Annotated in this window: 56 protein-coding genes (2 of these 56 only partly in view); 28 read left to right on the forward strand and 28 right to left on the reverse strand. The window is 57.2% G+C overall.

What is annotated here, in order from left to right; all coding sequences use genetic code 11:
- The 5 genes from GOW16_RS01710 to GOW16_RS01730 form a co-directional block, all read left to right on the forward strand.
- Positions 1 to 760, forward strand: the 3' portion of a protein-coding gene (locus tag GOW16_RS01710; RefSeq protein WP_170409625.1) for a carbohydrate ABC transporter permease. Its footprint begins 155 nt before the window's first position; the window shows 760 of its 915 coding nt (coding positions 156-915); its start codon lies off the left edge, out of view; the stop codon is at positions 758 to 760.
- 10 nt (positions 761 to 770) lie between these two features.
- Positions 771 to 1,610 carry a carbohydrate ABC transporter permease gene (locus tag GOW16_RS01715; RefSeq protein ID WP_170409627.1) on the forward strand — a complete coding sequence of 280 codons (840 nt, stop codon included), beginning with the start codon at positions 771 to 773 and terminating at the stop codon, positions 1,608 to 1,610.
- Positions 1,607 to 2,641 carry a Gfo/Idh/MocA family protein gene (locus tag GOW16_RS01720; protein ID WP_170409629.1) on the forward strand — a complete coding sequence of 345 codons (1,035 nt, stop codon included), beginning with the start codon at positions 1,607 to 1,609 and terminating at the stop codon, positions 2,639 to 2,641. Before GOW16_RS01715 ends, GOW16_RS01720 begins: the two co-directional genes overlap by 4 nt.
- Entirely contained in the window at positions 2,638 to 3,633 is a 996-nt protein-coding gene (locus GOW16_RS01725; RefSeq protein ID WP_170409631.1) for an ABC transporter ATP-binding protein, read from the forward strand. The genes GOW16_RS01720 and GOW16_RS01725 overlap by 4 nt, the downstream gene beginning before the upstream one ends.
- Positions 3,634 to 3,853: 220 nt before the next feature.
- Positions 3,854 to 5,743: a PhoX family protein gene (locus GOW16_RS01730; protein WP_170409633.1), complete on the forward strand. Its 1,890-nt coding sequence runs from the start codon at positions 3,854 to 3,856 to the stop codon at positions 5,741 to 5,743.
- 53 nt (positions 5,744 to 5,796) lie between these two features.
- On the opposite strand, the gene GOW16_RS01735 is transcribed toward GOW16_RS01730, so the two are convergent.
- Complete coding sequence (locus tag GOW16_RS01735; RefSeq protein WP_170409637.1) at positions 5,797 to 6,363, reverse strand: tetratricopeptide repeat protein; 567 nt, start codon at positions 6,361 to 6,363, stop codon at positions 5,797 to 5,799.
- A 30-nt stretch (positions 6,364 to 6,393) separates the two neighbouring features.
- The gene (locus GOW16_RS01740) at positions 6,394 to 6,882 is read right to left on the reverse strand and encodes an Lrp/AsnC family transcriptional regulator (protein WP_170409639.1); all 489 of its coding nucleotides are present in this window, start codon (positions 6,880 to 6,882) and stop codon (positions 6,394 to 6,396) included.
- 102 nt (positions 6,883 to 6,984) lie between these two features.
- Here GOW16_RS01740 and putA point away from each other — a divergent pair, with 102 nt between their 5' ends.
- Together putA and GOW16_RS01750 are read left to right on the forward strand one after the other, a co-directional pair.
- Complete coding sequence (gene putA / locus GOW16_RS01745) at positions 6,985 to 10,386, forward strand: bifunctional proline dehydrogenase/L-glutamate gamma-semialdehyde dehydrogenase PutA (protein ID WP_170409641.1); 3,402 nt, start codon at positions 6,985 to 6,987, stop codon at positions 10,384 to 10,386.
- A gap of 42 nt (positions 10,387 to 10,428) precedes the next feature.
- A complete protein-coding gene (locus tag GOW16_RS01750; RefSeq protein WP_170409643.1) occupies positions 10,429 to 11,172 on the forward strand; it encodes a rhomboid family intramembrane serine protease in 744 nt (247 codons plus the stop codon).
- Positions 11,173 to 11,179: 7 nt separating this feature from the next.
- Here GOW16_RS01750 and GOW16_RS01755 read toward each other — a convergent pair whose 3' ends face one another.
- Positions 11,180 to 12,001 (reverse strand): IclR family transcriptional regulator, encoded by an 822-nt coding sequence (locus tag GOW16_RS01755; RefSeq protein WP_170409645.1) that lies wholly within the window; start codon positions 11,999 to 12,001, stop codon positions 11,180 to 11,182.
- Between the two features lie 190 nt (positions 12,002 to 12,191).
- Between GOW16_RS01755 and bhcA the strand changes: the two genes are divergently transcribed.
- Genes bhcA through bhcD form a run of 4 tightly spaced genes read left to right on the forward strand, consistent with a single transcriptional unit; the run spans position 12,192 to position 16,535 of the window.
- Complete coding sequence (gene bhcA, locus GOW16_RS01760; protein WP_170409647.1) at positions 12,192 to 13,382, forward strand: L-aspartate--glyoxylate aminotransferase BhcA; 1,191 nt, start codon at positions 12,192 to 12,194, stop codon at positions 13,380 to 13,382.
- A gap of 11 nt (positions 13,383 to 13,393) precedes the next feature.
- Positions 13,394 to 14,365, forward strand: coding sequence for a beta-hydroxyaspartate dehydratase BhcB (bhcB, locus tag GOW16_RS01765; protein ID WP_170409649.1), 972 nt, complete (start codon positions 13,394 to 13,396; stop codon positions 14,363 to 14,365).
- An 11-nt stretch (positions 14,366 to 14,376) separates the two neighbouring features.
- Positions 14,377 to 15,540, forward strand: a complete 1,164-nt coding sequence (gene bhcC / locus GOW16_RS01770) for a 3-hydroxy-D-aspartate aldolase BhcC (RefSeq protein ID WP_170409651.1) — start codon at positions 14,377 to 14,379, stop codon at positions 15,538 to 15,540.
- Between the two features lie 11 nt (positions 15,541 to 15,551).
- Positions 15,552 to 16,535, forward strand: coding sequence for an iminosuccinate reductase BhcD (gene bhcD / locus GOW16_RS01775; RefSeq protein ID WP_217354463.1), 984 nt, complete (start codon positions 15,552 to 15,554; stop codon positions 16,533 to 16,535).
- A gap of 55 nt (positions 16,536 to 16,590) precedes the next feature.
- Here bhcD and GOW16_RS01780 read toward each other — a convergent pair whose 3' ends face one another.
- Both GOW16_RS01780 and GOW16_RS01785 read right to left on the reverse strand, forming a co-directional pair.
- Positions 16,591 to 17,376 (reverse strand): inositol monophosphatase family protein, encoded by a 786-nt coding sequence (locus GOW16_RS01780; RefSeq protein WP_170409655.1) that lies wholly within the window; start codon positions 17,374 to 17,376, stop codon positions 16,591 to 16,593.
- Positions 17,377 to 17,472: 96 nt separating this feature from the next.
- Positions 17,473 to 18,378: a LysR family transcriptional regulator gene (locus GOW16_RS01785; RefSeq protein WP_170410523.1), complete on the reverse strand. Its 906-nt coding sequence runs from the start codon at positions 18,376 to 18,378 to the stop codon at positions 17,473 to 17,475.
- 94 nt (positions 18,379 to 18,472) lie between these two features.
- On the opposite strand from GOW16_RS01785, the gene metF reads away from it, so the two are divergent.
- Both metF and GOW16_RS01795 read left to right on the forward strand, forming a co-directional pair.
- The gene (gene metF, locus GOW16_RS01790) at positions 18,473 to 19,339 is read left to right on the forward strand and encodes a methylenetetrahydrofolate reductase [NAD(P)H] (protein WP_170409657.1); all 867 of its coding nucleotides are present in this window, start codon (positions 18,473 to 18,475) and stop codon (positions 19,337 to 19,339) included.
- 171 nt (positions 19,340 to 19,510) lie between these two features.
- On the forward strand, positions 19,511 to 20,161 hold the full coding sequence (locus tag GOW16_RS01795; protein ID WP_170409659.1) for a J domain-containing protein: 651 nt from the start codon (positions 19,511 to 19,513) through the stop codon (positions 20,159 to 20,161).
- Positions 20,162 to 20,208: 47 nt separating this feature from the next.
- On the opposite strand, the gene GOW16_RS01800 is transcribed toward GOW16_RS01795, so the two are convergent.
- Positions 20,209 to 20,727, reverse strand: a complete 519-nt coding sequence (locus GOW16_RS01800; RefSeq protein ID WP_170409661.1) for a YHS domain-containing (seleno)protein — start codon at positions 20,725 to 20,727, stop codon at positions 20,209 to 20,211.
- Between the two features lie 251 nt (positions 20,728 to 20,978).
- Between GOW16_RS01800 and yghU the strand changes: the two genes are divergently transcribed.
- Positions 20,979 to 21,857, forward strand: a complete 879-nt coding sequence (gene yghU / locus GOW16_RS01805) for a glutathione-dependent disulfide-bond oxidoreductase (protein WP_170409663.1) — start codon at positions 20,979 to 20,981, stop codon at positions 21,855 to 21,857.
- Positions 21,858 to 21,899: 42 nt separating this feature from the next.
- Here yghU and GOW16_RS01810 read toward each other — a convergent pair whose 3' ends face one another.
- Positions 21,900 to 22,688: an SseB family protein gene (locus tag GOW16_RS01810; RefSeq protein WP_170409666.1), complete on the reverse strand. Its 789-nt coding sequence runs from the start codon at positions 22,686 to 22,688 to the stop codon at positions 21,900 to 21,902.
- Positions 22,681 to 23,268: a uracil-DNA glycosylase family protein gene (locus GOW16_RS01815; RefSeq protein ID WP_170409668.1), complete on the reverse strand. Its 588-nt coding sequence runs from the start codon at positions 23,266 to 23,268 to the stop codon at positions 22,681 to 22,683. Before GOW16_RS01815 ends, GOW16_RS01810 begins: the two co-directional genes overlap by 8 nt.
- A 231-nt stretch (positions 23,269 to 23,499) precedes the next feature.
- On the opposite strand from GOW16_RS01815, the gene GOW16_RS01820 reads away from it, so the two are divergent.
- From GOW16_RS01820 to GOW16_RS01835, 4 genes are read left to right on the forward strand one after another with little or no spacing between them, the layout of a single operon-like run.
- On the forward strand, positions 23,500 to 24,159 hold the full coding sequence (locus tag GOW16_RS01820; protein ID WP_170409670.1) for an ABC transporter ATP-binding protein: 660 nt from the start codon (positions 23,500 to 23,502) through the stop codon (positions 24,157 to 24,159).
- The gene (locus GOW16_RS01825) at positions 24,137 to 25,711 is read left to right on the forward strand and encodes a capsule biosynthesis protein (RefSeq protein WP_170409672.1); all 1,575 of its coding nucleotides are present in this window, start codon (positions 24,137 to 24,139) and stop codon (positions 25,709 to 25,711) included. Before GOW16_RS01820 ends, GOW16_RS01825 begins: the two co-directional genes overlap by 23 nt.
- 5 nt (positions 25,712 to 25,716) lie before the next feature.
- Positions 25,717 to 26,550 carry a 3-deoxy-8-phosphooctulonate synthase gene (gene kdsA / locus GOW16_RS01830; RefSeq protein ID WP_170409674.1) on the forward strand — a complete coding sequence of 278 codons (834 nt, stop codon included), beginning with the start codon at positions 25,717 to 25,719 and terminating at the stop codon, positions 26,548 to 26,550.
- A gap of 14 nt (positions 26,551 to 26,564) precedes the next feature.
- A complete protein-coding gene (locus tag GOW16_RS01835; RefSeq protein ID WP_170409676.1) occupies positions 26,565 to 28,061 on the forward strand; it encodes a phosphomannomutase/phosphoglucomutase in 1,497 nt (498 codons plus the stop codon).
- Positions 28,062 to 28,117: 56 nt separating this feature from the next.
- On the opposite strand, the gene GOW16_RS01840 is transcribed toward GOW16_RS01835, so the two are convergent.
- Entirely contained in the window at positions 28,118 to 30,073 is a 1,956-nt protein-coding gene (locus GOW16_RS01840) for an AsmA family protein (RefSeq protein ID WP_170409678.1), read from the reverse strand.
- A 94-nt stretch (positions 30,074 to 30,167) separates the two neighbouring features.
- On the opposite strand from GOW16_RS01840, the gene rimO reads away from it, so the two are divergent.
- The gene (gene rimO / locus GOW16_RS01845; RefSeq protein ID WP_170409680.1) at positions 30,168 to 31,556 is read left to right on the forward strand and encodes a 30S ribosomal protein S12 methylthiotransferase RimO; all 1,389 of its coding nucleotides are present in this window, start codon (positions 30,168 to 30,170) and stop codon (positions 31,554 to 31,556) included.
- Positions 31,557 to 32,169: 613 nt separating this feature from the next.
- Here the strand turns inward: rimO and GOW16_RS01850 are convergent.
- Complete coding sequence (locus GOW16_RS01850; RefSeq protein WP_058275732.1) at positions 32,170 to 32,358, reverse strand: hypothetical protein; 189 nt, start codon at positions 32,356 to 32,358, stop codon at positions 32,170 to 32,172.
- Between the two features lie 213 nt (positions 32,359 to 32,571).
- Here GOW16_RS01850 and GOW16_RS01855 point away from each other — a divergent pair, with 213 nt between their 5' ends.
- Entirely contained in the window at positions 32,572 to 32,814 is a 243-nt protein-coding gene (locus GOW16_RS01855) for a CDGSH iron-sulfur domain-containing protein (protein ID WP_170409682.1), read from the forward strand.
- On the opposite strand, the gene GOW16_RS01860 is transcribed toward GOW16_RS01855, so the two are convergent.
- From GOW16_RS01860 to GOW16_RS01875, 4 genes are all read right to left on the reverse strand, one after another.
- Complete coding sequence (locus GOW16_RS01860; RefSeq protein WP_170409684.1) at positions 32,815 to 33,075, reverse strand: DUF6455 family protein; 261 nt, start codon at positions 33,073 to 33,075, stop codon at positions 32,815 to 32,817. It lies immediately after the preceding gene.
- Positions 33,076 to 33,126: 51 nt separating this feature from the next.
- A complete protein-coding gene (locus GOW16_RS01865; protein WP_170409686.1) occupies positions 33,127 to 33,402 on the reverse strand; it encodes a DUF6455 family protein in 276 nt (91 codons plus the stop codon).
- Between the two features lie 68 nt (positions 33,403 to 33,470).
- Positions 33,471 to 33,839, reverse strand: coding sequence for a YigZ family protein (locus GOW16_RS01870; RefSeq protein WP_170409688.1), 369 nt, complete (start codon positions 33,837 to 33,839; stop codon positions 33,471 to 33,473).
- Positions 33,836 to 34,543: a M48 family metallopeptidase gene (locus tag GOW16_RS01875; RefSeq protein ID WP_170409690.1), complete on the reverse strand. Its 708-nt coding sequence runs from the start codon at positions 34,541 to 34,543 to the stop codon at positions 33,836 to 33,838. The genes GOW16_RS01870 and GOW16_RS01875 overlap by 4 nt, the downstream gene beginning before the upstream one ends.
- A 122-nt stretch (positions 34,544 to 34,665) precedes the next feature.
- Here GOW16_RS01875 and GOW16_RS01880 point away from each other — a divergent pair, with 122 nt between their 5' ends.
- Positions 34,666 to 34,914, forward strand: coding sequence for a hypothetical protein (locus GOW16_RS01880; protein WP_170409692.1), 249 nt, complete (start codon positions 34,666 to 34,668; stop codon positions 34,912 to 34,914).
- Here the strand turns inward: GOW16_RS01880 and GOW16_RS01885 are convergent.
- Positions 34,902 to 35,171, reverse strand: a complete 270-nt coding sequence (locus GOW16_RS01885; RefSeq protein WP_170409694.1) for a DUF167 domain-containing protein — start codon at positions 35,169 to 35,171, stop codon at positions 34,902 to 34,904. The two genes, GOW16_RS01880 and GOW16_RS01885, sit on opposite strands and share 13 nt — an antisense overlap.
- Positions 35,172 to 35,308: 137 nt before the next feature.
- On the opposite strand from GOW16_RS01885, the gene GOW16_RS01890 reads away from it, so the two are divergent.
- Positions 35,309 to 35,887: a nitroreductase family protein gene (locus GOW16_RS01890; RefSeq protein WP_170409696.1), complete on the forward strand. Its 579-nt coding sequence runs from the start codon at positions 35,309 to 35,311 to the stop codon at positions 35,885 to 35,887.
- Entirely contained in the window at positions 35,884 to 36,582 is a 699-nt protein-coding gene (locus GOW16_RS01895; protein WP_170409698.1) for an EI24 domain-containing protein, read from the forward strand. The genes GOW16_RS01890 and GOW16_RS01895 overlap by 4 nt, the downstream gene beginning before the upstream one ends.
- 3 nt (positions 36,583 to 36,585) lie before the next feature.
- On the opposite strand, the gene GOW16_RS01900 is transcribed toward GOW16_RS01895, so the two are convergent.
- Positions 36,586 to 36,861 (reverse strand): DUF1467 family protein, encoded by a 276-nt coding sequence (locus tag GOW16_RS01900; protein ID WP_170409700.1) that lies wholly within the window; start codon positions 36,859 to 36,861, stop codon positions 36,586 to 36,588.
- 21 nt (positions 36,862 to 36,882) lie between these two features.
- Positions 36,883 to 37,287, reverse strand: coding sequence for a methylmalonyl-CoA epimerase (mce, locus tag GOW16_RS01905; protein WP_109313240.1), 405 nt, complete (start codon positions 37,285 to 37,287; stop codon positions 36,883 to 36,885).
- Positions 37,288 to 37,421: 134 nt separating this feature from the next.
- On the opposite strand from mce, the gene GOW16_RS01910 reads away from it, so the two are divergent.
- Positions 37,422 to 38,138, forward strand: a complete 717-nt coding sequence (locus GOW16_RS01910; RefSeq protein ID WP_170409701.1) for a response regulator — start codon at positions 37,422 to 37,424, stop codon at positions 38,136 to 38,138.
- Positions 38,139 to 38,383: 245 nt separating this feature from the next.
- Here the strand turns inward: GOW16_RS01910 and aspS are convergent, their stop codons facing one another.
- The 4 genes from aspS to GOW16_RS01930 all read right to left on the reverse strand — a co-directional run bounded on the left by aspS (position 38,384) and on the right by GOW16_RS01930 (position 42,635).
- Positions 38,384 to 40,159 (reverse strand): aspartate--tRNA ligase, encoded by a 1,776-nt coding sequence (aspS, locus tag GOW16_RS01915; protein ID WP_170409704.1) that lies wholly within the window; start codon positions 40,157 to 40,159, stop codon positions 38,384 to 38,386.
- 78 nt (positions 40,160 to 40,237) lie between these two features.
- The gene (locus tag GOW16_RS01920; protein WP_170409706.1) at positions 40,238 to 40,909 is read right to left on the reverse strand and encodes a CPBP family intramembrane glutamic endopeptidase; all 672 of its coding nucleotides are present in this window, start codon (positions 40,907 to 40,909) and stop codon (positions 40,238 to 40,240) included.
- Positions 40,909 to 41,553, reverse strand: a complete 645-nt coding sequence (locus GOW16_RS01925; protein WP_170409708.1) for an aminotransferase class IV family protein — start codon at positions 41,551 to 41,553, stop codon at positions 40,909 to 40,911. The genes GOW16_RS01920 and GOW16_RS01925 overlap by 1 nt, the downstream gene beginning before the upstream one ends.
- Positions 41,508 to 42,635: an aminodeoxychorismate synthase component I gene (locus GOW16_RS01930; RefSeq protein ID WP_170409710.1), complete on the reverse strand. Its 1,128-nt coding sequence runs from the start codon at positions 42,633 to 42,635 to the stop codon at positions 41,508 to 41,510. The genes GOW16_RS01925 and GOW16_RS01930 overlap by 46 nt, the downstream gene beginning before the upstream one ends.
- Before the next feature lie 176 nt (positions 42,636 to 42,811).
- On the opposite strand from GOW16_RS01930, the gene carB reads away from it, so the two are divergent.
- Positions 42,812 to 46,156, forward strand: a complete 3,345-nt coding sequence (gene carB, locus GOW16_RS01935; protein ID WP_170409712.1) for a carbamoyl-phosphate synthase large subunit — start codon at positions 42,812 to 42,814, stop codon at positions 46,154 to 46,156.
- A gap of 52 nt (positions 46,157 to 46,208) precedes the next feature.
- Here the strand turns inward: carB and GOW16_RS01940 are convergent, their stop codons facing one another.
- Complete coding sequence (locus GOW16_RS01940; RefSeq protein WP_170409713.1) at positions 46,209 to 46,949, reverse strand: hypothetical protein; 741 nt, start codon at positions 46,947 to 46,949, stop codon at positions 46,209 to 46,211.
- Positions 46,950 to 47,319: 370 nt separating this feature from the next.
- On the opposite strand from GOW16_RS01940, the gene GOW16_RS01945 reads away from it, so the two are divergent.
- Positions 47,320 to 47,730, forward strand: a complete 411-nt coding sequence (locus tag GOW16_RS01945) for a VOC family protein (RefSeq protein ID WP_170409715.1) — start codon at positions 47,320 to 47,322, stop codon at positions 47,728 to 47,730.
- 19 nt (positions 47,731 to 47,749) lie between these two features.
- On the opposite strand, the gene GOW16_RS01950 is transcribed toward GOW16_RS01945, so the two are convergent.
- The 3 genes from GOW16_RS01950 to GOW16_RS01960 are packed head-to-tail and all read right to left on the reverse strand — an operon-like array spanning position 47,750 to position 52,310.
- A complete protein-coding gene (locus tag GOW16_RS01950; RefSeq protein ID WP_170409717.1) occupies positions 47,750 to 50,797 on the reverse strand; it encodes an efflux RND transporter permease subunit in 3,048 nt (1,015 codons plus the stop codon).
- 11 nt (positions 50,798 to 50,808) lie between these two features.
- A complete protein-coding gene (locus tag GOW16_RS01955) occupies positions 50,809 to 51,846 on the reverse strand; it encodes an efflux RND transporter periplasmic adaptor subunit (RefSeq protein WP_170409719.1) in 1,038 nt (345 codons plus the stop codon).
- Positions 51,843 to 52,310 (reverse strand): MarR family winged helix-turn-helix transcriptional regulator, encoded by a 468-nt coding sequence (locus GOW16_RS01960; protein WP_170409721.1) that lies wholly within the window; start codon positions 52,308 to 52,310, stop codon positions 51,843 to 51,845. The genes GOW16_RS01955 and GOW16_RS01960 overlap by 4 nt, the downstream gene beginning before the upstream one ends.
- A 168-nt stretch (positions 52,311 to 52,478) precedes the next feature.
- Here GOW16_RS01960 and GOW16_RS01965 point away from each other — a divergent pair, with 168 nt between their 5' ends.
- Positions 52,479 to 53,603, forward strand: a complete 1,125-nt coding sequence (locus GOW16_RS01965) for a beta-ketoacyl-ACP synthase III (RefSeq protein ID WP_170409723.1) — start codon at positions 52,479 to 52,481, stop codon at positions 53,601 to 53,603.
- Between the two features lie 104 nt (positions 53,604 to 53,707).
- Here GOW16_RS01965 and GOW16_RS01970 read toward each other — a convergent pair whose 3' ends face one another.
- Both GOW16_RS01970 and GOW16_RS01975 read right to left on the reverse strand, forming a co-directional pair.
- Positions 53,708 to 54,316, reverse strand: a complete 609-nt coding sequence (locus GOW16_RS01970; RefSeq protein WP_170409725.1) for an HAD-IA family hydrolase — start codon at positions 54,314 to 54,316, stop codon at positions 53,708 to 53,710.
- Positions 54,317 to 54,482: 166 nt separating this feature from the next.
- A complete protein-coding gene (locus tag GOW16_RS01975; protein WP_170409727.1) occupies positions 54,483 to 54,944 on the reverse strand; it encodes a hypothetical protein in 462 nt (153 codons plus the stop codon).
- Positions 54,945 to 55,296: 352 nt separating this feature from the next.
- Between GOW16_RS01975 and GOW16_RS01980 the strand changes: the two genes are divergently transcribed.
- Entirely contained in the window at positions 55,297 to 55,875 is a 579-nt protein-coding gene (locus GOW16_RS01980; protein ID WP_170409728.1) for a thymidine kinase, read from the forward strand.
- Here the strand turns inward: GOW16_RS01980 and GOW16_RS01985 are convergent.
- Positions 55,872 to 56,274, reverse strand: partial view of a 2-hydroxyacid dehydrogenase gene (locus GOW16_RS01985; RefSeq protein ID WP_170409730.1) — the 3' portion only. Its footprint extends 548 nt past the window's final position; only the last 403 of its 951 coding nucleotides appear in the window; its start codon lies beyond the right edge, outside the window; it ends in the stop codon at positions 55,872 to 55,874. The genes GOW16_RS01980 and GOW16_RS01985 overlap by 4 nt on opposite strands.

A 56,274-nucleotide genomic window follows, 5' to 3' on the forward strand; every position in this document is an offset into this window, starting at 1 on the left:
TTTTCAAACCCTGTTCTTTGATCCGATCTGGTCCGAACAGTTCTGGAACGCCTTAGGTAACAACTTCTGGTTTTTCCTGATCCACATGCTGGTGCAGAACCCCATCGGGATTGCTCTGGCCGCCCTGCTCAGCCACCCGCGCCTGCGATTTGCGGCGCTGTACCGATCGGCGATCTTCATCCCTACGATCCTAAGTTTTGTGATCGTCGGATTCGCCTGGAAGCTGATCCTGTCGCCGATCTGGGGCATTGCGCCGTCCATGCTCGACGCGATAGGCCTCAAGTCGCTGTTCGCGCCGTGGCTTGGGAAAGAGGAATACGCGCTGACGACACTGGCGTTGATCTCTGTCTGGCAGTTTGTCGGGATCCCGATGATGCTGATCTATGCTGCCTTGTTGACCATCCCGGAAGAAATCCTTGAGGCGGGCGAGATTGACGGGATTACCGGCGCCTCGGCCTTCTGGAAGATCAAGTTGCCGCTGATCCTGCCTTCGATCGGGATCATCTCGATCCTGACTTTCGTGGGCAACTTCAACGCATTCGACCTGATCTATGCCGCGCAGGGCGCGCTAGCCGGGCCGGACTTCTCGACCGATATTCTGGGTACTTTCATGTACCGCACATTCTTCGGCTTCCAACTGCAACTGGGTGACCCACATATGGGGTCGGCAATCGCCGGGGCGATGTTCGCCATCATCCTTGTTGGCGTCTGCATCTATCTGTTCGGCATCCAGACCCGGATGCGCCGGTATCAACTGTGAGGGCCCAGAGATGAACAAAGCACGTCATAACCCCCTCAACATGATCGCGATGCACGGCGCGCTGATCCTGTACACGCTGATCGCCCTGTTCCCGATCTTTGTAATCCTGATCAACAGCTTCAAGTCCCGCCGCGCAATCTTTCGCGAGCCACTGGCCCTGCCCAACGCAGACAGCTTCTCGATGATCGGTTATGAGACGGTGATGAAGCAGGGGGATTTCTTCCTCTACTTCCAGAACTCGATGATCGTTACTGTCGCGTCGCTTTTCTTTGTCCTGCTGTTCGGTGCGATGGCTGCTTATGCGCTGTCGGAATACCAGTTCAAAGGCAATCTGGTCATGGGCTTGTACCTTGCGCTAGGGATCATGATCCCCATCCGCATCGGCACTGTCGCCATCCTTGAGATGATGGTTGCGACTGGGCTGGTGAATACGCTTTGGGCGCTGATCCTGGTTTATACGGCGCAGGGATTACCGTTGGCGGTGTTTATCCTGTCGGAATTCATGCGGCAGGTCAGCGATGACCTGAAGAATGCCGGGCGCATTGACGGGCTATCCGAATACACAATCTTCTTCCGCCTTGTTCTGCCGCTCGTTCGCCCGGCAATGGCAACGGTGGCCGTATTCAACATGATCCCGATCTGGAACGATCTGTGGTTCCCGTTGATCCTGGCCCCAGCCGAAGAAACCAAAACGCTCACACTGGGCAGCCAGGTTTTCATCGGTCAGTTCGTGACAGACTGGAACGCGGTCCTGTCGGCTCTGTCGATGGCGATCCTGCCTGTTCTGATCCTGTACGTCATCTTCTCTCGTCAGCTGATCCGCGGCATCACCTCCGGAGCAGTCAAATGACCCGCGTTCTGATAGCAGGCCTCGGCAACATGGGGCTGAGCCACGCATTGGCCCACCATCACCACCCCGACGCGCAGATCGTTGGTTTGGTAAACCGGTCTGGACGTATGGATCATCCAGATCTTTCGGATTACCCGGCTTACTCAGATTTCACCGCGGCGCTGGAAGAAACCAAACCCGATCTGGTCGTGGTCGCCACTTACTCTGATAGCCACGCGGATTACGCCTGTGCGGCCATGGAGGCTGGCGTGCATGTGTTTGTTGAAAAACCGCTCGCGACCAACGTGGCCGACGCGCGGCGTGTGGTCGAAACCGCGACCAAGCTGAACCGCAAACTGGTGGTCGGCTATATCCTACGCCACCACCCGTCGTGGATACGGTTGATCGACGAGGCGCGCAATCTGGGTGGACCTTACGTGTTCCGTCTGAACCTGAACCAGCAATCGACAGGCGCGGAATGGGAAACGCATAAGGCACTGATGCAGACCACCTCACCCATCGTCGATTGTGGTGTGCACTATGTCGACGTCATGTGTCAGATTACAGACGCGCAACCTGTCCGGGTCCACGGAATGGGTCTGCGGCTGTCGGATGAGATTGCGCCGGATATGTACAATTACGGCCAGTTTCAGGTGGTCTTTGGCGACGGCTCAGTCGGCTGGTACGAGGCCGGATGGGGCCCGATGATGTCGGAAACCGCGTTCTTCGTGAAAGATATCGTGTCGCCCAACGGGTCGGTCTCGATCACCGATGGGAACAAGGGCGCGTCTGCCGACATCGACGGCCATACCAAAGTCGGCGGCCTGCTTATCCACACGCCACAGGGCGACCACTCTATCGATATGCCGGACGAACCCGGCCATCAGGAACTCTGCGATGCTGAACAGGCTTACATGCTGCGCGCCATCGCTGAAGACATCGACCTGACCCGTCACATGAATGACGCTGTCCAATCGCTTGCCATTTGTCTGGCTGCGGATCAAAGCATCCGAACCGGCCAGCCCGTTTCCCTTGAGGAGCCCGCATCATGACCGCCCTGACCCTGAAAAATGTCAACAAATCCTTTGGCAACGTACATGTCTTGAAAGACATCACACTGGAAGTGGAAGAGGGCGAATTCGTCGTCTTTGTCGGCCCCTCGGGCTGTGGCAAATCCACCCTGCTGCGCGTGATTGCAGGGCTTGAGGATGCATCGTCCGGCGATATCAACATTGGCGGGCAGCAGGTCAATCTGGTGCCGCCCTCCAAGCGCGGGATTGCGATGGTGTTCCAAAGCTATGCGCTCTACCCACATCTCAGCGTACGTGGAAACATGACACTTGCGTTGAAGCAGGAAAAGCAGCCCAAATCGGTGATCGAAGAGCGTGTGGCCAATGCCAGCCGCATGTTGAACCTTGAACCCTATCTGGACCGCTACCCGTCCGAACTGTCTGGCGGTCAACGCCAGCGGGTTGCAATCGGGCGCGCTATCGTTCGTGAACCGAAACTGTTCCTGTTTGATGAGCCGCTGTCCAATCTGGACGCAGCCCTCCGGATGAATACGCGGATCGAGATTGCCAACCTGCACCGGGCACTGGATGCGTCGATGATTTATGTGACCCATGACCAGACCGAGGCGATGACGCTGGCCGACAAGATCGTCGTGCTGCGCGATGGTCGCGTTGAACAGATCGGCAGCCCGATGGAGCTGTACAACAACCCCGCCAATCAGTTTGTCGCCGGGTTCCTGGGGTCACCGTCCATGAACTTCCTACCCGAAGCGCTGCTTCAGGAAAGCGGCCAGAATACGATTGGAATTCGCCCCGAAGACCTGTTTCTGTCGGATGACGGTCCGCTTGCCGCGCGTGTCAGCCATGTGGAAAAACTGGGCGGAGATACGAACGTCATTGCCAAAGTTCAGGACCACGACGTGACAGCGCGTTTGTTTGGTCAGCACGCGATCGCGGAAGGCCAGGAATTGCGATTCGGATATGCTTCGGAAAAAGCCTACCGCTTTGACGAAGCTGGGCAACGGCTGACCTAATTCGTATGTTGTCGGGATCACTCAACATGATCCCGACAAAGCACAACACCAATAATACATGCACAGCTGGCAGATTGCTTTGACATCCATTTGCCAGCCGACTGGTTTTTTATGTTTCCTGCCGGATTAAGTGACGTCATTAATTATGTTGTTAAGAACATGTCACAAAGACGTCCTACATGCCTGTCATCAACTACGTTAAGACAGCCAGGAGCCATTCATGAAAGATGTTGATACCACCAACCTGTCCGCCGACGACTGGGATGAGCTGCACTTCCCCCGCCCCGAGGAAAACGACTTTGACCGCGTCGTCGAAAGCGCAATCTCGCGCCGTGGCTTTCTGGCTGGCGTAGTGGCCTTTGGTTCGGGTGCTGTCGCGATGGGCACGGGCCTGCTAGGTTCCACCTCCGCCCAGGCTGTCGAAGCTTCGCGCTTTGCCTTCACTCCGATTGCCGCACAGACTGACGGCACAGTACATGTCCCCGAGGGGTACGAGTGGAAAGTTGTGACACGCTGGGGCGACCCACTGTTTTCCGACGCTGATGGCTATGACATCACCGATGGTGGCCCGGTTGAGAAATCGGATCGCATCTTTGGCGAAAACACCGACGGGATGGAGACATTCTCGTTCCAGGGTCTCGAGTTGATCGCGATCAACCACGAATACCCGAACCGCAAGATCAACCTGCCCGCCGCGCAGGAAGGCGTGCCGGCCAGCGCTGATGATGTTCTGAAGCTGCAGAATATTCAGGGCGTTACTGTGATGGAAATCGCTGAAGGCCCCGCCGGCTGGTCAGTTGTCAAAGACAGTCCTTTCAACCGCCGCATCCACCATAACACCCCGATGAAGATCGTTGGCCCGGCCGCCGGTCACGACTTGCTGAAAACCGAAGCTGATCCAACCGGTACAGCATCACTAGGCACCATGAACAACTGCGGCGCGGGGAAGACGCCTTGGGGCACTTACCTGACCTGTGAAGAAAACTTTAACGGCTACTTCGGGTCCAGCGACGAAAATGCCACCTACGACCAAAAGGTTGCAGATGGCTTCAAGCGCTATGGTGTGAAGGCCGAAAGCTGGAACGGGTATGAACTGTTCGATCCGCGTTTCGATACGTCGAAAAACCCGAATGAGCCACACCGCGCGGGCTGGATCGTCGAAATTGACCCGACCAAACCAGACAGCACGCCGGTCAAACACACTGGCTTAGGCCGTTTCAAGCACGAGAATGCCGAGGTGACCCTGGCCGCCGATGGCCGCGTGGTTGTCTATATGGGCGACGATGAGCGGGGCGAGTACCTGTACAAGTTTGTCTCGAACGGCACCTATCAGCCGGGCGGCCAGACCGAAAACTTGCTGAATGACGGCACGCTTTATGTGGCCAAGTTCAACGACGACATGAAGGGCGAGTGGCTGGCTCTGACGCCGGAAACCACCGGAATGGAAGCAGCCGAGATCGCGATCTTCACCCGTATGGCCGCCTCCAAGGTCGGCGGCACCACAATGGACCGCCCCGAATGGGTGGCTTCCAGCCCTGTTGCGGTTGAGGCCTATTGCTGCCTGACCAACAACAAGAACCGCGGCGTGAAGCCGAACGCCGGTGGTGATGACACCTCGGTCAACGCGGCCAACCCGCGCGAGGCCAACAAATACGGTCAGATCGTGCGTTGGCGTCCAGTAAATGACGATCACGCCGTCGAAGGGTTTGATTGGGATCTCTATGTCATGGCCGGAAACCCGACCGTGCACAAAGATGACCGCGCCGGGTCAGCGAATGTGAACGAAGGTAACCTGTTTAACTCGCCTGACGGAATGGTCATCGACTCGACTGGCCTGATCTGGATCCAGACAGACGGCAATGACGACAACGAGGGCGACTTCGATGGTAACGGCAACAACCAAATGCTGGTTGGCGACCCGATCACCGGCGAAATCGCGCGCTTTATGACTGGCCCGAACGGTTGCGAAGTCACGGGCCTGGCTTGGTCCAGTGATCTGCGCACCATGTTCGTTGGCATTCAGCACCCCGGCAGCAACTGGCCGGATGGTGGTACATCGCGTTCTTCCGTGATCGCGATCAAGCGCACCGACAACGGTCTGGTTGGGTAAACCCACCAAAAAACGAAACGCCCCCGACTTTACGGTTCGGGGGCGTTTTGGGATCAGATGTCCTCGCCCGGTATTGCAAGTGGCCCACCCGGGGCCATCAGATGACGCTCTGACAGCCAGGGGTTCAACTCCAGAGCCTCAGACAACGCTTCGCGCGCCTCATCAATGCGCTGAAGTCCCAGCAATGTCAGGGCTCGTCCGCTGATTGCGGCGACATGGTTGGGTGACAGCTCGATCGCCTTTTCCAAATCGGGCAGCGCCGATTGAAAATCCTGCCGCAGGTAGTGGGCAAAGGCCCGTTGATTGTACCCTTCGGCGTAGGACGGACAGTAGGCGATCAGCCTGTCGAAATCCTCAATCGCGCCCAGCAGGTCCCACGCATTCCGACGTGTCATTCCACGATCCAAAACAGCCTGAGCACTTTCGTCCGGGGCATCTGTCCAGAACTCCCAAAGCTGACCAGACAGCGCACGGGCGGACTGTTCGGTTTCGGCGTCCCGTATCTGCTCCAGAACTGCCGATACCTCTGCGGAATGGTCTGGCGCGACCGGACAGTCCTGAGCATTGGCTGCAAAAACGGTCGCGGCATAAAAAATCGAGGCGTAGGCTAAGCGTTTCATGCGCCAATGGTGACGCGCGCAGGGCGTTCGTCAACCCATCGCGTCCAAGGCTCCGGACACCCCGGTCTCTTTCACAGCCTCCATCGCAACAAAGGTCGAGGTATTGGCGACATGTGGCAAAGAAGAGATCTTTTCGGCCAGAACCGCGCGGTACTCCGACATCGATCCGGTGCGAATCTTCAGCAGATAGTCAAAATTCGATGCAATCATATGGGCTTGTTCGATCTCAGGCACTTTGCGGACGGCAGCGTTGAAATCGGCCAAAGCCTTCTCGCGCGTGTCGGCCAACCGAACCTCGACAAAGGCAACGTGGTCCAGTCCGAGGCGAATAGGGTCCAGTAGGGCACGGTATCCCTTAATGATGCCGTCGGCTTCAAGTCTCTTCACACGTGCTTGAGTTGGGGATTTTGACAGCCCAATACGGCGCGCGAGGTCGGCAACGGGTATCCGACCGTCCTCAGCCAGAATCGCAAGAATCGATCTGTCGAACCGGTCCAGCCCCGGGAAGTCTTTTTGCATCGCTCAAACCTCTCAAATCAGGCCATTCGCCTAGCCAAACGCAAAACTAAGGCAATCGTCCCGGAAAATCGACACTATATTAATCAAAAGACCGGAGGAAACATGTCACACAGCCTGCGCGCCCGAATTGATGCCAAAACCTATGCCGATCCGTCGGAAATTCTCGACGCATTGATCGCGAACGCTGACCTGAGCGAAACCGACCGAGCCGCGATCTGCGAGGCTGCAGCACAAATGGTGCGTGATATCCGCTCGAGCACCTCGCCGGGTATGATGGAAGTATTCCTTGCCGAATACGGCCTTTCCACCGACGAAGGCATTGCGCTGATGTGTCTGGCCGAAGCGCTGCTGCGCGTACCGGACGCTGACACGATCGACGCACTGATCGAAGACAAGATTGCGCCCTCGGATTGGGGAAAACACCTAGGTCAGTCTTCTTCGTCGCTGGTCAATGCGTCCACTTGGGCGCTGATGCTGACAGGCAAGGTGCTGGATGAAGACAAGACCTCTCCTGTCGGTGTCTTGCGCGGTGCGATCAAACGTCTGGGCGAACCCGTGATCCGCACGGCTGTTGGGCGCGCGATGAAGGAAATGGGCCGCCAGTTTGTACTGGGCGAGACAATCCAATCCGCCATGGAACGCGCCAGCGGGATGGAGGCAAAGGGCTATACCTATTCCTACGACATGTTGGGCGAAGCCGCGCGAACCGAGGCCGATGCCGCCCGCTATCACCTGTCATACTCACGTGCGATTGCCGCAATCGCCGAGGCTTGTATTCACGACGATATCCGGGCCAATCCGGGGATTTCCGTCAAGCTGTCGGCGCTGCATCCACGCTATGAACTGGCGCAAGAAGCAGAAGTCATGGAAGAATTGGTCCCTCGATTGCGGGCCCTGGCCCTTTTGGCCAAGGCAGCGGGCATGGGCCTGAATGTGGACGCCGAAGAAGCGGACCGCCTTTCCCTGTCTCTGCAGGTGATCGAGGCGGTGATGGCCGAACCGGCCCTGGATGGTTGGGACGGCCTGGGTATCGTCGTTCAGGCTTATGGCCCGCGTGCCGGGATCGTGCTGGATACATTGTATGACATGGCCCAAAGCCATGACCGAAAGCTGATGGTTCGTTTGGTAAAGGGTGCCTATTGGGATACCGAGGTCAAACGCGCTCAGGTCGAAGGCATCGATGGCTTTCCCGTGTTCACCCGCAAAGCGGCCACGGATATTTCCTACATCTCGAATGCGCGCAAGCTGCTGGGTATGACTGATCGAATCTACCCGCAATTTGCCACCCACAACGCCCATACGGTCAGCGCAATCCTTCACATGGCCGATGGCCAGCCGTTCGAGTTCCAGCGCCTGCATGGGATGGGTGAAACCCTGCACCAGATCGTCAAGGACCAAAGCAGCACAAGGTGCCGGATTTATGCCCCGGTCGGGGCGCATCGCGATCTGCTGGCCTATCTGGTGCGGCGTTTGTTGGAGAACGGTGCGAACTCGTCATTTGTAAACCAAATCGTGGACGAGAACGTTCCGCCGGAAGAGGTCGCCGCTGATCCATTCCTGACCATTGCAGATCAGGTGCGCCCCCTGCCAACCGGGCCAAACCTGTTCCAGCCGGAACGCGTGAATTCGAAGGGCTTCGACCTTCACCACACCCCGACGTTGGACAAGATCGACGCCGCACGGGATGCATACCGGGCGCACCACTGGTACGCGCAGCCGCTGTTGTCAGGTGATGCAAATCCGGACCAGGACCAACCGGTCACCAACCCCGCCTATCCGCAGGATCGACCCGGAGCCGTAGCAACTGCCAGTGCAGAGGATGTTGAGCTTGCCTTGGCATCCGCCGCACCTTGGCGGGCACAACCCGCGGAACGGTCGCGAATCCTGAATGCTGCAGCCGATCTGTACGAGGCTCATTTCGGCGAACTATTCGCCTTGCTGGCGCGCGAGGCAGGTAAGTCCGTGCCTGATGCCGTTGCCGAACTGCGTGAGGCAGTGGATTTTCTCCGCTACTACGCCGCGAACATTCCCGATGCGGAACCGGCAGGCATTTTCACCTGCATCAGCCCGTGGAACTTCCCCCTGGCGATCTTCACGGGCCAGATTTCAGCGGCCTTGGCCACGGGCAATGCGGTCCTTGCCAAGCCCGCGCCGCAAACGCCGCTGATCGCGCATCGGGCCGTACAATTGCTGCACGAGGCCGGTGTCCCACGCGACGCACTACAACTACTGCCGGGTGGCCCCTCTGTTGGGGCCGCACTGACCTCAGACCCACGTGTGTCCGGCGTAGCGTTTACAGGATCGACCGCAACCGCGTTGAAGATCCGCACAGCCATGGCAGACAATCTGCGCCCCGGTACGCCTCTGATCGCCGAGACCGGCGGGTTGAACGCAATGATAGTGGACAGCACCGCCCTGCCCGAGCAAGCCGTTCAGTCCATCATCGAAAGTGCGTTTCAATCGGCCGGGCAGAGGTGTTCGGCTTTGCGATGCCTCTATGTTCAGGAGGACATCGCCGACGATTTACTGACAATGCTGACCGGCGCAATGGAGGTCCTCCAGGTTGGTGATCCGTGGCTAATCTCAACCGATTGCGGACCGGTCATTGACGAGGCAGCGCGCCAAGGCATCGCAGATCACGTCGCCAGTGCCCGGGCCGAAGGTCGTGTTCTGAAAGAAATGCCCGTCCCATCGGAGGGCACGTTCATCGCACCAACACTTATCGAGATACCCGGCATTTCCGCGCTGAAGCGTGAGATCTTCGGACCAGTCCTTCACGTTTCGCGCTTCAAAGCATCCGAGATTGATCAGGTCATAGCCGACATCAACGCAACCGGATACGGGCTGACATTCGGCTTGCACACGCGCATTGACGACCGGGTGCAGCACATCACCGAGGCGGTGCATGCCGGCAATATCTACGTAAACCGCAACCAGATCGGCGCCATCGTGGGGTCTCAGCCATTTGGCGGTGAAGGGCTTTCGGGCACAGGACCCAAGGCCGGTGGACCGAACTACGTGGCGCGGTTCTGCGCCCCAGATCGGCAGCTGATCGACGATCAATGGGATAGCGTGATGAGCGAGCTTCCTAGTGTTCAGGGTAAGCCCGCGCCGGTGCAAACCCAATCCCTGCCCGGCCCGACAGGCGAATCCAATCGGCTAAGCGAATTCGCACGTGCTCCATTGCTGTGTCTGGGCCCCGGTGCCGAGGCCGCGCGCGCGCAGGCCGACGCCGTTCAGGCGCTAGGGGGAACGGCCATTCCGGCGACCGGTTCGCTAGACTTGCACCGGTTGGAAAACGTGACCGGGATTTCGGGCGTTCTTTGGTGGGGCGATGACAATACGGCGCGCGAGATTGAGCGTCATCTTGCCCACCGGGATGGTCCGATCCTGCCCTTGATCCCAGGCCTTCCGGACCGCGCGCGGGTCCTGGCCGAGCGCCACCTATGCATCGATACAACAGCTGCAGGTGGTAATGCCGCATTGCTTGGGGGTGCGGCGTAAGCATGCCTTGACGCTGGGCTGGGAAAAGCCCAGCGTCGCCTCATGTTTCCAATCCGCGACCATAACCCTTCGGGGCGAACGCCATATGTCGTCTATCTGCTGATGGCGGCCAATATCCTGATATTTTTGAGTTATGTGGGCATCATGAACGATGCCCGGTTGATCAATCAACTGTACTACGACTATGCGATTATCCCGGCGCGGATCACTGACGGGTTTGCGTTTGAGACGCTGGTGACGTCGATGTTCCTGCATGGCGGGTGGATGCATCTGGCGGGAAACATGCTGTTCCTTTGGATTTTCGGCGACAACCTTGAAGATGAAATGGGCCACCTGCCCTTTCTTCTGTTCTATGTTGCCGCCGGAATCGGAGCAGGGCTGATCCATGTCGTCACGGCACCGCAATCGGTCGTGCCAACCATTGGAGCATCAGGTGCGATTGCAGGCATCATGGGCGGTTACCTGCTGCTGTTTCCCAAGGCCCGTGTGGATATCCTGCTGATCCTCATCGTGTATTTCCGTATATTCACAATACCTGCTTTTGTCATGCTGGGGGTCTGGTTGGCCATGCAGTTCTTTGGCAGTCTGGCCAGCAACCCGGACGAAGGTGGGGTGGCCTATTGGGCGCATACGGGTGGGTTTTTCGTCGGGCTGATCTTGTGCATCCCACTATGGCTGCGGCGCGGCGGCACCGGTTTCTGGAGCCGCACCCACGGCCATCCACCGCATGCTGAACACAAATACAAGCTAACTCATTCTCGCATACCGCGCGTACCGCGCAGGTAACGGGACTTCAGGGCTTTGGTATTTGGCCGCCACTAAGACGTGTGATTTCCCGTGCAGCGGCAAGAACCAATTCACCCAAGGCGTGCGCACGATCCGCGCCAAACCGAGCGGTAGGGCCCGAAACCGAGATTCCTGCGCATGGTTCCCCACGATCATTGAAAATCGCCGAGCCGATACAGGACATGCCCTCGTATCTTTCTTCTCGGTCGTGCGACCAACCGCGCGCACGCGTTTCTACAAGATCCTGCTGTAAACTACTACCCGGTATCAGCGTACTCTTAGTGAACTCTATTGGATCAATCGCCCCAAGCGTTTTGGCCAACCCCGTTTCATTCATCGCAGCAAGGATCGCCTTGCCGGTGCCTGACGCATACATCGGCGTTCGCGCCCCGGGCGGGAAGAAGGCGCGGATCGGGTTGGGGGTTTCGACCTGCCCGACAAAGACCACCTCGGACCCATCCGGCACCGCCAGGTTAGCAGTCTCTCCGCTGTCTTGCATAAGGCGCCTAAGGATTGGGCGCCCAATCTCAAGCACACTGTTGCGGCGCAGGAACGAGGCGCCGGTCCGGTATGCCTCGATCCCAATCATCCATTCCTGACGCTCGTCATCAAAGGCAACGAACCCGTGTTTCTGCAAGGTCACCAGAATGCGGTGCGTCGTGGCCGTCGGCACGTCGATCTCACGCGCCAGATCGCTGAGCGCTGCCCGCTCCAACCGGGCTACCGCTGTCAGAACGCCGAGCGCCCGATCCAGTGACTGCATTGTCCCGGCCGAGCTTTCCTTGAACAGGGATTTGGGCCTGCCGCGCGGTCTTTTCTGGCTCTCCATCACTACAGCCTCCCATTCAAAGCCCAAAGATTTTTGAACCGTCCATTTTGCGGTACAAAAAATGAAAAACGAAAAACTGCATAAATACAGCTATTTAAGTATTTTATCCCAAAAATGAAAACATTTTTCAAGAAAATTGCACGCCGCGAGGTTTTCCCTGACACTTACTTTCAAAGCGGAGGAACTACAGATGTCCAACCAAAACCCGGTTTTCATACCCGGCCCAACAAACATTCCAGACCGGTTGCGTCTTGCCATGCAGGTTCAAACGCAAGATCACCGCGCGCCGGATTTTGTCGAAACCTTTGCACCTGTTCTTGAAGACACGAAGAAAGTGTTTGGCACCACGACCGGCCGGATTGTGACCTTCCCGGCCAGCGGCACCGGTGGGTGGGAAGCGGCCGTTACCAACACACTCAGCCCCGGCGACAAGGTTCTGGTTGCGCGCTATGGCGTGTTCAGCCATCGCTGGATCGACCTGTGCGAACGGCACGGGCTGGACGTTCAGATCATCGAATGCCCATGGGGCACCGGCGCACCCGCTGATCAGTTTCAGGCCGCTTTGGCCGATGATACCGCGCATGAAATTCGCGCCGTTCTGGTCACGCACAACGAAACGGCCACTGGGGTGCGTTCGGACATCGCCGCGGTTCGCCAAGCGATGGATGCAGAAAACCATCCTGCGATGCTGTTTGTCGATTGCGTCAGCTCTCTGGCCTCGATGCCGTTCGAGTTTGACACCTGGGGCGTCGATATCGCCGTTTCAGGCTCGCAGAAAGGGTTCATGCTGGCCACCGGTATGGCGATCCTGTGCGTCAGCTCCAAGGCACTTGAGGCAACGAAAAGCGCCAAGCTGCCGCGCACCTTCTTCGACTTCGACGATATGATGGCCGCCAACGCGTCCGGCGGGTTTCCCTACACCCCGCCGCTGCAACTGATCTACGGCATGCGCGAAAGCCTTAAGATGCTGTTCGAAGAAGGGCTTGAGAACGTGTATGCCCGGCATTTCCGATTGGCCGAAGGTGTGCGCCGCGCCGTTGACGCGTGGGGGCTGAAACTTGTCGCACAATCGCCTGACCTGTACTCTGACACTGTCAGCGCGATTTATGTGCCTGCGGGGTTTGATAGCAATGCTCTGACCGACCACGCGTTCAATGCCTATGGTGTATCTTTCGGTATCGGTCTGGGTCAGTTGAACGGTCAGGCGTTCCGCATCGGCCATCTAGGCAGTTTGACGGATGTGATGGTTCTGTCCGGGCTTAGCACAATCGAGATGGCGATGGCCGATCTGAACTATCCGATCACTTTGGGCAGCGGGGTCGCGGTGGCGCAGGAATACTATCGCACCGGACCATCTGACCGCGCCCAAGCTGCAGCCTGAGGAGGATTGCAATGCTGGATCACATCCCCGCAGCCGATTTGACGATCGACGATATGCGCGCTGCGCACGAACGAATCAAACCCCATATCCGGCGCACTCCGGTTTTGGGATCCGACTTCCTGAACGACCTGACCGGCGCGCAACTGTTCTTCAAATGCGAGAACTTTCAGGAGGCTGGCGCGTTCAAGGTACGCGGTGCGAGCAACGCCGTGTTTGGCCTGAGTGATGATATGGCGACCAAGGGCGTCTGCACACACTCTAGTGGCAACCACGCTTTGTCCCTGTCTTATGCCGCCGGACGGCGCGGCATCCCCTGCAACGTGGTGATGCCGCGCACCGCGCCGCAAGCCAAGAAGGACGCCGTGCGCCGCTATGGCGGCACGATCACTGAGTGCGAGCCATCGACCTCGTCACGTGAGGCGACCTTTGCCGAGGTACAGGCCAGAACGGGTGGCGAGTTTGTGCATCCCTACAACGATCCGCGCGTCATTGCCGGTCAGGCGACATGCTCGGCCGAACTGTTGGAGCAGACGGATGGGCTGGATGCCGTCATTGCCCCGATAGGCGGCGGCGGCATGGTCTCGGGCACCTGCCTGACGGTTTCGAACCTGTCCCCATCCACGGCGATCTATGCGGCGGAACCAGAGCAGGCAGATGATGCGTATAGGTCCTTCAAAGCGGGCCACATTATCGCAGATGATGCGCCGAAAACTATCGCCGACGGATTACTGGTGCCGCTGAAAGAGAACACGTGGCATTTCGTTTCCAGAAACGTGACCGACATTTTCACTGCCTCTGACGACGAGATCATCGAAGCGATGAAGCTGACGTGGAAATACCTGCGCGTTGTGATGGAGCCATCATCGGCCGTGCCCCTCGCGACGATACTCAAGAACCCGGACGTATTCCGCGGCAAGCGCGTTGGCGTGATCATCACCGGCGGCAACGTGGATCTGGACAAACTGCCCTGGCTAAAATGGTAAGGAAGAACGATATGAACAAACCTGTGAACATCAAAGAGCTTGAAGTCGGGTTCGACATCCCCGCTGCTATCGGCATGGATGAAAGCGAAATCCAGACCCCCTGCCTGATCCTGGACCTCGATGCGCTGGAGCGGAACATCAAGAAAATGGGCGATTATGCTAAGGCCCATGGCATGCGCCACCGCGTGCACGGTAAGATGCACAAGTCCGTCGATGTGGCCAAGTTGCAAGAACATCTCGGCGGTGCGGTTGGCGTTTGCTGCCAAAAGGTATCCGAAGCCGAAGTTTTCGCGCGAGGTGGCATCAAGGATGTCCTCGTGTCGAACCAGGTTCGCGATCCGGCCAAGATCGACCGGTTGGCGCAACTGCCGAAACTTGGCGCGCGCACCATCGTCTGCGTGGATGACATCGACAATGTCGCTGACTTGTCCAAGGCCGCTGTCGATCACGGCACGGAACTTGAAGTCTTTGTCGAAATTGACTGCGGTGCAGGTCGGTGCGGCGTGACCACGACCCAAGCCGTTGTCGATATTGCAAAGGCAGTCAACGCAGCGCCCAACCTGAAATTTACCGGCATTCAGGCCTATCAGGGCGCAATGCAGCACCTCGACACTTATGAGGCACGCAAAGAGAAGCTGGATACAGCCATCGCCATGGTCAAAGACGCGGTTGATGGTTTGAAAGCCGAAGGCATCGACTGCGAACTGGTTTCGGGCGGTGGAACGGGATCATACTATTTCGAGAGCAATTCGGGCGTTTACAACGAATTGCAGTGCGGATCCTACGCCTTCATGGACGCCGATTATGGCCGCATTCTGGACGAGAACGGCAAGCGGATCGATCAGGGCGAATGGGAGAACGCGCTGTTCATTCTGACCAGTGTGATGAGCCACGCCAAGGCAGACAAGGCTATCTGCGACGCTGGTCTCAAGGCGCAATCGGTCGATAGTGGCCTGCCCTTCATCTTTGGGCGCGACGACGTGGAATACCTCAAGTGCTCGGACGAGCACGGCGTTATTGGCGACCCCGACGGTGTTCTGAAGGTGAACGACAAGCTTCGACTGGTGCCCGGCCACTGTGATCCCACCTGCAACGTCCACGATTGGTATGTCGGCGTTCGCGACGGTAAGGTTGAAGCTCTGTGGCCCGTTTCGGCCCGCGGGAAGGCTTATTGATGAGGGACGCTATGACCACGCAAGATGGCCTGCTGATTGTGGGCGAAGACCTGTGCGAACAGCTGGTGGGCCGCCAACAAGCCTTTGATGCGGTTCAATCCGTGTTCGGCGCGATGGCCAGTGGCGGGGCTTGGAACTTTCCGGTTGTTCGCGAAGCGTTGGGTTATGCCGATGCTCTGTATGGATTCAAATCCGGTTTCGACCGGGATGGGCAAGTACTGGGTGTGAAGTCAGGCGGCTATTGGCCGGGCAACGCCGAACAAGGTCTGACCAATCACCAATCCACGGTATTCCTGTTCGATCCCGATACCGGGCGGTTGTCTGCACTGGTGGGCGGCAACTATCTGACGGCGGTGCGGACAGCTGCGTCTTCGGCGGTTTCCATCGCACACCTTGCCCGGAAGGATGCCAAGGTGCTGGGTATGGTTGGCGCCGGACATCAGTCGGCATTTCAGTTGCGCGCGGCCGTTGAACAACGCGACTTTGAAAAGGTCGTCGCCTGGAATCCACACCCCGACATGCTGCCCCGTCTGGCGGCAATTGCCGAGGAAATCGGGCTGGAATTTGAGGCCGTCAGTCAGCAGGAACTGGGGGCTCAGGCGGATGTCATCATCACGATCACTTCGGCATTCGAGCCGCTGCTGATGAAAGACTGGATCAAGCCCGGCACACATCTGGCTTGCATGGGCACAGACACGAAAGGCAAGATGGAGGTCGATCCCGCTCTGGTTGCTTCGGCGACTGTCTTCACCGACGAGGTCGCCCAATCTGTGACAATTGGGGAGGCGCAGCACGCCATGGAAAGTGGCGCTTTGACCGAAACACAGATCAATCCGATTGGTGCAGTCATCAACGGCGATCACCCCGGGCGGACCAGTGCTGACGAGGTCACCCTGTTCGATGGAACCGGTGTGGGTCTGCAGGACCTTGCGGTCGCATCCGTCGCCGCGCAGTTGGCCGATAAAGCCGGGTTAGCCCAGCGCGCAGCCCTTTGAAACGAAAAAGCGCGCCTCAATCGGGGCGCGCTTGCTTACCAGACTTGCGGTGCAATCAGCCTCGGATCACCTTGGAGAACTGGTCAAAGATCGGTTCGTTCGAACAGATCACCTCACCATCCTCCAGCACATTGCCTTCAGGGTTAAGCGCCTGAACCAAACCGCCTGCTTCCTTGACGATAATGATCCCGGCGGCCATATCCCATGCGTTCAGGCGGCGTTCCCAGAACCCTTCGTAGCGGCCAGCCGCCACATAGGCCATGTCCAATGCGGCTGCACCCCAGCGGCGCACACCGGCACAGGCTGGCATTAGGCGCGCCAGATCCTGCAAAGTCGCAGGCAGGTCCGAACGGCCACCAAAAGGCAGACCAGTTGAGAAGATCGACTCGATCATGCGGTGGCGCCCTGAAACACGGATACGGGTATCATTCATCCACGCACCCTCGCCTTTTTCGGCAAAAAACATCTCGTCCTTGGCAGCGTCATAGATCACACCGGCGACGATCTTGCCCTTGTGTTCCAGCGCGATCGAGATTGCCCAGTGCGGCAGGCCGTGCAGGAAATTCGTGGTGCCATCCAGCGGATCGACGATCCAGCGGCGGGTCGGATCTTCGCCCTCAATCACACCACCCTCTTCGGCCAGCCAGCCATAGGTCGGGCGCGCGCCCAGCAGTTCTTCTTTCAGGATCGCCTCGGCGGCGATATCGGCCTTGGAGACAAAGTCACCGGCGCCTTTCATCGACACCTGCAGGTTTTCGACTTCACGAAAATCCTTGACCAAAGAACGCCCCGCCCTTCGCGCGGCTTTGATCATGATGTTGAGGTTTGCACTGCCAACCATTGTCCAAAGGCTCCTGTCCGGTCAAACCGCGCGTATACTGATGCAATGCGCCCTTGCCAAGAGGAATGATGCGCATAGCGGACCCGCGTTTTGCGCCTATTGCTGTTGCAGCTTGCGCGCCTCGGTTCCGGCCAGTTGAATCAGCTCTTGCACAAACGGTTTTTCAAGGTCCTCGGTGCGCACGGCGGCGTAGAGCCTGCGGGTGATGCCATCCTTGGTTAGCGGTCGTGTTACATAGTCGGAATTGTACTTCACCTCGCGCACAACCCAATCGGGCAGAACAGAAATGCCGCGGTTCGACGCGACCAACAATAAGATCACCGCAGTCAGTTCAACCTGCCGGATCGCCGCCGGTTCGACCCGAGCGGGGATAAGCAACTGGCTGAACACGTCCAACCGGGTGCGTTCTACCGGGTACGTGATCAGGGTCTGCCCACGAAAATCCTCTGCCTCGATGAACCCTTTTTGTGCCAGCGGGTGGGATGAGGCGGCGACAAAGACGGCGTCATAGTCAAACAGCTCAATGAACTCGATGCCCGGCAGATCTTCTGGATCGGACGAAACGACCAGATCGACCTCTTCTTTCTGCAACGCGGGCAATGCGCCGAATGCCAAACCCGGGCGGATATCGACATCCACATCGCTCCACGACTTCCGGAAGGATTCAAGCACCGGGAACAGCCATTCGAAACAGGCGTGGCATTCGATTGCGATATGCATGCGTCCAGTCCGTCCATCCCGAAGCGACGAGAATTCCTGTTGTGTGGCCTCGACTTGCGGCAAAATCTGTTCGGCCAAACGCAGCAGGCGCAAACCCGCAGCCGACAGCTTCATCGGCTTCGAACGGCGCAGGAACAGTTCCACCCCCGCTTGATCCTCAAGGCCCTTTATCTGGTGGCTCAGAGCCGATTGGGTGATATTCAATTGATCCGCCGCACGGGCCAACCCACCGCATTCGTGGATCGCTTTGATCGTGCGCAGGTGGCGGAATTCGATGTGCATTGCAGTGATACTCATGTTGTTCTTGAATAATATGAGTTTGTCTCACATTGCTTGAACTGGCACAAGGTCCCTGCACCAACCAAATGAGGCCGTGATGACCAAGCCAGAAATTTCATTCGAGTTCTTTCCGCCCAAGACGCTCGAAGCCTCGTTTCGTCTTTGGGACACTGTCCAGACACTGGCTCCGCTAGATCCACGCTTTGTCTCGGTCACATATGGTGCGGGCGGCACAACGCGGGAACTCACCCGTGATGCGGTGGCGACCCTTCACAAGTCCTCGGGCCTGCCGGTTGCCGCGCATTTGACATGCGTGGATGCCTCGCGCCAAGAAACGCTGGAAATCGCAGATACTTTCGCACGTGCAGGCGTGCAGGACATCGTAGCCCTGCGCGGTGATCCGCCCAGCGGTCAGGACCGGTTTGAGCCGCATCCCGATGGCTTTGCAAACTCAGTCGAACTGATTTCCGCGCTGGCAGAGACCGAGATGTTCAGCATTCGCGTCGGAGCCTACCCTGACATTCACCCCGAAGCACGCAATGCTCGCACTGATATCGACTGGCTCAAGGCCAAGCTGGATGCAGGTGCGGACGAGGCCCTGACCCAGTTCTTTTTTGAGGCCGAGACGTTTTTCCGGTTCCGTGACGCCTGCGAAAAAGCAGGTATCGACAAGCCCATCGTTCCCGGCATTCTGCCGATCGAGAATTGGAAAGGTGCCCGGAACTTTGCCAAACGCTGCGGTACGCGCATTCCCCATTGGGTCGAGCAAGCCTTTGAAAAGGCCGTGCGTGACGATCGTGAGGATTTGCTGGCCACCGCGCTCTGTACAGAGCTGTGCTCGGACCTGATCGAAGGTGGCGTGGACAAGCTGCATTTCTACACGCTGAACCGGCCTGAATTGACGCGTGACGTGTGCTTTGCCCTTGGCATCACGCCCAAGGCTGAACTGCAGAACGTCGCGTGAAAAAACTCGCAAAACAACAGTAACCCTTTGCCACAAGATGCGCTGAGAACAATTGCCTCTTCCTGCTGCAATTGTTCCCGCAGACACATCAATTTTGCGTGAAATTTGACAAATTTGCCGCCCTGTTCAAACTAGCGTCGTGACGTTTTTTTGTAATGAGTAAATTGGGTTATGCAAACTGCAGAGAAGATCAAGGCCCGCACAGAAGCACTGTATGCTCTGGGGTTGGATCAAAACGCCAGTTCGGATGATATCAGAAGCGCTTGGCGGAACATTGCCTTCCACGGTCATCCAGACCAGGCACAGGGCGACAGTTCCGGCTTTACCCGCGCCAAGGATGCATACGATTTTTTGCGCAAAGAAGGGCTGGCGGGCAAAGGTGCTGGGTCCGGAAAACCCAGACGTCCGAAACTACGCCGTCGTATTCTTGCACTCGAGTCATCTGACATCAACGCATGCCGCGCCCTGCTGAACACAGCGTTGCCGAACCGATCGGACGAGGTCGAAGTCCCGGAGTCCGAGCTGTTGTGCAAGTCGGATCATGTACCTGATGCGGTCGGGTTCTTTGGGCGGCATTTGACGTTCTTTGTCTCAACCCCAGTGTTTGAAGGTGCAAACCGTGTGGCGTTGCCGACATCCGTTTTGGCATCCTCGCGCCAGACAGAGACCGAGGTACTCAATTTCCAATCAAACGACTCTGGCGGTGGCGAGGTTGTTGTGCCGGATGCGATCACGGCCCGCACGTTCCCAGGGGCCAAAAGCGTTCGAATTCGGTTCGACGCCGATCAGCAGATGCGAGACGAATTCCAGTTGGCCCACTAACAAAAGCCCGGCAAAATGCGCCGGGCTTTGACTTGGTGAGTGGCCACTTAGTTCGAAATCGGGCCTTCCGAGGTAAATTTCGGAATGACGCTGGAGGATGCGCCGTCGGATTCGATCCCCGGCCAGTTGCCTTCTGCGATATTGATGTTGCCTGGTACGTCTTCTTCCCAGAAGCCAACCACAACATCCGTAATGTTCAGGTAAAGCTTATCATCCACGATGCGCCACAGGTTTGGGTTTGCAGGGACCTTACCGCCTTTCGACACACCATATGCGCAATGCCCGTCATATTGCGGTGCGTAGAAGGCCGGGTTTTCCACAAACTTGTCGCGGTTCTCTTCTGAGGCGAATGCCCATGTGGCACCGTTGTATTCTGCAGTGATGTCCGCGCGGCCGCGCACAGCTTCGGGCTGCGACTGGCCAACCGCTACCTGATCCAGACTACGGTAAGCGACGACGTCGTAACCGGATACGGCGAAACCGGTGCCATCTACATATTGATCGCCAGCGAAGGCCGGAGCGGCAAGGGTCAGAGCCGCAGCTACTGTCAGGGCAAAACGTTTCATGGTGGTAAGTCCTTTTGTCCTCGGGGTTGTTGGTTTGCCCGAACGCGCGGGTCTGGACATACAATAGGTGATTCAGATCGCTTGCGAAGTCCCCCTAACGTCGCTGTGACGTTGAATGAGAATTCGTGAGATGCCGGGTGAGGATTGTTACAAAAAACGCTGCGCTCCGGGGGGTTGGACTCTGGGCTTTGCAACATTAGCTGTTGGAACGGACGGACAATTCACCTGCACTTTGCGAAGAAAGGCAAGAAATGAGCGAGCAACCGACCTATGAGCCCCCAAAGGTCTGGACATGGGACAGCCAGAACGGCGGCCAATTCGCCAACATCAATCGCCCAATCGCCGGCGCCACCCACGACAAGGACCTGCCGGTTGGACGGCACCCCCTGCAGCTTTATTCACTGGCCACCCCCAACGGCGTCAAAGTCACAGTGATGCTGGAGGAACTGCTGGCGCTGGGTCATGAAGGTGCCGAATACAACGCATGGCTGGTCAATATCGGCGAAGGCGATCAGTTCAGCTCGGGCTTTGTCGGGGCGAATCCCAACTCGAAAATCCCTGCTCTTTGGGATCGCTCGGGCGATGAGCCGACGCGCGTCTTCGAAAGCGCGTCGATCCTGTTTCACCTGGCCGAGAAGTTTGGTGCGTTTTTGCCCGCGTCAGGGCCGGAGCGTACCGAAGTCATGAACTGGGTGTTCTGGCAGATGGGCAGCGCGCCTTATCTGGGCGGAGGCTTCGGCCATTTCTACGCCTACGCGCCCGAGAAATGGGAATATCCGATCAACCGCTTTGCGATGGAAGCCAAACGTCAACTGGACGTTCTGGATCGCGAGCTGGCCGACAAGACCTATATCGCGGGCGAGGACTATACTATCGCCGACATGGCGATCTGGCCCTGGTATGGCCAGCTGGTTCTGGGCCGCCTGTACAGCGCCGCAGAATTCCTGGATGTTGAATCCTACAAAAATGTCATGCGGTGGGCCAAAACCATCGACGCCCGCCCGGCTGTTCAGCGCGGCCGTATGGTCAACCGCCCATTCGGTGAACCGCACACCCAACTGCACGAACGCCACGAGGCCAGCGATTTCGAAACCCGCACGCAGGACAAGCTGGAAGCGGCGGCAGAATAACCATGAAAGACCCCGCTAGCCATTCGCTTGCGGGGCTTTTTCCTACTTCAGAATCGGTGGCTTAGCCGGATCGCTGCCGGGTATCGTCTGGGTGGCAACACGCGCCTCGGGCTGCGGCAGATCAAACCGCAAGCCGACCCGCGCCAACGAGGCAGCAGCCTGGTCGTGCGCGCCAAAAAAACCAACATCCATTGCCCCTGCCTCGATCCCGGAAAACGTCAATGCCTCGGACGCGGCCTTGGCCAGCGCGGGCTCGGCCCCTTCGACAGCGCCTATGAACCCCAGCAAGTGGCCTGAACCGCCGGCTTCGGATTTCGTTCCGACCAGGTAAGCGGCCTCGGCCAATCCTATGGCTGTGGCAAGCTTAGCATCCAGCGCAGTCAAAAGATTGTCGGGCAGACCTGCAGGCGGCAAGAACTCTGCCAACCGTTGCTGAACCTCTTCCGGACCATGCTGCAAGGTTTCTGCCAACCAGCCCAGCGCCTCGGACGAGATCAGCATAGAGGACGGCGCGCTTTCAAGGTTGAGCCCCAGCCCGATCCCCTGCCCCGCCAGCATAGCGGACAGCACCCGGCCCGACAGCGCAACATAAGGAACGGGTCGTTCCGCAAAACGCGCCAACCGATCCTCTCTGTCAAAGGCAAGCACAAAGCGCCCATCGGCCACATCAAACAGCTCGGGCGAGACGTGTTCGCCCTGCGCTTCTTCGGTCAGCATCAGAAACAGCTCGCTGTCGGCAAGTCTTTCGAAGAACCGCAAGCGCGCGTTATCGTCTTGCGGGTCGGCAGCCATTGCGGCGTGGGCAGTGTCCAGGGCTGTGGTTTCAGTCATTCAGAACCTCCTGCACCCGCGCACGCAGAACCGGCAGCAGGTCAGCTTGGAACCACGGGTTTTTCTTCATCCATGCCGTATTCCTCCACGAAGGATGAGGCAAGGCAAAGACACGCGGCGCATGGTCTCGCCAATTGCGAACGGTTTCGGTTACCGAAGTTCGCGCATTCAGGTGGTATTTATGAGCGTGCCCGCCCACCAAAACAGTCAGGGGCGGTTCCCCCAGCACTCGCATGACCTTGTCGTGCCAAGTCTGTCCGCAAATAGGCGGCGGCGGCAAGTCTGCCTTGCGCGTATCGTAGCCCGGAAAACAAAAGGCCATCGGAACGATCGAAATCCGTGATCGGTCGTAGAACACGGCTTCATCCACGCCAAGCCAATCCCGCAACCGATCTCCGGACGGGTCGGTAAACGGCCGTCCCGAGGCATGTACCCGGGCACCAGGCGCCTGACCGGCAATCAAAATCGGCGTTCCCGACTGAAACCAGACCACCGGGCGCGGCTGATGCGCGGTCTCTGTCGCGGCAAATCTTTCCGCGCAGATACGACAGGTTGAGATTTCTTTCTGAAGTGAATTCATCAGATGGCAAGGTTTCCTGCATCAAATTGGTTGACGGTCACCCTGAAAGATAGTCAACGAAATGCGTGGGTCCAACCGATGGAAAAGTCACATTACCATCAGCATACTTGCCGATGCATTGATAATTACCGTCAAATTTCGACATAATGTGGCCCACATAAAATGCAGGATAACAACCCGATTACCGGAACGTTCGGTACAATAAAACAAGGTACAAGCAGCAGGCCAAAAATGCTTGAGTTTGAGAATGTCAGTAAGTCCTTCTGGACCGGGACACGCCGCAAGGTGATCCTGGACAGTGTCTCGTTCCGTGTGGAACTGGGGCGCTCGATTGGCATTCTTGCACCCAATGGAACCGGCAAGACCACACTGATTAACATGATGGCGGGGTTGGAAAAACCTGATGAGGGCGTGATTCGAAAGTCCTGCCGGGTGTCTTTTCCCATGGGCTTCACTGGAGGTGTCGCGAGTAAACTGTCCGCCTTGGAAAACGCGCGTTACGTCGCCAATATTTATGGGATGGACCCCGACTACGTAGAAGCCTACTGCAAGTGGTTGTGTGGATTGGGAGAGTATTTTGACCAGCCACTAGCCACTTATTCCAGCGGCATGAAAGCGCGCTTTACATTTGCTCTGATGTTGGCGCTGGATTTCGACATGTACCTGATTGACGAAGGTATGCCGGCGTCGACGGACGTGGAATTCAACAGGAAGGCCGGTGATATCCTTCGGGAAAAACTGCGCACAACGACGATGGTGATCGTGTCGCACAACCCCTCCGTGCTAGAGAAATTTGCGCAAGAGGCTGCCGTTTTGATGGATGGCCAGCTTTACATGTTCGACACCTTGGAAGAGGCAAAGCAGCTATATGACTACCAAACCCAAGGCTAGTATTTACAACTGGCGCGGCAAACGTCGCAAAGCGGGAACAGAAGAAGACCGCGCAGACGCCATTTCGCGTATTCGCAAAGCGACGCAACCACCTGCGGCGGCCAATGACTCACAACCCAGCACCGAGATTGACGCCATCAAACAAGAAGGGCTGACAGGACGCCAACTGCGGATAGCGCGCAGGCTGGCCCAAAAGAATGGCCTAGACCCGGCCTCGGACTATGACGCGGTGCGTTTGCTGCGCCAAAAGGGCATCGACCCGTTTCACCGCGCGAATTTGTTGGGGATGCCGGGCGATACGAAGCGGGCTGACGACCAGACGAAGGACAAAGTAACAATTCACTTGCCGCAAACGGTTAACGAAGGTGGGGAATCCCTGCCGGGGCCCGAGATGACCCCTGCGCAACGGCGTATGCTTGAAATTGGCGAGATACAAAAAGACATCGCCCGCCGCCGCAAACGCAAACTGCTTGCGTTGTTTGCTCGTCTGGCGGTTTTTGTTTTCTTGCCTACCTTTATCGTCGGTTTCTACTTCTACCGTGTCGCGACGCCTATGTATGCCAGCGACTCGGCCTTCTCAATCCTTCAGGCAGACGGCGGCGGCGCATCATTTGGCGGGCTTTTGGCGGGCACCCAATTCGCTACCGCGCAGGATTCTGTCGCCACACAGGAGTTTCTTGAGTCCAAGGATGCGCTGCTAAGGCTTGAGCGCGACATGGGTTTTGCAGAGATTTTCAAGCAAGACTGGATTGACCCTATTCAGCGGCTATCGCCGGAAGCAACGCTGGAAGAGACCTACAAGCTTTTCCGGCGCATGATCACGATCGGATACGACCCGAGCGATGGTATCATCCGGATGGAAGTCGCGGCACCTGATCCGGAGATATCAGTGGCCATTTCCGATCGCCTTCTGTCCTACGCAGAAGACACTATTAACGGGCTCACGGAACTCAAGCGCGAGGACCAGATGCGTGACGCGCGGGCCGGTTTCGAAATGGCACAGGAAGAGCGAAGGAAAGCGCAGGAAGCTCTGATAGAATTGCAGATTCAGGGTGCTTTGCTGGACCCTCAAAACGTCATAGCCAGCCTGCGCGGACGCATCGACGCAATTGAGACACAGGTTCAGGAAAAAGAGCTCCAATTGGCCGCGCTGTTGGACAACCTTCGTCCAAACCAAGCCAAGGTGGATGGTGTCCGTGCAGACATCGCGCGACTAGAAGCTGTGTCGGACGAACTCAACGCGGAAATGCTGGACGTGTCCGCGGGCGAAAATTCGCTTGCCCGGCTTAGTGTGCGTATTCAGATGGCTCAGGCCGATCTGGTCGCAAGGGACGTGATGCTGCAGACAGCAATGCAGCAAATGGAAACCACACGGACCGAAGCGAACCGCAAAGTGCGCTACCTAACCGTTTCTGTTAGGCCGGTGCCAAGTCAGGAACCCACCTATCCGCGCAAGTTCGAAAATACGATTTTGGCTTTTCTGTTGTTTGCTGGTATCTACCTGTTGATCTCGCTTACCGCGTCGGTCCTTCGTGAACAGGTATCCTCGTAAGACACATGAAACATGTAAAAATCTCCGATCTCACGGTCGGCAATGATCTGCCTCTGACGATCATTGCCGGCCCCTGTCAGCTTGAAAGCGCGGATCATGCGCAGATGATCGCGGGCAAAATGAAAGAAGCCTGTGATGCGGCTGGTGCTCAGTACGTGTTCAAAGGCTCGTTCGATAAGGCGAACCGTACCTCGGTGAATGCCGCCCCTGCGTTGGGACTCGACAAGGGGTTGGCAGTGCTGCAATCGGTAAAGGACAACATCGGTGTTCCGGTTACCACAGATGTGCACGAAAAAGAGCAATGCGCGTCCGTTGCCGAAGTATGTGACATCCTTCAAATCCCGGCTTTCCTGTGTCGTCAGACCGCCCTTCTGAAAGCCGCAGGCGCAACAGGCGCGACGGTCAACGTCAAGAAAGGTCAGTTCCTGGCACCTTGGGATATGCAGAATGTTGCAGCCAAGATCGAAAGCACGAACAACCACAACATCATGTTGACCGAACGCGGCGTCAGCTTTGGCTACAATCGTTTGGTTGTGGACATGCAATCGCTACCGGAAATGGGCCGCACCGGGTATCCGGTGATCATGGACGCCACCCACACGGTAGCTCAGCCCGGTGGTTTGGGTGGTGCATCCGGTGGTCAGCGCGAGTTTGCGCCGGTTATGGCACGCTCAGCTGTGGCTGTTGGTGTGGCGGGTGTCTTTATGGAAACCCACCAGGACCCCGACAATGCCCCATGTGACGGGCCCAACATGATCTACCTGGATCAAATGCCTCAATTGATCGACAGTTTGATGCGCTTTGATGCACTCGCCAAAGCCAATCCAATACAGATTTAAGTAAGAGTAATAGCATGACCAAACCCATCCCCGAGGTGACTCCAAACACCTGGAGCTTTCTGCGCGATCCCATGATCAAACCGACCGGCTTTCGCGAATATGACGCGCGCTGGAAATACCCCGAAGAGATCAACCTGCCCGGCATGACTGCACTTGGCCTGGGTTTGGGAACGCAGATGCGCAAACGTGGGATCGAACCGGTGATCGCGGTGGGCAATGATTATCGTGACTATTCCTTGGCGATCAAAAACGCGCTGATCCTGGGTCTTATGCAGGCCGGAATTCAGGTCAAGGACATTGGCCCGGCGCTCAGCCCCATGGCTTACTTTGCGCAGTTTCATCTGAACGTTCCGGCAGTGGCTATGGTCACGGCCAGCCACAACCCTAACGGTTGGACCGGAGTGAAAATGGGCTTTGACCGCCCCCTGACCCACGGCCCCGATGAGATGTCCGAGCTGCGTGACATTGTCCTGAACGGCGAAGGTGCCGCCCATGATGGCGGATCATATGAGTTCGTAGACGGCGTGAAAGAAGCCTATATCGACGATCTGGTCGGTGATTTCAAAATGTCCCGTCCTTTGAAAGTTGTCTGTGCAACCGGAAACGGAACAGCCTCGGCCTTTGCACCCGAGATCTTCGAACGCATGGGCGTCGAAATGGTGCCCAGCCACACCCGGTTGGACTACACCTTTCCCAACTATAACCCCAATCCCGAGGCTATGGAGATGCTGCATGACATGTCCGTCTCTGTATTAGCCAGCGGTGCCGATCTGGCTTTGGGCTTCGACGGCGACGGCGATCGCTGCGGTGTAGTGGATGATGAAGGCGAAGAGATTTTCGCCGACAAGGTCGGTGTGATCATGGCGCGCGATCTGGCCAAGCTTTACCCCAATTCGACCTTTGTGGCAGACGTGAAATCAACCGGCCTGTTCGCAAGCGACCCCGAGTTGCAGGCCCATGGCGTCAAGGCGGACTATTGGAAAACCGGCCACAGCCACATGAAGCGCCGGGTCAAGGAAATCAACGCGCTGGCCGGGTTCGAGAAGTCGGGTCACTATTTCTTGGCCGAGCCCGTTGGGCGCGGATACGACTGCGGGATGCGCGTGGCGGTTGAGATCTGTAAGCTGATGGATCGCAATCCGGACCAAAGCATGTCAGATCTGCGCAAGGCGCTGCCGAAAACCTGGTCGACCCCAACCATGTCGCCTTATGCCGCCGATACCGAGAAATATGACATTCTTCAGCGGCTGGTCGACAAGCTGGTTGCCAAGGCAGATGCCGGGGACAGTTTTGCTGGTCGCGCGATCAAAGAGGTCGTCACCGTCAATGGTGCCCGGGTCATTCTGGACAATGGAAGCTGGGGTCTGGTGCGCGCGTCCTCGAACACGCCAAACCTTGTTGTGGTTTGCGAAAGCAGCGAGAGCGAGGAGGAAATGCGCGCCATCTTTGCCGATATCGATGCTGTCATACGCACCGAACCAGGCGTGGGCGACTACGACCAGACTATCTGATCAAGTCTCTGTCTCGGGGCATGTCACGCGCCCCGAGACGTGCAAAGAATCGCGCTTCAGTTGCCACCAAACAGCTTCAGTAGTCCTTTGTTGACCTCGTCTTCCAGCTTGTTTTTGATGGCGTCTTCGATCTGACCGCTGTCGGTGATGGTCGCATCCAATTCCTCACCAACTTTTTTCAAGACCTTCTGCTTTGCTTCATCCTCTAGCTCTTTGGCCTTTCCCTCGGCAACTGCTTCGATGACTTTGGTCAGGTCCGGTTTGATCGAAGGATTACTCCACGGCCCTACGATCCGCACAGGCACGGAAATCCCGTTGCCAGAGTTCGCCCGCAACGCAACCGGTGTGAAAAGGTAATCTATGTCGCGATCGCCGATACCAACGCGCCCGGTGCCGTCGGCACGGAAATTGTCAAGCGACATCAACAGATCGTCATTCCGCAGCACCCCCTGATCGATGGTGAAACTGGCGGTCAGGCTGTTGAATACCGTCGTACCGGATTCGCCCCCACCGCGCCCCATCAGGCGGTCCAGGTCAAACCCCGAGATCAGGCCTTTGCCGACATTCAAATCCCCTTTGCCGCTGAGCGAACGCATGATTTGATCTTCTGTCTGCCCGACGCCCAGAAATTCGAACGACCCTGATCCAGTACCTGACAGCCGTTCTATCCCGCCCAAGGCAGACAGCGCTTGCTGAATGTCGATACCATCAGCCTTCAGGTTTCCGCCAACCGAAAGCCCGTTCCGATTGTTGGCTACCACTTGCCCGTTCAATTGCCCTGAGAACAGGGTGGCGGGGCTCATCGCCAAAACCGCGCGGGACCGGTCAAGGTTGAGCGTCAGGTCACTGGGACCAAGCGTCAACTCTGGCACCGCTATGGAGTTGGCCTTGAGGCGAATTTTACCGTTTGCCAATGCAAGCGCCGACGCATCAATCGGGGTCGTAGACCAGCCTTCGTCAGGTGACGGCGATGGCTCCGACCCGCCGCCGTTCGAAACAGGCGCGTCATTGAAATTGGTAAGGTCAAGATCACCGGCATCCAGTCGCGCTGTGATCTGCGGCGGGTCCGAGATCACGATATCTGCCTCACCGGTCAAACGGTTATCGTCCAGAATCGCCACCAAATTGCGCAGGGAAATCCGACCGTCACTGGTGTAAGTCATCTGCCCGGACACATCGGCAGCACGCCCCAGCCCTAAAGGCACTCCGACGCCAGCCTGACCAAAAGCCGCCAGCATTTGTTCCGTGTTTGTCGTCTTGGCGTGGAGTTTACCGTCCATCTCACCAGCCAGATTGACGCGCCCGTCAAAGCTGAACTTCCCTCCGGGCGCGGTCAGGGACAGAACAAGCGGTGTTACGACGCCGGACGCATAGGCGGGCAAGTCCTGAATTTTGAGGTCCACATCAACCGTGCCGCCCGGAACCGCCATCTGCGCATCGAGTTCCAGCGGGGCGGAAACGTCTGGCCAACGCGCTGCCAGATCCACATTGGCGAAGTTGAACTTGGTTGTTCCGTTTTCGACATAGACCAACCGGGCGTTGGTCAGCTTCAACTGATCCAGCGTAACTTCACCCTGTTGGCTTTGCGAAGCTGATCCGGTTCCGGTGCTGGCGGGGGTCGTCGCTGCGGGTGTGTCAAGCTCCCAGTTTCCACGGCCATCCGATAGCTCGAGCCGCAGAACCGGGTTCTCGGCAATGACCCGCTTGATGCGCAAATCCCCCGAAATCAGCGCCGCAGCGTCCACGCCAACGGCCAGGCTTTCGGCACTTAGCATTGGTTCCGGACCCGCCCAGGGCGCATTTCCGAAGGTCACGGGTCCAGTCTCCATCCCCAGCACAGGCCAGAAAGACAGGTTCACGTCGCCCGTAAGTTTCAGGTCGCGCCCGGTTTGGGCGCGAACCTGCTCGGCCAGGATGGTCGCCAGCTTGTCGCCGGGCATTAGCAGCAAGGCCCCGATAATCAGGCCGAAAACCGCCACCAACAGAAACAGGATGCGTAGTAACCACTTCATTTTCTGCTCTCCGCCTTTTTCATGCGTTAAAAAAGATCATCCAAAGCCTGCGCTGCATTTGCAAGGGGAAGCGTTCCCCACTATATGCCGCGCCATGACCACGAACCCGCCAAACCTCCGCCCCGACCTAGCACCAGCCGCCCGGATGCCCGAGACGCCACGTTCAAACCAACCAACCATCGGAATGGTTTCGTTGGGCTGTCCAAAAGCGCTGGTCGACAGCGAGCGCATTTTGACCCGCCTGCGGGCCGAAGGATACGGCATCTCTCCGGACTATTCAGGCGCGGATGCCGTGATCGTGAACACATGCGGGTTCCTCGACAGCGCCAAGGCGGAATCTCTGGACGCGATTGGTGAGGCGCTGGTGGAAAACGGCAAGGTCATCGTGACCGGCTGTCTGGGTGCGGAACCGGACTACATCCGCGAACATCACCCCCGCATCATGGCCGTCACCGGCCCGCATCAATACGAGCAGGTGCTGGACGCCGTGCATTCAGCCGTCCCACCCGCTCCTGATCCGTTTGTTGACCTGCTGCCCGCCGCCAGCGTCCAACTAACGCCGCGCCATTACAGCTATCTCAAGATTTCCGAGGGCTGTAACCACAAGTGCAAGTTCTGCATCATCCCCGACATGCGCGGCAAACTCGCCAGCCGTCCGGCACACGCCGTCCTGCGCGAAGCTGAGAAGCTGGTCGACAACGGCGTGCGCGAGTTGCTGGTAATCTCGCAGGACACATCCGCCTATGGGCTGGATCGCAAATACGACGTGAACCCATGGAAAGACCGCGAGGTGCGCAGCCACATCACCGATCTGGCGCGCGAACTAGGCCAGTTGGATGCCTGGGTCCGATTGCACTACGTCTACCCCTACCCGCATGTGCGCGAGCTGATCCCCCTGATGGCCGACGCCGGATGCAACATCCTGCCCTATCTGGATATTCCGTTCCAACATGCTCACCCCGACGTGTTGAAACGCATGGCTCGCCCCGCAGCGGCAGCCAAAACCCTGGATGAGATTGCCGCATGGCGCGCGACTTGCCCGGACATCACACTGCGATCCACATTCATCGTCGGATATCCCGGCGAGACCGAGGTTGAATTCCAGACCCTTCTGGACTGGATGGACGAGGCACAGCTGGATCGCGTGGGTTGTTTTCAATATGAAAACGTCGACGGCGCGCGATCAAACGACTTGCCCGATCACGTACCCGCAGAGGTCAAGCAAGAGCGTTGGGAGCGGTTCATGGAAAAGGCTCAGGCCATCTCTGAGGCCAAACTGGCTGCCAAGGTTGGTCAGACCATCGACGTGATCGTGGACGAAGTTGATGCCGAGGCCGCCACTTGCCGAACCAAGGCGGACGCACCCGAGATCGACGGCAACCTGTTCATTGACGAAGGGTTCGACGACCTAAAGCCTGGCGACATCGTATCGGTCGAGGTCGACGAGGCCGGAGAATACGATTTGTGGGGCACACGCACCTGACCCCAATGTGCCTGTTCACCCCAGATAGGCAGAGCGTGACTTAACTTTATTGGCTTTGGACGGGGATTTCCTGGACCATGAATGAATACCTCAACTCGAAAGAAGGAGGGTTTTCATGTCGTACCTACGTACAATCTCATTCAATTGCATAGCCGTGGTACTTGCGTCCCAACTGTATACTGTTCCGGTAACTGCAGGCAGTATTGCTGTTGGAACAAAGGGCATTGTTGTTGTCGGAGCAAAATCCCAGCAAGTTCATCACCGCAACAAAATCCGAATTCACAAACACTATATCGCGCCAAAAGCCTATGCGCCTAACATCTATCACGCAAAACCAGTTCCCAAACACGCCCCATACGCCAAGCGAAATCTGAAAAAGAGATCCTATCGCTACCTTTACGCGCCTTGGTACGGTTCAAAGAGTCAACGCAATCACCGCAGGTCATTTAGACACGGATATTGACGACTGGAAAGGCGACGATCACCCGAATATGCACGACAATTTAAGTTGAACATCGTGTCGGCATGGAATCGGAAACAAAAAAACCGCCCTCAGGGCGGCTGCTTCAGTGAAGATGAGCGGGCGGCCCGATCAGGACCGCCCGCGAAATTCTTATTGTGCGACCGGGTTACAGATGGTCTGTCCCGCTTCGGTCGTGGCCAGTTCGGTGCCAGCCGGGCAGCTCGGCGTGCCGAACTTGTCGTACTCAGGCGTGATGTAAACCGGTGTCGGCTCTTCCTGCTGCGAGCATGCAGCCAGAACTAGGGCAATTGCGCTAACGGCAGCAAATTTAAGTTTCATGTCCGTCAATCCTCTAAAATTTTCTCATATTGCCCTATTACCTGGGGCCAGTCTCAAAATACGACCTCGTTGATATTATTGCAACAAAATCAATCACGGACTTGTGAGAGTGGCGGTTCCATGCTGCTCAGGCGAATTGCGAAACCGTCTCCTCAGCTTGTGAATATGGCCCTATACTAAGGCAACGACACCAGCCAACAGCGGAGTAGCCAGATGTCTGACAGGCCAAAACCTGCCCAACCAAGCCCATATCCGGTCGAAGTGACCGAGGGAAAAACCTATTTTTGGTGTGCTTGCGGCAAGTCAGAACGCCAACCTTTTTGCGATGGTTCGCACAAGGGAACACAGTTTGAGCCGGTGAAGTATACTGCCGACACCAGCAAGAAGGTGTTCTTTTGTGGATGCAAACAAACGTCTAAACCACCGCTATGCGACGGTTCACACTCTAAGCTGTAATCAAGCCTTCAATTTGTTCAACGTGCCTGCATTCGCGCAGAATTCCGGTGCTGTGTTGGCTTGGGACTGTTGTTTCGACAGCCACAATTCGCATTGGTCGCTGCAATGAGAGGCGCGGCAGCGCGTCACGATTTCTGCATAACCATTGGGGGTCAACCGACCTTCGGCCATGGCTTCGGTCAAGGAAACCTTCATGCATCTGGCCACCGACCTGGTCAGCCAGAAGTGCTTTTCCACGTCTCCCAGAATATCCCGGGACATTGGCAGACCTGCCTTTCGTTCACAAGACACGGTGGCGGGGCATGTTTGTCGCTAGCCGTCGCATTTGCTATCCGATAGCAAGGTGAGCCGGTCAAACAGCGCCGCATTTCTGCAATACTCCGGTGTTTTCCGGTCTGGGGAAGAGTGGGCCAGAAACTGCTCACAATGATCTGGATTGGAACAATCGCTGCAGCGTAGTACGGCGTTAGAAATCTGGTCGATTGAGACGTCGCCGCCTAACGCCGCATCTTCCAGATCGACCCCGACATGGGTTGCCATTTGGTCCACCAGCTCCGCATGTCGTTTCAGAGTGTCTTTGCCAAGCATCGCGCTGTCTCCCTGCCGCATGGTTTTAACAGAATAGCGCACCGGTTCGGGCAGGCATTTGACTCAGGTCAAGGCCCGGCACCGACATGTTCCAGATAGGCGCGGGTGGCATCCTGAACCCTGCGAAAGCGGTCACCGCCAAGTTTTTTGCCCCCATACCAGCGGGTGACAATAACGACGTGGCCGTCCAACCCGGCCCTTTCAAGCATGCGCAGGATTACCATTCCCGCGCCACTTTCCCCGTCATCGGCCTTGAGCGCCCCTGTCGGCAATACCGCCGCCCACGTATTATGCGTGGCCTTGGCATAACTTTTGTCGGACTTGAGCTCTTGCAAAACAGCATCGACGTCACCCCGGGTCGCCACAGACGCACCAGACACGGCGTATTTCGACCCCCGATCCGTCAGGATGACACCCAGCCTTGTTACCTTGGTCATTGCGTCAGTCCAAGCTTTCGGGCGGTGTCCTGAACCATTTGAACACGTTGCGCATTTGGCGGGTGCGAGGACAGGAAACTGTCTTCGGGGTCCGGAATGCGATCAAAGTACTTTGCGCCGATCAATGGGTCGTATCCTGCGTTATGAGTTAGAATTGTGCCCAATTGGTCAGCTTCAAGCTCAAAAGTCTTAACGTTTAACTGGACACCCACTTCCGCCCCAATTTTCTGTGTGCGCTCCAGGTCTTCGCCCTCTTCTCCAAACAATTTACCCAGATTACTGAAAATCGCTGCGCTTTCCTGTGCGTTTTCGGCCTGGCGCGGGATATGACGCAGCAGATGATGCGCAGTTTCGTGCCCGAGTACAAAAGCCAGCTCATCTGGATTTTGCACGGACTGAATCATGGAACGGGTCATAATGATCACCGGCTGACCCTTGTCGTCCAGCGTCTGAAACGCATTCGCCTCCGCTTGTGGATTGAGATCGACAAGAACCGTGAAGTCACAATTTCTGACTTTAGCCCGCCTCAGGCATTCATTCCGGGCTTCCCTACCGATGGAACGGCTCAGATCCCGAACTTCGGCCGCCTCTACCTGGTACTCGCCAGTATTCCCCAACCATTCGGTCGCAGGTTGCAGGCGCGTCTCACCGGCACTACAGGCCGCAAGCAATAGAGGAAGAAACAAACAGATCAGACGATGCATTCATAATCCTTTGAAACGGTTGGCCCGTTTGCACGAACATAGCGCGGAGCCGCGCCGATCACCACAGCCCGATTGGTACGGTACGGGTTGCATTGCACTCGGCTGACCTGCACTCTGCATTCATGTTTTCGATTGAGCATGAATTCGACTCGACAGTCATTACTCTGGTGGACGAAGGCCCCAAGCCTTTGCAAGAGGATGTCGTCATCAACAGCTTCGCCGAATGTGTGACGCTTGAACAATTGGACCCGCGCACGGATCAGATTCAGAGGATTACGCTTTCCCCCGAACAAGTGCGCGATCTGGCGGCGGCTTTGGATCTGCCAGAAGGCGTATACCAAATCCGCGAAACACCGCATCACGGTGAATAGACAAATACCTTGTCGCGTGACGTCTGACCCCGCCTGAGGGTCAGAGTGGACGGCGCCACGCCCATAGCCAGAATGGAACGCACCGCCTCGTTTGCTTTGCCGTTCTCGGGCGGTGCTGTGACGGCTACGCGGATGCCTGTTGTTTCTGACACGATCCCGTTCTTAGCAGCTTTTGGCGTGACCCTGACCTGTATCTCTTCACCGGGCACAGCCCGCGTGCTTAGGTCCGGCACATTTCGCAACTTTGGCTTGGCCATCTTTATCCCTTCTCCCTGAACACCCTTGCACGAACGCGCAGGGAGTGAAATTGATCCTCTGCATCCAGCCGCTTGCCCTTGAAACCCGCCAGATGTTCAACCACATACACAACCGCCTATGTAAAGGAAGTTAACATATGTCCTTGAGAAATCCGGCCGCCCTGGAGTTTCTGCAATTGCGCCGGTCACGCCCCGCAAAAACGCTGGTTGAACCTGCGCCCACACGAGAGCAACTGTTGCCCTTGCTGACGGCCGCTACACGCAGCCCCGATCACGGCAAGCTGGAACCCTGGCGCTTTATCGTGCTGGAAAAAGGCGCAATGCCGCGTTTGGCACAACTGACCGAAGAGTGCGGCGCTGCACTGGGTAAAGCTGCCGAGGATATCGCCAAAGCGCGCAGCCAGTTCGACATGGGCCATTTGGCCGTCGCCGTAATCGAAGTGCAGAAGCCGTCTCCAAAAATTCCTGCAATTGAGCAGACCTATTCCGCTGGCGCGGTGTGTCTCGCCCTGCTGAACGCAGCGCTTGCTGCGGGTTGGGGGGCAAACTGGCTCTCTGGCTGGCAAACGCATGACCCGTCCTTCTGCCAAAAAGCCTTTGGGTTGCAGGAAAATGAACGCGTCGCAGGCCTGATCCACATTGCGACCGAGGGCACCGCTCCGCCTGAACGGCCACGCCCCGACTTGGCAGCATTGACCACATGGGTTTCGGAATGACCATATTCAACGCTTTTTTCGCAGCGCTAGGACAGATCGGTGACCCAAAGTTTCGGGCTGTCCTGTTGCGCGGCGTTGGTATTACGATCATTTTGCTGATCATCGCCTGCGCGGCTGCGATTTGGTTGATCAACCGGCTGTCGGGGAACGAGATATCGCTGCCCTTTGTCGGTGCCGTGCCGTGGTTGAACGACGTGCTAAACTACTCTGGCATCTTTGTCGTCCTGATCCTTCCCGTGTTCCTGATGGTTCCTGTAGCCTCGGCGATTACGTCGATGTTCCTTGAAGAGGTCGCACAAGCGGTTGAGGACAAGCATTACCCGACCTTACCAAAAGTGCCGGGTATTCCGCTCAACGAAAGTGCGCGCGACGGGCTGAGCTTTATGGGAGTTCTGATTGTTGCCAACCTGCTGGCCCTGATCCTGTATGTGATCTTTACGCCGCTTGCCCCTTTCATTTTTTGGGGCATGAACGGTTTCCTGTTGGGACGAGAGTATTTCACACTGGCCGCCATGCGCCGGGTGGGTCGGGAAGGCGCGCGTAAACTGCGCGCCAAACACGCAACGACCATATGGCTTGCGGGCACTTTGATGGCGATCCCGCTGTCCGTGCCACTGGTCAATCTTGTGATCCCGATCCTAGGGGTGGCCACTTTCACCCACATCTACCACAAGCTATCGGGACCGGCCGCTTAAAGATCAGCCGCGCGGCTCTAACTGGTTCAACCAATCAAAGTCGCGCACCGATATCACGCCGGACAAGATGATCCCAGCGATGATGGCCCAGAGCACTACCGAAATACCTGTGGTGATCCACATTTTCTTCTTCATGTGATGCTCTTCCGGTGCGCCCGCATGGGTGCCCGGAACAATGTCGCCCAGATCACCTTGTGTCTTGATGCGGATCGGCAGCACCACCAGCAGGGTCATGAACCAGATCACGGCGAACAGAACCGCAGCAGCAGTAATCGTCATGTCATCCCCTCCGGGGTTTGGTTACACCTGCTCCAGTTCGACCAGGCAGCCGTTAAAGTCCTTAGGGTGCAGGAACAGCACCGGCTTGCCATGCGCCCCGATCTTCGGCTCGCCCGACCCAAGTACGCGCGCTCCGGTTTCCTTCAGGTGATCGCGGGCGGCGATGATGTCCTCAACCTCATAACAGACATGGTGAATGCCGCCAGCAGGGTTCTTTTCCAGAAACCCGTTGATCGGGCTGTCGTCGCCCAGCGGATAAAGAAGTTCAATCTTGGTGTTGGGCAGTTCGATGAACACCACGGTCACGCCATGATCCGGCTCATCCTGCGGGGCACCGACCTTGGCGCCCAGCGCGTTGCGGTACTGCTCGGACGCGGCCTCAAGATCAGGAACGGCAATGGCTACGTGGTTCAGGCGACCAATCATGGAACTCTCCTCTGTTCTGCGTTGCAGCGGTTATGGGGGGTGATTGGGCAAAGGACAAGTGCGCCAAATTGCCGTTAACGCTGTGTTAGCCAGAAGTTCCTAGCGTGAGGCATCTGCTGATTAGGAGTTCTGCCATGGACGATTCGAGCCCCTTCGCCTCTCCCGCGCAGCCGACGGCCACGCGGCCTCTGCTGGGACAGACCATTCTGGTTGTTGAAGACAGCCGTTATGCCTGCGATGCCATCCGGCTAATGTGCCTGCACAGCGGTGCGCGCATCAGGCGGGCGGATTGCCTGCAATCGGCCCGGCGGCACCTGCAGATTTACCGCCCCTCTGTCATCATCGTTGACATGGGGCTGCCTGATGGGTCCGGCGCGGATCTGATTGCCGACCTGTCCGAGGCTACGCCACGAATTGGGGCCATACTTGGCATGTCCGGTGATGACCACACGAAACGTTCCGCTATGCGGGCTGGTGCAGACGGATTCCTAGAAAAACCCCTCAAGTCGCTGGCTTATTTCCAGACGTCCATTCTTGAACGTCTGCCCGAGGATCGCCGCCCCAGCAGCCTGCACGCCGTCCGGGATGAGGTTATTCACCCTGACCCGATGGCCTATCAGGATGACATGGCCCATATCGCCGACGTGCTGGCTGGCCCGAATGATCAGCGGACGCTGGATTACGCGGCACAGTTCCTACGCGGGGTTGCTCGGGATGCCGAGGATACGGTTCTGGCGGAAGCTGCCCAGCGGCTTGCCGAGTCCCAGGCAGATGGCACTCCTGTTACTGCCGTGGCCGCTCAGGTCGCCGGGATAGTACAGACCCGTTTGGAACAGCGTGAGGCGATTTGAGATGATGACCGCTTACTTCATAACTGCAACGATCCTGTGCCTTTGGGTCTACTGGCAAACCCGCTCCACCGCCCGCAATATTCGCACCAGCCGGAAGTCTTTCAAGGATCCTTGGGGGTAAGTTTTTGGCGAAGGTGTTGTGCACGCTTGCGGGCGGACGATGAGTGTCCGCCCGTTTCAAAACACGCGACTCCGCGGAAGCCGATAGAAACCCGCTGAATGATACACAGCGGGTTTTGTAAATCTCAGTCCTGAGGGATGATACGCAGGCCCAGTTCCATCAACTGATCCGATGTCGGATCGGACGGAGCGTCCATCATCAGATCCTCGGCGCGCTGGTTCATCGGGAACATCATGACCTCGCGGATGTTGGCCTCATCGGCCAGCAGCATCACGATGCGGTCGATTCCGGCTGCACACCCACCGTGTGGGGGGGCACCGTAATGGAATGCGTTGAACAGAGCGCCAAAGCGGCTTTTCACTTCGTCTTCGCCGTATCCAGCCAGTTCAAAGGCTTTCAACATAATCTCAGGCTTGTGGTTTCGGATCGCACCCGACACCAGTTCATAGCCGTTGCAGGCCAGGTCGTACTGATAGCCGCGCACGTCCAGTGGGTTGCCTTGAAGCGCTTCCATCCCACCTTGCGGCATCGAGAACGGATTGTGTTCAAAGTCGATCGCACCAGTTTCTTCGTCCTGCTCGTAGATCGGGAAGTCCACGATCCACGCAAAGGCGAAACGATCTTTTTCGGTGAGGCCAAGTTCTTCGCCGATCACATCACGTGCTTTGCCAGCGACCTTTTCAAAGGCTTTCGGCTTACCGCCCAGGAAGAACGCAGCATCGCCTACGCCCAGACTCAGCTGCTGGCGGATCGCCTCGGTGCGTTCAGGGCCGATGTTCTTGGCCAGCGGTCCTGCGGCCTCCATCCCTTCGCCTTGATCGCGCCAGAAGATGTAGCCCATGCCGGGCAGACCCTCTTTCTGGGCAAAAGCGTTCATACGGTCACAGAACTTACGGCTACCGCCGGTCGGTGCTGGGATGGCGCGGATTTCGGTGCCTTCCTGCTCCAACAGCTTCGCGAAAATCGCGAAGCCACTGTCGCGGAAGTGGTCAGAGACCACTTGCATTTTAATAGGGTTCCGCAAGTCAGGCTTGTCGGAACCGTACCACAGCGCCGCATCCTTGTAGGAAATCTGCGGCCACTCCTGATCGACCTTACGCCCTCCGCCGAACTCTTCGAACACACCGGTCAGAACCGGTTGGATCGTGTCGAACACGTCCTGCTGTTCGACGAACGACATCTCAAGGTCGAGCTGGTAGAAATCGGTAGGCGAGCGGTCAGCGCGCGGGTCTTCGTCACGGAAGCAAGGCGCGATCTGAAAATATTTGTCGAAGCCCGACACCATGATCAGCTGTTTGAATTGCTGTGGCGCCTGCGGCAACGCGTAGAACTTGCCCGGATGTAAACGCGAGGGCACCAGGAAGTCACGAGCGCCTTCGGGCGAGGATGCGGTGATGATCGGTGTCTGATACTCGCGGAAGCCCTGATCCCACATGCGCTTGCGCATGGATGAAACAACGTCCGAACGAAGCGTCATGTTTTGCTGCATCGCTTCACGGCGCAGGTCCAGATAACGGTAGCGCAGGCGCGTTTCCTCGGGATACTCCTGATCGCCGAACACCATCAGCGGCAATTCGTCGGCGGCACCCAGCACTTCCAGTTCACGCACGTAAACTTCGATCTCGCCAGTGGGCAGTTTCGGGTTCACCAACTCGGGGTCGCGCGCTTTTACGGTACCGTCGATGCGGATACACCATTCGGACCGGACCTTTTCCAGCTCTGCAAATGCAGCACTGTCGCCGTCGCACAAAACTTGTGTCACGCCGAAATGGTCGCGCAGATCGATGAACAGCACGCCACCGTGATCTCGAACACGATGCACCCAGCCGGACAGGCGGACGGTTTCGCCAACATTGGCGGCGGTCAGTGCGGCGCAGGTGTGGCTGCGGTAGGCGTGCATGGATATATCCCTTCGGGCGCAGAATTCGTCGCGCCGATACACCCTGTCAGGCTTGGAAAGTCAAGGCAGGTCGCGCCGTCAAAACGGCCTTTGGACGTTGCCGGAATAGAAATAGATGCCCAGACCCGCCGCAAAGATGATGTTCCCCGCAATTGCATGCAACAGGACCGCATAGAAAAACGACCCTCGCGCGCGGTAGGCCCAGGTGAACAGCAACCCTCCACCAAAGGTCATGATGGCTACAATCCAGCTCCAGTACATCAGGTGGGCCAGCGAAAACAGGGTCGCGTTTAAAAGGTATGCTGCCCGCCCGTTCGGCAGGATCGCGCGATACCGCCGGAAGTACAGGGAACGGAACAATAGTTCTTGTGGCAAGGCCGAGGCAATCGGGTACGCCAGCCAGATCACAGCCAGAAACTCAGGCCGATTGAGAAGCATGCGAAATGCAACATCCGGTCGCATCACCATGACGACCGCCGAGCAAAACGCCGTCATTGCAACAGTGAACAAAGCAAGCTCGCGCCAAGTCCAGTTGCGCCAGTTGTACCGCAGTTCAGCCCAGGCAAAACCAGGCGTGCAATGGAGCAGGATGATGCCAATGGCGGTAAACGTGAACAGCGAAGGAAACATCCAATTCGGAGGGAATAAGACGGCGATCAGAACCGGCACTGCGACAAAGAAAAGGCCAAACTCCATCCGCAACCGCAAGTGCTGCGTCTCGCCCTGCGCCCAATCGCTCTGCTTACTCACTATATCACCAACTCCGCCCGGATCAGGCCACGTAAGGAATTCCCCACAAAGACTTTTTCCGCGTTTTGCAGATCGGTCAAGGCCAAGACGCTTTCGGTAACTTGTTTATTATCAATCAGTTCTTCTCGCAAAATCCCCGGAAGCAACCCAGAGGTCAGCTTTGGGGTCAGACAACGTCCGTCCGGCATATTCAGGAACAGGTTGGTAATCGTCCCTTCGCACAGTTCGTCACGTTCGTTCAGAAACAGCAACTCGTCTACTCCATCGGGCAGCGATGAGCGGGCCGCGTCGTAGACAGAGCGTTGGGTCGTTTTGTGCTGCAGCCAAACATCCGTCGCTGACAGCCGTGTGTCAGCGATCGCGATCCGCCAAATGGGAGCGTTGTCGGCCAAAGATCCGGTTGTCACGTCATACGTTCCATCAACCGTCAGCGTAAGTCGACACCGAAGTGGCGATTGCCCAGCAACAGAGTCCAGCGCCTGAATAGCTGCGCCCCTGTCGAAAGGAATATCCAAGGCCGCAGCCGACCGGGCCATGCGGGATAGATGCCGGTTAAGACGAACGAACCCTTGCCCGGGCCGAAATGCAAGAGTTTCGATCAGGCGGAAGTCAGGATCAGCTGGTGGGCAAAGCGAGCTTTCCATAGCGCTTCCTCATATTCCGATGGGGCGGTGCTGTCCCAGACCACTCCACCGCCGACATTAAGAGTAGCATTGCCATCCTCGACCATCAGCGTCCGGATCGCCACATTGAATTCAGACCGCCCGTCCGGCGCGGCCCAACCGATCGCGCCGCAGTATATATCGCGGGGCCACGGTTCCAGATCGGCCAATATCTCCATGGCTCGGATCTTTGGAGCCCCGGTGATTGAACCGCAGGGAAACAGAGCCGTCAGGATATTGGACAGGTCCGCCCCCAGATGCAGTTGCGCCTGCACCAGCGAGATCATCTGATGCACGGTGGCGTATGTTTCAACTTTGAACAGCTCGGGCACCTTAACGGATCCCGGCATCGCGACGCGGCTGATATCGTTTCGCAACAGGTCGACGATCATCAGGTTCTCGGCCCGGTTCTTTTCGTCGGTCGACAGGAAAGCGCGGCGCCGTGCGTCTTCGCTCAAATCCTCGCTGCGGGGCTGCGTGCCCTTCATGGGGCGGGTCTCAATCCCACGATCAGCATTTGTGCGGAAGAACAGCTCGGGCGAGCGGCTGAGTAAATCAGGCAAACCATCCTGCTGGATCAGCGCGCCGTGACCCACAGGCTGTCCGGCAGCCAGCGCAGCATACAGCGTGGCGCTGTCGCCATCCACCTTGATATCAATCGGGAACGTCAGATTGGCCTGGTAGATATCGCCTGCCCCGATGGCGTCATGCACCTGTTGAAACGCCTGCGTATATCGCACCTCGTCCCAACGCGGTTCAAAATGGGTGACCCCCCCGGACGCAGCAGGCAGCTCTTGCTGAGACGGCTGATCGAAAACGCCAAAGCACATCAATGGCAGTCGGCGGTCGGTTGGCATCCGGTCAGAAAGCCGAGGTTCGAGCACATACCCCAGTTCATAGCTGGCGTATCCGGCCAGCCAAGCCCCCTCCGCGCGCGCCTCATCCAGCGCCGCCATTGCCTGGGGCACGTCCTCCGCATTGTCCGCGCGGATCACGTCGGTTGGCCGGTCAAAACTGGTTCCTGGCCCGGCTGGCCCCTGATCAAATCGAATACGCAATTGCATCCTCATTTCCTGTGCTGCGCGATATAGAGGATACGGCGGGGAGGGAAAGAGGTTAAAGCGGCAAATTCGTCCCTGTTTCCGATACCTCTTGAACCTTTTCGCGCGGTCCCTATAACGCAGGACAATTTGGGCGCTTGGGGGTGCCCTGACTCGCGGACAATCGAAGGAACGTGGCCATGCCGAGAAGAACCGACATCCAGTCGATCATGATCATCGGGGCGGGCCCCATTGTTATCGGTCAGGCTTGCGAGTTCGACTACTCCGGCGCTCAGGCCTGCAAGGCGCTGCGGGAAGAAGGATACCGGGTCATCCTGGTGAACTCAAACCCTGCGACGATCATGACCGACCCCGAGTTGGCTGACGCGACATATATCGAACCGATCACCCCTGAGGTCGTCGCCAAGATCATCGAAAAAGAACGCCCCGATGCCCTGCTGCCCACAATGGGAGGTCAGACCGGCCTGAACACCTCGCTGGCACTGGAAGAGATGGGTGTGCTGGAAAAGTTCGGTGTCGAGATGATTGGCGCCAAGCGCGACGCCATCGAAATGGCCGAAGACCGCGCCCTGTTCCGCGAGGCAATGGACCGGTTGGGCATCGAGAACCCGAAGGCCGAGATCGTGACCGCCCCCAAGGATGAGGACGGCAAGAAAGACCTGGACGCAGGCGTTGCGCTAGCGTTGGAGACGCTTGAAACAGTAGGCCTGCCCGCCATCATTCGCCCAGCCTTTACGCTGGGCGGTACAGGCGGCGGCGTGGCCTATAACCGCGAGGATTATATCCACATTTGCCGCTCGGGCATGGATGCTTCGCCCGTAGGCCAGATCTTGATCGACGAAAGCCTGCTGGGCTGGAAAGAGTATGAGATGGAGGTGGTGCGCGACACTGCCGACAACGCCATCATTGTTTGTTCGATCGAGAACGTTGACCCGATGGGCGTGCACACAGGTGACTCGATCACCGTGGCCCCGGCCCTGACGCTGACCGATAAAGAATACCAGATCATGCGCAATCATTCGATTGCCGTTCTGCGCGAGATCGGTGTCGAAACGGGTGGATCAAACGTGCAATGGGCGATCAACCCGGTCGATGGCCGTATGGTCGTGATCGAGATGAACCCGCGTGTCTCGCGGTCTTCGGCGCTGGCGTCCAAAGCGACCGGTTTCCCGATTGCCAAGATCGCCGCGAAGCTGGCCGTGGGTTACACGCTGGACGAGCTGGACAATGACATCACCAAGGTCACACCTGCCTCGTTCGAGCCAACCATCGACTATGTCGTCACCAAGATCCCGAAATTCGCTTTCGAGAAGTTCCCCGGTTCCGAGCCTTACCTGACCACCGCGATGAAATCGGTGGGTGAGGCCATGTCCATCGGCCGTACGATCCACGAATCGATGCAGAAGGCTCTGGCCTCGATGGAATCGGGCCTGACCGGGTTTGATGAGATCGAAATCCCCGGCCTGAATGTGGGCGTCTGGGAGGAAGCCGACGACAAAGCCACCGTGATCAAGGCGATCAGCCAGCAGACGCCGGATCGTCTGCGCACCATCGCGCAAGCTATGCGGCATGGCCTGACCGATGACGAAATCTTTGGCGTCACCAAGTTCGACCCGTGGTTTCTGGCCCGTATCCGAGAGATCATCGAGGCCGAGCGCCAGGTGCGCAAAGACGGTCTGCCAGTGACCGAAGATGGCATCCGCAAGCTCAAAATGCTGGGCTTCACTGACGCACGTTTGGGCAATCTGACCGGGCGTGACGAAGACAATGTCCGTCGTGCCCGACGGAACCTTGGGGTCAACGCCGTATTCAAACGCATCGACACCTGCGCTGCCGAGTTCGAAGCGCAAACGCCTTATATGTATTCGACCTATGAAGCCCCGATGATGGGCGAGGTTGAATGCGAGGCACGCCCGTCTGACCGTAAAAAGGTCGTCATCCTTGGCGGTGGCCCGAACCGGATCGGTCAGGGGATCGAGTTCGACTATTGCTGCTGTCATGCCTGCTTCGCTCTGACCGAGGCTGGTTACGAAACCATCATGATCAACTGCAACCCCGAGACCGTGTCGACCGACTATGACACCTCGGACCGTCTGTATTTCGAACCGCTGACCTTTGAGCACGTCATGGAAATCCTGACGAAGGAACAGGAAAACGGCACCCTGCACGGTGTGATTGTTCAGTACGGTGGTCAGACTCCGCTGAAACTGGCCAACGCGCTGGAAGCCGAAGGCATTCCGATCCTGGGCACCACCCCGGACGCAATCGACCTGGCTGAAGACCGTGAACGGTTCCAGGCGCTGGTCAATGAACTGGGTCTGAAACAGCCCAAGAACGGCATCGCCTCGACCGACGAACAGGCGCTTGAAATCGCTGAAGATATCGGCTTCCCGCTGGTGATCCGCCCTTCTTACGTTCTGGGTGGTCGCGCTATGGAAATCGTGCGCGATATGGATCAGCTGAAACGCTACATCAACGAGGCGGTGGTCGTCTCGGGCGACAGTCCTGTGCTGCTGGATAGCTATCTGGCCGGCGCGGTTGAGCTGGACGTTGATGCGCTGTGTGACGGTACCGACGTACACGTCGCTGGTATCATGCAGCATATTGAAGAAGCTGGCGTCCACTCAGGCGACTCTGCCTGTTCTTTGCCGCCCTACTCTCTGTCGAAAGAGATCATCGAGCAGATCAAGGATCAGGCATTCAAGCTGGCCAAGGCGCTGAACGTTGTTGGCCTGATGAACGTGCAGTTCGCAATCAAGGACGATGAGATCTTCCTGATCGAGGTTAACCCCCGCGCCTCGCGGACCGTGCCGTTCGTTGCCAAGGCAACAGACAGCGCGATTGCATCGATCGCAGCCCGTGTGATGGCAGGCGAAAAGCTGGCGGATTTCCCAAAACGACCGCCTTACAAGACAGTGGACGACACCAAGATTGCCGACCAGATGACGCTGGCCGATCCGGACATGCCGTGGTTCTCGGTCAAAGAAGCCGTGCTGCCCTTTGCCCGTTTCCCCGGCGTCGACACGATCCTCGGACCCGAGATGCGTTCGACCGGTGAGGTCATGGGCTGGGACCGCGACTTCCCACGCGCCTTCCTCAAGGCGCAGATGGGGGCCGGTATGGTTCTGCCGTCTTCGGGCCGGGCCTTCATATCGATCAAAGATGCCGACAAAGGTGCAGCCATGCTCGAGGCCGCTCAGGTTCTAACCGAGCAGGGCTTCTCGCTTGTCGCAACACGTGGAACGCAAAGCTGGCTTGAGGAACAGGGCGTTGCCTGTGAGGTGGTCAACAAGGTCTATGAAGGCCGTCCGGACGTGGTCGACATGTTGAAAGACGGCCAGGTGCAGCTGCTGATGAACACCACCGAAGGGGCGCAGGCGGTCGAGGACAGCAAAGCTATCCGGTCCATCGCGCTGTACGACAAAATCCCGTACTACACGACTGCTGCCGCAAGCCACGCCGCCGCGCTGGCAATCAAGGCGCAGGCCGAAGGTGACGTCGAGGTCAAATCGCTTCAGGGCTGATAATCAAAATCGATGACAGCGCCGGCCTCAAATTGGCGCTGTCGGCTTCGCATCAACTTCCAGTATCGATCGGTGCTACCACATCTGGCTTGTTTGCATCGGCCAAACACCCGTCGAGCAGTTTTAGGTACTTGTTCAGAAGAGCAAAATCTAATGCTTTTCCTTGCAGAGTCCTGCCCGCGAGATTTTCCGCGTCATCACGAAGTTTCGACGGATCAATGGCGTCGGTTAAACTGGTTTTCAACGCGTTGAAATCCGCAACATCCCGCGCCAGCGCAGATCGCACCTGAATTTGTATGTCCTTTATTGCACCATAAGTCGCGGCCCGTGCATACGCTTTGGTATTGGGAGAGGTATCCGACAAGATATAGCGCCCGGAATTGGCAACAGTCGCGACGCAGTTCATCCGCCTGGCCGACAGGTAGATGCCCTGTATCACGGTTTTGGACAGAGTCCGTGTGGCGACCGCTGTGGACCCGGCCCCTGCGATTGCGATATTGGCCAATGCCCTGTCACTTGCACTGCCCACAGCGCCCGAAACGAACGCTCCAGCAGCGAGGAAGGTAATCACCGCAGCCACATCCTGACCTTGCTGCGATCGCCGCGCAGCCTCAACATATTCTTCTGATAGCAACGCGCTGTAATTCGATTGCGACTTGAGGGTCAGTTCCGGTGTCAGTGGCTGGTTGAACTTTTGCCGAGCAAGCCGTTCGCCATCGTCAACGTGTTTGTCCGCACAGGCAGCCACAAAGAAAGGAATTATCAAACAAGCTTTGACGCCGCGGAGTTTCAAAACGGTAATCTCCTTTAAGTAGATTTGACCAAAGAATGTACTCCATTCTCGGGCTTCTTTGGGAGGAATCAACAAAATCCAGTGCGACAAGGAAAAATTGTTAGGATCCGTGGCAAGGCCGATCCTTGCGCAAGTTGGAGGAAACATCATGCGCGCGTTGACCTTATGTCCTCAGGCGCGCATCTTTTCTGTGATCGAGCAGAAGGAAAAAGACAAATGCGCAGATTTTTGGTTTTCGCCGCACTTATGACACTTGCAGCATGTGATGTACCGCTGGTCCCGTTGATCTGACACAGCTCTCATTGATTTCACGCATGCCCTAATTTTCGCAGCTGAAACGACGCCGTACTAAGCCTCGGAACAAAAAACTGTGCGCCTTTACACAACTTACGGAACCAACGACCTGGCGCGGGCCATTAGGTTTTACGACGCGATCTTTTCTGTGTTGGAACAGCCGCGTCTGCCGGGGTGGACCGAAGATCGTGCGGGATGGGGCACCGAGCCAAACGCCGGGACAGGGTTTTGGATTTGCGCACCTTTTGATGGCAACCTCGCCAACGTGGGCAACGGTACGATGATCGCTTTTCCTGTGCAAAACGCCAGCAAGGTCAGGCAGTTTCACTCCGTGGGGTTGAAACATGGTGGTACCGATGCAGGTCCTCCAGGCATAAGGGATTATTACACGCCCGACTTTTATGTCGCTTATCTGCGTGACCCAGACGGGAACAAACTGTCCTGTTTTGACTATCAATATGACCCGGCAAAGGATCCGGGCGACTGAAACCGCCGCCCGGTTCGTATTAGGCGACGGCTGCTTTCTCCTCACGCCTTTCATCCCGCGCAAAGAAGATCATGTAGAAGACCGGTGCTGCGACCATCGTCAGGATCGTCGCAAATGCCAGGCCACCCATAATGGTCACCGCCATGGACTTGAAAAACGCATCCGTCAGCAACGGTGCCATGCCCAGAATGGTGGTGATCGCGGCCAGCATCACGGGGCGCAGACGGGAGACCGAGGCTTCGATGATCGACTCGCGCAACCCCTTACCGGTTTCGCGGACCAGGTCGATTTCCTCGACCAGGACGATACCGTTCTTGATCAACATCCCTGACAGGCTGAGCAAGCCCAGCAACGCGGTGAAGGTGAACGGCAGGCCAGTACCTAGCAAGCCGATCACAACGCCGTTGACCGACATCGGCACCAACAGCCAGATGATGATCGGCTGACGGACGGCGTTGAAGATCAACACGGATATCAGAACCATGATCAGCAGGCTTACTGGCAACTGACGGCCGAGGCTTTCATTTGCTTCCCCGGCGTTTTCGAACTCACCGCCCCACTCCATGCGATAGCCCGCAGGCAGTTCCATCTCTTCGATGGCCGAGCGCACCTCGGAATGCACCTGGGCCGCCGTCATTCCCGGCGGGATTTCGGCACCGACTGTAATAGTCAGCACCCGATCCCGACGGTGAACCAGCGTGTTGAGCGATTGGTATTCGAACCCGTCGACCATTTGCTCGATCGGGACGAACTTGTTCGACTGATCCGAATACACGACCTGATCGACGATCGAGTACTCTCCGTCCGCCGGGCGGCGGATTATGATCGGAATCAGGCGGTCGCGCTCACGGAACACACCTGCGTTGAAACCATCGGTCGAGAATTGCAGTGTTCCGGCGATATCTTCGCGGGTTACGCCGGCTGTCTGCGCCCGTTCCGTCGCATAGATGGGCTGCACCGCCAGTTCTTTCTCGCGCCAGTCATGGTGAACATGCAGAGCATTCTCGGACGCAGCGCGCATCCGTAGAATCGCCTCATCCGCAAGCTGCCGTAGAACGGCCGGATCACTACCCGAGAACCGCGCCTGGATCGGATCGCCGCCGCCGGGGCCAAAGATCAGACGTTTGGTGCGGAACTCACCTTCGGGGAATTGCGCAGAACCAAACGCCTCCAGATCCGCCTGCAATGCGGGGATGTCATCCAGAGTTTCGGTGCGGATGATCATGTGGCCATAGCTGGGGTTTGGTTTCTCTGCCGAGTAGGTCAGCAAGAACCGGGTTGCGCCCTGCCCCACAAATGTGGTGACGGCCACAACATCGTCCCGGGTGCCCAACCATTCTTCGAACACGGCCATGTCCTCGGCTGTCCGCGCGATGGGCGTGCCTTGCGGCAGTTTGTAATGCACGAAGAACAAAGGCGTGTTCGAATCCGGGAAGAACTGTTGTTTGACCAAACCGAACCCGGCGAAACAGGCGAAGGTGACGCCGACCAGACCGGCAACCACCATCCAGCGGAACCGAAGTGCCCAGCGCAAAATCGCGCCGTATACACGGAACATGAGCCCACCATATGCGTCCACGGCCCCTTCTTTGCCCTGTTTGAAGAAATAGTGGCCCAGCATCGGCGTCACTGTCAGAGCCAGCACCCAGCTCAGCAACAGTGAAATACCGATCACCGCAAACAATGAGAACAGGAACTCGCCCGTCGCATCGGGGCTAAGTCCGATTCCCGCGAAGGCCATGATCCCGATGACGGTCGCACCCAACAGAGGGATTTGCGTCTTGGATGCCGCCTCATCCGCGGCATCACGCGAGTTCTTTCCGCGCAGCATGGCGATCTGCATGCCCTCGGCGACAACGATTGCGTTATCCACCAGCATACCCATCGCGATGATCAGCGCACCCAGCGAAATCCGTTCCATCTCGATCGAGAACATCGACATGAACAGCAGCGTTCCCACCACGGTCAACAAGAGGGTTGAGCCGACCACAATTGCCGCGCGCCAGCCCATGAATAACGCCAGCACCACAACCACGATGGTCACCGACATGGCGAGGTTCACCAGAAAGTCGTTCGAGGCCTGCTCGACCACCACGTGCTGTTGGTAGATCGGCAGGATTTCAACGCCAAACGGGATTTGCGAATCCAGTTCGGCAAACTTCTCGTCCGCACGTTTGCCGACCTCGACAATGTTCTCGGAGGACAGTCCGGCAATTCCCAAGGTGAAAGCTTCGGTGCCATTGAACCGGATCATCACGTCAGGATCCGTCTGACGACCGCGATACACGTCAGACATATCGAAAAGATTGATCACCTGCCCTTGTGAACCAACTGAAAGTCCCGCGATCGCCGAAACACTGTCCGACCCTTCGGCGGTCAGGATGGTTGTGCGGTCATTCTCTGATCGGACCGAGCCTGAGGCGTTCACGGAATCCGCATTGGCAATGGCCTCGTTGATGGCCTGCAGCGGCACGTTCTGGTTCACGGAAATGGCCAGATCGGGTTCAACAAAGATCGCCTCTTGCGGCAGGCCCATTACCTCGACATCCGCCACGCCATCAACAGTCAGCAACTCGCGCCGCAGGAAGGTCGATAGCTCGTGCTTTTCAGCGTCTGAAAACCCTTCGGCAGTCACAGCATAGAACAACCCGAACACATCGCCGAAACGGTCGTTGACCAGCGGCTGTTGCACTCCAGAAGGCAGGCCACGGGCCGTATCACGCACCTTGGCGCGCAACTTGGTCCAGATTTCAGGCAGTTCGGTTCCGTCATATGTCGATTGGATCTCAACCTCGATCAGCGACAGGCCAGGCTGGTTGACGGATGTAATCGTTTTTACTTCGCCCATTTGCTGGATGGCAGACTCGAGCGGCTCGGATACCTCCAGCGCCACTTGTTCGGCAGTTGCGCCGGGGTACTGGGTGGCAATCACTGCGTTTTTGATCGTGAAAGCCGGGTCTTCGAGGCGCCCCAGCGACAGGAAGCCCCAGATTCCACCAAAGAGGGCAATCAGGATAATCAGCCACGTGTAAATCGGGCGATCAATGGATGCGCGCGCTATGTTCATTGATCCGCCCTTCAGTTCGCAAAGCCGGCAAAGCGGCGTGCGGCCTGACCATCGGTCAACGCTGCTCCACCCGCGACGACGATTTCATCGCCATCCTTCAACCCGGACAAAACCCGGACTTCACCGGTTTGCGTCGGCTCAATCGTCACAGGTACAAGACGCACGGTGCCTTCATCGGCTCCGACCGGAGAATATACCATGACGCCCAAGCCGCCGTTGGCATCGGAAATGATGGCTGTCGCAGGAACAACAATTCCGGTTCGGTCGTCCTGAACTTGCACGTTCACCGTCACCGACGATCCTGGCAGGATTTGCAGACCCTCGGGAGGCGTAAGGCCGAACTGAATACGGAATGTCTGGCCGACACTTGAAGATTCCGCGTCGAACTCGCGTATTTGCAGTGGGAAGACTTCGTCACTGACTGGAAACTTGGCCGTGATCGAGATGTCGTCCTCCTGCCCGGACCGTTGGAACAGGATTTCCGGTACGTCTACCTCGATCCGCAGTTCGGACATGTCATGGATTCGCACGATCGGTGCACCCGCTGAAACGGTGGTAAAGGCTTCGACCGTGCGGCGCGATACAAGCGCGTCAAACGGTGCGGTTAGCGTGGCGTGTTCCAGATCGTATTCGGCATCGCGGACGGCGATGTCTGCCAGTTGCGCTTCTGTTTCCGCGTCATCCACTGCCACCTGGCTGGCGGTTGTTCCGCGCAGACGGGACAAACGGGCCACGGTACGATCCGCTTGATCTTTTTGCAGTACAGCCCGATCATAACGGCGCTGAAACGGTTCCTGATCCAGTTGGGCAATCAGCTCACCTTTGGGGATCACGAACCCCTCCGTCACAGGCATTTCGACAATTTGCCCGGAAACTTGAAAGGCCAGGTCAACCGTTTGCCGCGCAGCGACACGGCCAAAAAACTGGCGGGAGAAACCGGGTGAGGTCTCCTTTACCACCATTAACTTCACGGGCTTGGCGGCATCCTGCGCCAAAACAGAGGTGGCAAACACAGTCAGAGCGACGCTTAGTACAGAGAAGAGTTTCATTTCTTCAATCCCTCAGGAATTCCTGTTTTCATTATGTTTTCCCGGATTTTCCGGGCCAGTCGTGCAAACTCGGCAGTCTCGTCAGCATCCAGTCCGGAGGCGCGGCGGAACAGGTCCCCCGCCTCGGCCATCAGAACCTGCCGCATCTCAAGTCCCTTGTCGGTCAGTACCAACAACCATGCCCGACGATCCTCCGGATCGCGTTGGCGTGTCAGATACCCTGCTTCTTCCAGCGCATCAGCCGTTGACGTTATAGTCGACGGCACAGTCAGCATATCGGCGGCCAAGACGCCCATACGCTTGGGTCGCTCCAGCTTGACCATCATATGGCATTCCTGATGGCTCAGCTCGACCTCAAGGGCATCAAAGCTCTCTTCCAGTTTCCAGTAGAGCGCATAGACCCCCATCATTGCCTGTACTTCCGGGCTGAGGCAGCGGACCAGTTCGCTATCGTCGTGTGTCATTGGCGAATCCGTTCGAGATTTGAAACACGCATATACTTCGAAAAATGAACCATTCAAGATGTGAAGCTGATTTCGACGCGAACTTTGGCATTCCCTTGGGTCAACATCTCTTGATCTAACCCTGTTATGACTGCATTTTGTGCAAATCCAAAACATTCAGGTCTTATCATGTACACGCCCGCGATCACCGGCTCCGGTGTTTTCACCCCCGAAAACGTCATCACCAACGCCGAGCTCGTCACTGCATTCAACGCCTATGCAGACAAGATGAACGCCCAAAACGCAGACGCGATTACAGCGGGTGAGATGGATCCGATGCAACATTCTTCGGAAGAGTTCATCGTCAAGGCTTCGGGCATCGAAAAACGATACGTGATGGACAAGGACGGTGTTCTGAACCCTGATGTGATGCATCCTCTTCTGCGCCAGCGAAACGATGATGAGCCGGGTATTATGACCGAGATGGCCGTCGACGCCTGCAAAAAGGCTCTGGCGCAAGCCGGTCGCAGCGCCGAGGATGTCGATCTGGTAATCTGCGCCGCCTCGAACCACGAACGCGCCTATCCTGCCGTTGCCATCGAGATTCAGCAGGCGCTTGGAATCAACGGGTTCGGGTTCGATATGAACGTCGCCTGTTCTTCGGCCACATTCGGCATTCAGGCAGCGGCTGACATGGTTCGCTCCGGCTCGGTCCGTTCGGCGCTGGTCGTGAACCCCGAGATTTGCTCTGGTCATTTGGAATGGCGCGACCGGGATTGCCATTTCATCTTTGGTGACGTGGCCACTGCCACTCTGATCGAGCGGATCGAAGACGCGAAAGGCCCACATTTCGAAATCCTGTCAACCCGCTGCGCGACCGAATTCTCGAACAATATCCGCAACAACAACGGTTTCCTGCGTCGCTCGCGCCCTGACGGAGTGGTCGACCGCCGTGACATGCAGTTCATGCAGAACGGCCGCAAGGTGTTCAAGGAAGTGCTGCCGATGGTCAGCAAGCACATCTCGGATCACATGGAATCCGAGGGGGTGGAGAATACAGACCTCAAACGTCTGTGGCTGCACCAGGCCAACAAGACCATGAATGACTTCATCGGTAAGAAAGTACTAGGCCGCGAGCCGGAAGCAGGAGAACAGCCCAACATCCTGCAAGATTATGCAAACACCTCATCGGCCGGGTCGATAATCGCGTTTTCAAAATTCTCTGATGACCTGACGGATGGCGACGTCGGTCTGATCTGTTCCTTCGGCGCGGGGTACTCGGTTGGGTCAGTGATTGTAAAGCGACACAATTGACGTCTTGGCGTCGTGACACACCGATCACGTCTCAGGATACGCCGTACCGCAGTACGCAAGACGACATCAGGAACGCTAGATTGGGACGCAAATAAAATACCCGCTTAATATAAGCTGCGGTGTAAAATCGCGGAAAGGCGTTCGGTTCCGTCCCAATGGACAGCCTTCCATCCTGCGGATCGGGCTGCCTCAACATTCGGTAGGGTGTCATCGACCAGCAAAAGGTCACCCGGTTGGCGCCCAACTTCCTGCGCTGCGAAATCGAAGAACTCAGGTTTTGGCTTTCTGCACCCCGCTTTTGCTGAGTACACTATGCCGTCAACTTCGTTGCCGAGTTCCATTGTCTGCATGAGATAGATTGCTCTCATGTGATCCTGGTTGGTTGCAAGATAAACAGATATGCCTTTGCTTCTCGCGTCGCGCACATCAGCAACAGTGGTTTCGACTATGCCGGAATCCTCACGAAACCAATAGTCTATCAAGTCACGAGCTTTAATGGTCGGAGCGACACGCTTTAGAACAGCCTCTAGTACAGGCAGGAGTTCAGTCCGTCCTTCGACAATGCCAGTCCATTCAGTTTTGAAAAACTCTTCCGCAAGCAGATTGGGATTAAGTCCAAGATCCTTCAATAAATCAGTGTCCCATCGCAGACCATCGCCGGGACGACCGTCGACGAGGACACCATCAACATCAAGCATCAGGCATTTTGCCATTACCGAACCCTTTGGTAACGCAACAGGAACGGTGCATATGTCGCTTGCAGAATAATTGAAACGAAACGCAACTGCTCAAACCGTGCTCGACCTGAGGACTGCTGAAAAGGTTGCAGATTGTTCACAGAAACATCGTCCTGATGACTGAGCGGTACAAACCGGAGTCTCAGCTCACGCTTTCTTCTTCCAGGTGCAGCTTCATGTCCAACAGGACCTGTTGCAGCTGGCTGGTTTCTTTCAGCAAGCGCTTGGCTTCGTTCACCGTGATGATGCCATCCTCGATTGCCGACTGGTATTCGGTCATCAACATCGCAAACCTCTGACTCAGAGCGATCACATCGGAATTCACGCCACCGGTGCGAGGGCTGTCGTCATTTCGCCCGTCATAGGACAGGGTGATATTCTTGAGATCCGCCAGCGCCGAGGTGACGTGGGGGAAGTTCGACACAGCCTCAAGCCGTGCGACCGCGTCGACCGGCATAAACCGGTCAGCATGTTCGATATTGTCAGAATAATAGCGGCCCAACGTGGCTTTGGACTTGCCGGTGATCTCGCACGCGGATTCGATTCCCACGTCTTTAACCAACGCTTCTGTGTGTTTTTTCAGGTAGGCCCCGATATCTGCCATGTTTTTACCTTTACTGCCTGCACGCCCCACTAAATCTGCCATTGCGGGGGAAAGGGGAAAGAAATTTCCCATACTCGAGTCATAATTGAAATGAGATAAATTGACTATCCCTCAGATATGCAGGGGTTTTGTGAGTGAGTGGCGGCTTTTCATGCCGGTAACGAGTGTTTGCAGAGCACAATTGAGCTCTGTTTCGGGTAGGCCGTGTAATGGCCGACGGCGTCGCTGTTGTTGAGGCGGGGTATCCATCCCCAATGGGCTTACGCTCGACCTTCGCAACGATAACGGCGACGTCGCTTTTCAAGCTCTTTGATGGCTTGCCCGCAAGGGTCAGGCAATTTAGACCCAAGCCATGGCAAAACTGTACTTTAATTATTCGACAATGAACGCGGGGAAATCGACCGTGTTGCTGCAGGCCTCGCACAATTACCGTGAGAGGGGTATGGACACCTACCTGATGACTGCAGCCTTGGACGGGCGGGCCGGTGTTGGCCGGATTGCATCGCGCATCGGAATATCGGCCGACGCCGATACTTTCGCACCGGGAAATGACGTGTTTGCGATGATTGAACAGCGTCTCAGTGAAGGGGACGTCACCTGCGTTTTTGTTGATGAGGCACAGTTTCTGACCGAAGAACAGGTCTGGCAACTGGCGCGTGCAGTGGACGACCTGCGGGTACCGATCCTTGCCTATGGCCTGCGCGTGGATTTTCAGGGCCGCCTGTTTCCCGGTTCGGCTGCCTTGCTGGCACTGGCAGATGAAATGCGTGAGGTGCGCACGATTTGCGAATGCGGCCGTAAGGCGACGATGGTCATCCGTCAGGACGACAACGGCAAAGCCATCACCGAGGGTGCTCAGGTGCAGATCGGCGGAAACGAGACCTATGTCTCGCTCTGCCGCAAACACTGGCGCGAGGCGGTCGGACGTTAGACCGGATTCGGCAGCGAGCGACCGGCGACAAAGGCCGCAACATTATCCAACGCCATGTGCCCCATATCGGTGCGTACTTCTTCGGTTGCCGTGCCAAGGTGGGGCAGTATCGTCACGTTCTCCATAGCGCACAGGGCCTGTGGAACAGTGGGTTCGAACTCATAGACATCAAGGCCAGCGCCTGCAATTTGCCCGGATTGCAGGGCAGTGATCAGCGCGGACTCATCCACCACCTCTCCGCGCGCGATGTTGATCAGGATGCCCGAGGGCTTCATCGCTTTCAGCACCGGCGCGTTGATCAAGTGATGAGTTTCTGCACCTCCGGGCACGGCAAGCACCAAGAAATCGACCACAGCAGCCAGTTCTTTCAGATCCGGGATGTTTTCTGCAGGAAACTCC

The sequence above is a fragment of the Ruegeria atlantica genome (assembly GCF_013033965.1).
GTDB lineage: Bacteria > Pseudomonadota > Alphaproteobacteria > Rhodobacterales > Rhodobacteraceae > Ruegeria > Ruegeria atlantica_D.

Bases quoted from the DNA above. Each gene is read 5' to 3' on its own strand.
- GOW16_RS01715 (WP_170409627.1), top strand. From the start codon at position 771: ATGAACAAAGCACGTCATAACCCCCTCAACATGATCGCGATGCACGGC.
- GOW16_RS01720 (WP_170409629.1), top strand. From the start codon at position 1,607: ATGACCCGCGTTCTGATAGCAGGCCTCGGCAACATGGGGCTGAGCCAC.
- GOW16_RS01725 (WP_170409631.1), top strand. From the start codon at position 2,638: ATGACCGCCCTGACCCTGAAAAATGTCAACAAATCCTTTGGCAACGTA.
- GOW16_RS01730 (WP_170409633.1), top strand. From the start codon at position 3,854: ATGAAAGATGTTGATACCACCAACCTGTCCGCCGACGACTGGGATGAG.
- GOW16_RS01735 (WP_170409637.1), bottom strand. From the start codon at position 6,363: ATGAAACGCTTAGCCTACGCCTCGATTTTTTATGCCGCGACCGTTTTT.
- GOW16_RS01740 (WP_170409639.1), bottom strand. From the start codon at position 6,882: ATGCAAAAAGACTTCCCGGGGCTGGACCGGTTCGACAGATCGATTCTT.
- putA (WP_170409641.1), top strand. From the start codon at position 6,985: ATGTCACACAGCCTGCGCGCCCGAATTGATGCCAAAACCTATGCCGAT.
- GOW16_RS01750 (WP_170409643.1), top strand. From the start codon at position 10,429: ATGTTTCCAATCCGCGACCATAACCCTTCGGGGCGAACGCCATATGTC.
- GOW16_RS01755 (WP_170409645.1), bottom strand. From the start codon at position 12,001: ATGGAGAGCCAGAAAAGACCGCGCGGCAGGCCCAAATCCCTGTTCAAG.
- bhcA (WP_170409647.1), top strand. From the start codon at position 12,192: ATGTCCAACCAAAACCCGGTTTTCATACCCGGCCCAACAAACATTCCA.
- bhcB (WP_170409649.1), top strand. From the start codon at position 13,394: ATGCTGGATCACATCCCCGCAGCCGATTTGACGATCGACGATATGCGC.
- bhcC (WP_170409651.1), top strand. From the start codon at position 14,377: ATGAACAAACCTGTGAACATCAAAGAGCTTGAAGTCGGGTTCGACATC.
- bhcD (WP_217354463.1), top strand. From the start codon at position 15,552: ATGACCACGCAAGATGGCCTGCTGATTGTGGGCGAAGACCTGTGCGAA.
- GOW16_RS01780 (WP_170409655.1), bottom strand. From the start codon at position 17,376: ATGGTTGGCAGTGCAAACCTCAACATCATGATCAAAGCCGCGCGAAGG.
- GOW16_RS01785 (WP_170410523.1), bottom strand. From the start codon at position 18,378: ATGCACATCGAATTCCGCCACCTGCGCACGATCAAAGCGATCCACGAA.
- metF (WP_170409657.1), top strand. From the start codon at position 18,473: ATGACCAAGCCAGAAATTTCATTCGAGTTCTTTCCGCCCAAGACGCTC.
- GOW16_RS01795 (WP_170409659.1), top strand. From the start codon at position 19,511: ATGCAAACTGCAGAGAAGATCAAGGCCCGCACAGAAGCACTGTATGCT.
- GOW16_RS01800 (WP_170409661.1), bottom strand. From the start codon at position 20,727: ATGAAACGTTTTGCCCTGACAGTAGCTGCGGCTCTGACCCTTGCCGCT.
- yghU (WP_170409663.1), top strand. From the start codon at position 20,979: ATGAGCGAGCAACCGACCTATGAGCCCCCAAAGGTCTGGACATGGGAC.
- GOW16_RS01810 (WP_170409666.1), bottom strand. From the start codon at position 22,688: ATGACTGAAACCACAGCCCTGGACACTGCCCACGCCGCAATGGCTGCC.
- GOW16_RS01815 (WP_170409668.1), bottom strand. From the start codon at position 23,268: ATGAATTCACTTCAGAAAGAAATCTCAACCTGTCGTATCTGCGCGGAA.
- GOW16_RS01820 (WP_170409670.1), top strand. From the start codon at position 23,500: ATGCTTGAGTTTGAGAATGTCAGTAAGTCCTTCTGGACCGGGACACGC.
- GOW16_RS01825 (WP_170409672.1), top strand. From the start codon at position 24,137: ATGACTACCAAACCCAAGGCTAGTATTTACAACTGGCGCGGCAAACGT.
- kdsA (WP_170409674.1), top strand. From the start codon at position 25,717: ATGAAACATGTAAAAATCTCCGATCTCACGGTCGGCAATGATCTGCCT.
- GOW16_RS01835 (WP_170409676.1), top strand. From the start codon at position 26,565: ATGACCAAACCCATCCCCGAGGTGACTCCAAACACCTGGAGCTTTCTG.
- GOW16_RS01840 (WP_170409678.1), bottom strand. From the start codon at position 30,073: ATGAAGTGGTTACTACGCATCCTGTTTCTGTTGGTGGCGGTTTTCGGC.
- rimO (WP_170409680.1), top strand. From the start codon at position 30,168: ATGACCACGAACCCGCCAAACCTCCGCCCCGACCTAGCACCAGCCGCC.
- GOW16_RS01850 (WP_058275732.1), bottom strand. From the start codon at position 32,358: ATGAAACTTAAATTTGCTGCCGTTAGCGCAATTGCCCTAGTTCTGGCT.
- GOW16_RS01855 (WP_170409682.1), top strand. From the start codon at position 32,572: ATGTCTGACAGGCCAAAACCTGCCCAACCAAGCCCATATCCGGTCGAA.
- GOW16_RS01860 (WP_170409684.1), bottom strand. From the start codon at position 33,075: ATGTCCCGGGATATTCTGGGAGACGTGGAAAAGCACTTCTGGCTGACC.
- GOW16_RS01865 (WP_170409686.1), bottom strand. From the start codon at position 33,402: ATGCTTGGCAAAGACACTCTGAAACGACATGCGGAGCTGGTGGACCAA.
- GOW16_RS01870 (WP_170409688.1), bottom strand. From the start codon at position 33,839: ATGACCAAGGTAACAAGGCTGGGTGTCATCCTGACGGATCGGGGGTCG.
- GOW16_RS01875 (WP_170409690.1), bottom strand. From the start codon at position 34,543: ATGCATCGTCTGATCTGTTTGTTTCTTCCTCTATTGCTTGCGGCCTGT.
- GOW16_RS01880 (WP_170409692.1), top strand. From the start codon at position 34,666: ATGTTTTCGATTGAGCATGAATTCGACTCGACAGTCATTACTCTGGTG.
- GOW16_RS01885 (WP_170409694.1), bottom strand. From the start codon at position 35,171: ATGGCCAAGCCAAAGTTGCGAAATGTGCCGGACCTAAGCACGCGGGCT.
- GOW16_RS01890 (WP_170409696.1), top strand. From the start codon at position 35,309: ATGTCCTTGAGAAATCCGGCCGCCCTGGAGTTTCTGCAATTGCGCCGG.
- GOW16_RS01895 (WP_170409698.1), top strand. From the start codon at position 35,884: ATGACCATATTCAACGCTTTTTTCGCAGCGCTAGGACAGATCGGTGAC.
- GOW16_RS01900 (WP_170409700.1), bottom strand. From the start codon at position 36,861: ATGACGATTACTGCTGCTGCGGTTCTGTTCGCCGTGATCTGGTTCATG.
- mce (WP_109313240.1), bottom strand. From the start codon at position 37,287: ATGATTGGTCGCCTGAACCACGTAGCCATTGCCGTTCCTGATCTTGAG.
- GOW16_RS01910 (WP_170409701.1), top strand. From the start codon at position 37,422: ATGGACGATTCGAGCCCCTTCGCCTCTCCCGCGCAGCCGACGGCCACG.
- aspS (WP_170409704.1), bottom strand. From the start codon at position 40,159: ATGCACGCCTACCGCAGCCACACCTGCGCCGCACTGACCGCCGCCAAT.
- GOW16_RS01925 (WP_170409708.1), bottom strand. From the start codon at position 41,553: ATGGAAAGCTCGCTTTGCCCACCAGCTGATCCTGACTTCCGCCTGATC.
- GOW16_RS01930 (WP_170409710.1), bottom strand. From the start codon at position 42,635: ATGCAATTGCGTATTCGATTTGATCAGGGGCCAGCCGGGCCAGGAACC.
- carB (WP_170409712.1), top strand. From the start codon at position 42,812: ATGCCGAGAAGAACCGACATCCAGTCGATCATGATCATCGGGGCGGGC.
- GOW16_RS01950 (WP_170409717.1), bottom strand. From the start codon at position 50,797: ATGAACATAGCGCGCGCATCCATTGATCGCCCGATTTACACGTGGCTG.
- GOW16_RS01955 (WP_170409719.1), bottom strand. From the start codon at position 51,846: ATGAAACTCTTCTCTGTACTAAGCGTCGCTCTGACTGTGTTTGCCACC.
- GOW16_RS01960 (WP_170409721.1), bottom strand. From the start codon at position 52,310: ATGACACACGACGATAGCGAACTGGTCCGCTGCCTCAGCCCGGAAGTA.
- GOW16_RS01965 (WP_170409723.1), top strand. From the start codon at position 52,479: ATGTACACGCCCGCGATCACCGGCTCCGGTGTTTTCACCCCCGAAAAC.
- GOW16_RS01970 (WP_170409725.1), bottom strand. From the start codon at position 54,316: ATGGCAAAATGCCTGATGCTTGATGTTGATGGTGTCCTCGTCGACGGT.
- GOW16_RS01975 (WP_170409727.1), bottom strand. From the start codon at position 54,944: ATGGCAGATATCGGGGCCTACCTGAAAAAACACACAGAAGCGTTGGTT.
- GOW16_RS01980 (WP_170409728.1), top strand. From the start codon at position 55,297: ATGGCAAAACTGTACTTTAATTATTCGACAATGAACGCGGGGAAATCG.